This window comes from Streptomyces canus (assembly GCF_041435015.1).
Lineage (GTDB): Bacteria > Actinomycetota > Actinomycetes > Streptomycetales > Streptomycetaceae > Streptomyces > Streptomyces canus_G.
Genome location: NZ_CP107989.1, coordinates 1706990 through 1764660 on the forward strand (window position 1 = coordinate 1706990; position 57671 = coordinate 1764660).

Annotated in this window: 27 protein-coding genes and 2 pseudogenes (2 of these 29 running past the window's edge); 8 read left to right on the forward strand and 21 right to left on the reverse strand. The window is 70.3% G+C overall.

Annotation, left to right across the window (positions count from 1 at the left end):
- On the forward strand, positions 1 to 259 hold the 3' end of the coding sequence (locus OG841_RS07960) for a DUF2510 domain-containing protein (protein WP_328642087.1). Its footprint begins 752 nt before the window's first position; only the last 259 of its 1011 coding nucleotides appear in the window; its start codon lies off the left edge, out of view; it ends in the stop codon at positions 257 to 259.
- Positions 260 to 408: 149 nt separating this feature from the next.
- On the opposite strand, the gene OG841_RS07965 is transcribed toward OG841_RS07960, so the two are convergent.
- Positions 409 to 1023 carry a TetR/AcrR family transcriptional regulator gene (locus OG841_RS07965; protein WP_328642086.1) on the reverse strand — a complete coding sequence of 205 codons (615 nt, stop codon included), beginning with the start codon at positions 1021 to 1023 and terminating at the stop codon, positions 409 to 411.
- A gap of 231 nt (positions 1024 to 1254) precedes the next feature.
- On the opposite strand from OG841_RS07965, the gene OG841_RS07970 reads away from it, so the two are divergent.
- Together OG841_RS07970 and OG841_RS07975 are read left to right on the forward strand one after the other, a co-directional pair.
- Positions 1255 to 2097 carry a phosphatase PAP2 family protein gene (locus OG841_RS07970; protein ID WP_371564206.1) on the forward strand — a complete coding sequence of 281 codons (843 nt, stop codon included), beginning with the start codon at positions 1255 to 1257 and terminating at the stop codon, positions 2095 to 2097.
- A complete protein-coding gene (locus OG841_RS07975; protein ID WP_328642084.1) occupies positions 2094 to 3041 on the forward strand; it encodes a hypothetical protein in 948 nt (315 codons plus the stop codon). Before OG841_RS07970 ends, OG841_RS07975 begins: the two co-directional genes overlap by 4 nt.
- Before the next feature lie 6 nt (positions 3042 to 3047).
- On the opposite strand, the gene OG841_RS07980 is transcribed toward OG841_RS07975, so the two are convergent.
- Both OG841_RS07980 and OG841_RS07985 read right to left on the reverse strand, forming a co-directional pair.
- Entirely contained in the window at positions 3048 to 3911 is an 864-nt protein-coding gene (locus tag OG841_RS07980; RefSeq protein ID WP_326661910.1) for a phospholipid scramblase-related protein, read from the reverse strand.
- Positions 3912 to 3974: 63 nt separating this feature from the next.
- On the reverse strand, positions 3975 to 6029 hold the full coding sequence (locus tag OG841_RS07985) for a phosphocholine-specific phospholipase C (protein WP_371564210.1): 2055 nt from the start codon (positions 6027 to 6029) through the stop codon (positions 3975 to 3977).
- Between the two features lie 156 nt (positions 6030 to 6185).
- Between OG841_RS07985 and OG841_RS07990 the strand changes: the two genes are divergently transcribed.
- Positions 6186 to 7484 (forward strand): MFS transporter, encoded by a 1299-nt coding sequence (locus OG841_RS07990; RefSeq protein ID WP_371564212.1) that lies wholly within the window; start codon positions 6186 to 6188, stop codon positions 7482 to 7484.
- On the opposite strand, the gene OG841_RS07995 is transcribed toward OG841_RS07990, so the two are convergent.
- The 9 genes from OG841_RS07995 to OG841_RS08035 all read right to left on the reverse strand — a co-directional run bounded on the left by OG841_RS07995 (position 7431) and on the right by OG841_RS08035 (position 17304).
- Positions 7431 to 8402 (reverse strand): sugar phosphate isomerase/epimerase family protein, encoded by a 972-nt coding sequence (locus tag OG841_RS07995; RefSeq protein ID WP_371564214.1) that lies wholly within the window; start codon positions 8400 to 8402, stop codon positions 7431 to 7433. The two genes, OG841_RS07990 and OG841_RS07995, sit on opposite strands and share 54 nt — an antisense overlap.
- Positions 8399 to 9010 carry a nucleoside deaminase gene (locus OG841_RS08000; RefSeq protein ID WP_371564216.1) on the reverse strand — a complete coding sequence of 204 codons (612 nt, stop codon included), beginning with the start codon at positions 9008 to 9010 and terminating at the stop codon, positions 8399 to 8401. The genes OG841_RS07995 and OG841_RS08000 overlap by 4 nt, the downstream gene beginning before the upstream one ends.
- Positions 9011 to 9031: 21 nt before the next feature.
- On the reverse strand, positions 9032 to 10540 hold the full coding sequence (locus tag OG841_RS08005; RefSeq protein ID WP_371564218.1) for a GMC oxidoreductase: 1509 nt from the start codon (positions 10538 to 10540) through the stop codon (positions 9032 to 9034).
- 30 nt (positions 10541 to 10570) lie between these two features.
- Positions 10571 to 11716: an ROK family transcriptional regulator gene (locus OG841_RS08010; protein WP_328642078.1), complete on the reverse strand. Its 1146-nt coding sequence runs from the start codon at positions 11714 to 11716 to the stop codon at positions 10571 to 10573.
- Entirely contained in the window at positions 11710 to 13020 is a 1311-nt protein-coding gene (locus OG841_RS08015) for a carboxylesterase family protein (protein WP_328642077.1), read from the reverse strand. Before OG841_RS08015 ends, OG841_RS08010 begins: the two co-directional genes overlap by 7 nt.
- A complete protein-coding gene (locus tag OG841_RS08020; RefSeq protein ID WP_328642076.1) occupies positions 13017 to 13838 on the reverse strand; it encodes a carbohydrate ABC transporter permease in 822 nt (273 codons plus the stop codon). The genes OG841_RS08015 and OG841_RS08020 overlap by 4 nt, the downstream gene beginning before the upstream one ends.
- Positions 13835 to 14776, reverse strand: coding sequence for a carbohydrate ABC transporter permease (locus tag OG841_RS08025; protein WP_328642075.1), 942 nt, complete (start codon positions 14774 to 14776; stop codon positions 13835 to 13837). The genes OG841_RS08020 and OG841_RS08025 overlap by 4 nt, the downstream gene beginning before the upstream one ends.
- On the reverse strand, positions 14776 to 16074 hold the full coding sequence (locus OG841_RS08030; protein WP_328642074.1) for an extracellular solute-binding protein: 1299 nt from the start codon (positions 16072 to 16074) through the stop codon (positions 14776 to 14778). The genes OG841_RS08025 and OG841_RS08030 overlap by 1 nt, the downstream gene beginning before the upstream one ends.
- A 195-nt stretch (positions 16075 to 16269) precedes the next feature.
- Entirely contained in the window at positions 16270 to 17304 is a 1035-nt protein-coding gene (locus tag OG841_RS08035) for a chitinase (RefSeq protein ID WP_371564223.1), read from the reverse strand.
- A 514-nt stretch (positions 17305 to 17818) separates the two neighbouring features.
- On the opposite strand from OG841_RS08035, the pseudogene OG841_RS08040 reads away from it, so the two are divergent.
- Positions 17819 to 18430: pseudogene (locus OG841_RS08040) on the forward strand (transposase).
- Positions 18431 to 18746: 316 nt separating this feature from the next.
- Complete coding sequence (locus tag OG841_RS08045) at positions 18747 to 19994, forward strand: MFS transporter (protein ID WP_371564225.1); 1248 nt, start codon at positions 18747 to 18749, stop codon at positions 19992 to 19994.
- 1094 nt (positions 19995 to 21088) lie between these two features.
- Here OG841_RS08045 and OG841_RS08055 read toward each other — a convergent pair.
- A complete protein-coding gene (locus OG841_RS08055; protein WP_328642071.1) occupies positions 21089 to 22156 on the reverse strand; it encodes a polyprenyl synthetase family protein in 1068 nt (355 codons plus the stop codon).
- A gap of 251 nt (positions 22157 to 22407) precedes the next feature.
- Here OG841_RS08055 and OG841_RS08060 point away from each other — a divergent pair, with 251 nt between their 5' ends.
- Positions 22408 to 23910 carry a prenyltransferase/squalene oxidase repeat-containing protein gene (locus OG841_RS08060; RefSeq protein WP_328642070.1) on the forward strand — a complete coding sequence of 501 codons (1503 nt, stop codon included), beginning with the start codon at positions 22408 to 22410 and terminating at the stop codon, positions 23908 to 23910.
- A gap of 77 nt (positions 23911 to 23987) precedes the next feature.
- On the opposite strand, the gene OG841_RS08065 is transcribed toward OG841_RS08060, so the two are convergent.
- Complete coding sequence (locus OG841_RS08065) at positions 23988 to 24488, reverse strand: helix-turn-helix domain-containing protein (RefSeq protein ID WP_328642069.1); 501 nt, start codon at positions 24486 to 24488, stop codon at positions 23988 to 23990.
- Between the two features lie 60 nt (positions 24489 to 24548).
- Positions 24549 to 25520, reverse strand: a complete 972-nt coding sequence (locus tag OG841_RS08070; protein ID WP_328642068.1) for a terpene synthase family protein — start codon at positions 25518 to 25520, stop codon at positions 24549 to 24551.
- A 292-nt stretch (positions 25521 to 25812) separates the two neighbouring features.
- Between OG841_RS08070 and OG841_RS08075 the strand changes: the two genes are divergently transcribed.
- Positions 25813 to 27162, forward strand: coding sequence for a cytochrome P450 (locus OG841_RS08075; RefSeq protein ID WP_371564229.1), 1350 nt, complete (start codon positions 25813 to 25815; stop codon positions 27160 to 27162).
- A gap of 664 nt (positions 27163 to 27826) precedes the next feature.
- Here OG841_RS08075 and OG841_RS08080 read toward each other — a convergent pair.
- The 6 genes and pseudogenes from OG841_RS08080 to OG841_RS08105 form a co-directional block, all read right to left on the reverse strand.
- On the reverse strand, positions 27827 to 28189 hold the full coding sequence (locus OG841_RS08080) for a nuclear transport factor 2 family protein (protein WP_328642066.1): 363 nt from the start codon (positions 28187 to 28189) through the stop codon (positions 27827 to 27829).
- A 58-nt stretch (positions 28190 to 28247) separates the two neighbouring features.
- Positions 28248 to 29465: a cytochrome P450 family protein gene (locus OG841_RS08085; RefSeq protein ID WP_328642065.1), complete on the reverse strand. Its 1218-nt coding sequence runs from the start codon at positions 29463 to 29465 to the stop codon at positions 28248 to 28250.
- A complete protein-coding gene (locus OG841_RS08090) occupies positions 29462 to 33346 on the reverse strand; it encodes a type I polyketide synthase (protein WP_371564231.1) in 3885 nt (1294 codons plus the stop codon). Before OG841_RS08090 ends, OG841_RS08085 begins: the two co-directional genes overlap by 4 nt.
- Positions 33343 to 44436 (reverse strand): type I polyketide synthase, encoded by an 11094-nt coding sequence (locus OG841_RS08095; protein WP_442759697.1) that lies wholly within the window; start codon positions 44434 to 44436, stop codon positions 33343 to 33345. The genes OG841_RS08090 and OG841_RS08095 overlap by 4 nt, the downstream gene beginning before the upstream one ends.
- A 65-nt stretch (positions 44437 to 44501) precedes the next feature.
- A complete protein-coding gene (locus OG841_RS08100; RefSeq protein ID WP_371564233.1) occupies positions 44502 to 55511 on the reverse strand; it encodes a type I polyketide synthase in 11010 nt (3669 codons plus the stop codon).
- Between the two features lie 42 nt (positions 55512 to 55553).
- Positions 55554 to 57671, reverse strand: a pseudogene (locus OG841_RS08105) (SDR family NAD(P)-dependent oxidoreductase); its annotated part runs 7773 nt beyond the window's last position; the annotation flags it as partial.

Here is a 57671-nt window from a genome sequence, read left to right on the forward strand (position 1 = left end):
GATCACCTCGCACGACGTCCTCGCCTCCGAGGCGGTGACCGTGGCCGGGCAGAAGGGCTACAAGGTCCGCTGGAAGGCGGTCACCAGCAAGGGCTCCGACGGCTATGTCGAGTCCCTGGCCTTCCCGTCCCCGGCGAACCCGCAGCAGATCGTCGTGGTGCGGTTCGGTGTCGACGTCGAAGAGGGCCAGACCGTGATCGACGACATCACCAAGGGGATCAAGGTGTCGACGGGCGGCGGCAGCGGCCAGGACGTCTGACGGCCGGTCCCCGGACACCGGTCGGCCGGGTGGGGCGCCTCTCCGCTCGAGAGGAACCCCACCCGGCCGGGGGTGCGCGCCGCCCCCGTCCCCACGGTGCGGCGCGAGCAGGTCACCGTCCGGTCATCCCGTGGACGGCGGCCCGGGTCTCAGGTCAGGCCGAGTGCCGGCAGCAGGGCCGCCTCCACGAAGCGGACCAGGTAGTCCGGGTCGGCGTACTCCCCGTCGATGACGGGACGGGCCCGGATGACGCCGAACATCTGGGCCGGGATGTACTCCAGCGCCGGGTGTCCGGTGGCGACCTCACCCCGGTCGACCCCTCGCTGGAGGATGTGCCTCAGTGCGGCGATCTCCGGGTCGACCAGCGCCTCACGCAGGGCCTGCGCGAGCTCCGCGTCCTGCGTGACGGCGTGGCCGAGCGCCTGGAGGAGCTTGGTGTCGTGCATCGACCACCGGCCCGCGGACCGGGCGGCCTCGCGCAGATCGTCGGCGAGTGATCCGGTGTCGATCCCGTCGAACTTCGACCTGCGGCGGGAGCGCAGGGCGGCCACCACGAACTGGGGCTTGGTCTTCCACTGCCGGTAGAGGGTGGACTTGCTGCAGCGGGTGCTGCTGGCGACGCCCTCCATGGTCACGGCTTCATATCCGCATTCACGGATCTGTTCGAGCACAGCGTCGAAGAACTCCTGCTCACGCTCGGGCGTGATCTTGGAGCGGCGCGAGGCGGCGACCGTCTCCGGTCCGTCCGCGGCCTGCGACGTCATCAGCCCATCCCCTCATTCGCCTCGGCGGCCGGCCTGCTTCGAGGCCGTCGCGTTTCATTCCCGGATTCCAGTGTGTCGTATGTCTATCGATACGCCAGTGTACCGGTACCCGATCGTATCGGTACACTGGCGTATCGGTACGAGGTCGTATCGATGAGTTTCGGAATCAGGACGAGTCACCAACTTGTTCAGATTTCAGTTCCGCACCACCATCAGCGAAGGGGCCGGGGGATGAATGCCCTCACCGAGCCTGCAGGAGCGAAGCCGAGCGCCATGGCGCGGCCGCCGCTCGTCCGTGAGCTCCTGCTCGTCGTAGGACTCTTCCTTGTCTACAAGTTCGGCCGGCAACTGGTCACGGGCCACACCACCGAGGCCTATCGCAACGCCGGCCGCGTGTGGCACTGGGAACGCGTCCTGGACCTGCCCGGAGAGGGCTCGGTGCAGTCGCTGCTGCTGCACGGCGACACCCTCGCGCACGTCGCGAACACCTACTACGCGACCGTCCACTTCCCGGCCACGGTCGCCTTCCTGGTCTGGCTGTACCTCAAGCGCCCGGCCCACTACATCTGGGCCCGCCGCGTCCTCGCCCTGCTCACCGGCGCCGCCCTGGTGCTGCACCTCGTCTTCCCGCTGGCCCCGCCGCGGATGCTCGCGGCGGCCGGCCTGGTCGACACCGCGAAGGTCTACGGCCCCTCCGTGTACGGCCCGCCGCAGACCGACACCCTCTCCAACCAGTTCGCCGCGATGCCCTCGCTGCACTTCGGCTGGGCTCTGATGGTGGCGATCGGCCTGATCGTGGCCACCCGCTCGCGCCGGCGCTGGCTGTGGCTGCTGCATCCGCTGGTGACCCTGCTGGTGATCGTCGGGACGGCGAACCACTACTGGATGGACGCGATCGTGGCGACGGCCCTGCTCGGCATCGCCCTCGCGGTCATCCGCCCCCAGACTTCGTCCGGGGGGACCCCCATCTCGCTTCGCTCGCCGCACCGCACGGCCACCACGGCAGGACGGGCGCAGGAGAAGCTCACCCCGGCCGAACCCAAGGAGAACGTCCTGGTCGGAGCCGGCCGATGAACGCCACGCTGCTCGCCCTCGCCCTCTCCCTGCTCTCGTCCGTCGCCTACGCGGCCGCCGCCGTCGCCCAGGAGCGCCTCGCCTCCCGCAACCCGGGCTCGGGTGTGCTGCGGATGCTGAGCTCGGGCGCCTGGTGGGGGTCGGTCGCGCTCAACGCGGCGGCCGCGCTGCTGCACGTCGTCGCCCTCAAGTACGGCCCGCTGACCGTGGTCCAGCCGCTCGGCGCCCTCACCCTGGTCGCCGCGGTGCCGCTGGGCGCGCGGATCGCGGGGCGCCGGGTCAGCGCGACGGAGTGGCGCGGCACCGCGTACACGCTGGCCGGCCTCGCCGCGATCCTCGTGGTGGCGTCGGGGTCCGCGCCCGGGAAGGTGCTGAGCACGTCCGAGGCGGTGGCGGTGGCGGCGGTGACGGCGGCCCTGATCGGTCTGCTGGCCCGCCCCGGCGCCCGGCCCGGTATACGGCACGCGTCGGCGTCCGGGGTCGCCTCGGGGGTGGCCTCCGCGCTCACCCAGACCGTGACGGTGGCCGCGACGGACCGTTCCGCGTCACTTCTCAGCGTCCAGGTGATCGGCGTGGCCCTGCTCGTCGCGGCCTTCGCCGCCGGCGGACTCCTGCTCTCCCAGACGGCCTACCGTGACGGCCTGGGCGCCCCGCTGGCGGTGGTGACCCTGGCCAACCCGGTCGCCGCCGCGGTGATCGGTCTCTCCCTGCTGGGCGAGAGCCTGCGGGGCGGCGCGGCGGGTGTGCTGCTCGCACTGGCGGGAGCGGGCCTGGCGGCATGGGGTGTGGTGCTGCTGACCCGGATGTCCCCGGTGCCGGTGGACGACGACCACCCGGTGGCGGCGGTACTGGCACTGGAGCCGTCGACGGCGTCCGTGGAACCGGCGCTGCGGGAGCGGCGTGTGCCCCGGCAGTCGGAGCCGGGACACCTCACACCGCTGTAGGGACACTCAGCCGAACCCGCGGGCGTCCTGCTTCAGCGCCGTGTCGACCGTCAGCGCGGTGGCGACGACCAGGCTCAGCAGCGGCTCGGGCAGCTGGTAGTGGATCTGCAGCACGTAGTTGTCCGCGGTCGTGAACATCGTCTTGGCGAGCCCCTCCCACGTCTTCGTGATCCGGGCCACCTCGTTCTCGGTGTGGTCGACGATCGCGAAGTTCCAGGCCCGCCAGTTCTCCGCCTTGATCGCGCCGACCTTCTGCCCGTTCACCATCATCGCGAAGTTGATCTTCCCGATCATGTTCTGCTGGACGATCTCACCGACCGGCGAACCGTCCGGACGCTCCACGATCACCCGCGACTTGAAGATCTTCCCCGGCCGGGTCAGCAGCATGACCGGCTGCCCGTGGGCGTCGCGGATCTCCAGCCTGATCTTCATGAACTGGTCGATGCTCCAGAGGAACCGCACGATCTTCCGGAAGGCACTCTGCCCGACCTGGGTGACGGAGCCGACCTGGTTGCCGTTCTGGTCCATGACCTTGTACTCGTTGGTCAGCTCGATCAGCTTGGCCTTCTGGTTGACCACGAGCACCGGCTCGGAGAACAGCGTGCCGCCGCCCGCACCGCCCCCGGTGACCCCGGCCTGCTGCTGCACCTGACGCTGCACACGCGGGTCGGGACCGGCCGACTGCTGAGGCATCTGCGGTACCTGCTGGACCGGCGGGGCCTGCACGGCCTGAGCCTGGGCCTGCCCCGCCCCCTGCTGGTCCTGGTGGGTGTGCTGCGTCCACTGCGCCCCGTCCCAGTACCGGAGCGTCTGGGACGCTCCGTGCGGATCGGGGTACCAGCCTGCAGGTGTGTTCGAATGCGTGGTCACCGGGGCACACTACCCCGGGACCACTGCGATCCGGCCAGGTGAACGACCGCTCCCACGGCGGCTTTACCTGGTGATTACGGCCGGATCGCTCACTCCGGTACGCCCGTTCTCGACATGTCCGGCGAATCGCCTGAGGAACGCCGGTTCGGCGTCGGAGGTGACCGTGAGGTCGTACCAGCGACGGCTCTTGCCGAGGCGGAAGGTGTGCCGGGCGGTGGCGCCGGCCCGCACGGTGAAGGTCCTCGCGGGGTCGCCGTAGCCGCTCACGACCTTCAGACGGACCGTGCCGGAGCCCTTGTTGGTGAGCGTCAGCTCGATGTCGTCACCTTCATGGCGGGCGGTGGCCTCGGGACCGGCGGTCCCGTTCGACCCCTTGAAGACACGCAGGAAACCGGCCGGGCCGTGCACGGTCAGGTCGTACGACCCCTTCGAGTACACCGAGTTCCAGGTGTCCGAGACGGTCTTGCCGGCCTCGGTGGTGTAACTCCAGGGCCCGTCGGCGCGGTTGCCGGAGGTCACCAGGAACGCGCCGCCCGCCTTGGCACCGGAGGCGAAGGTCAGCGTGAATCTGCCGCTCGCCGCGTCCACCGAACCGTCCACGTGCGGGGCGTACTTCAGCGGGCGGGCGGGGCGCAGGCCGCGCTCCTGCTTCGGCAGGGCGCCGACGGCGGGCGGGACGGGCACGTAGTCGGGGTGGCGCTCGCGGTCCGGCGGCTCGTAGCCGTCGGTGCCCGGGAGGGCGACCGGCTTGGTGTCCCTGCGGGAGAAGTCGAAGGCGGAGGTGAGGTCGCCGCAGACCGCCCGCCGCCAGGGCGAGATGTTGGGCTCGTGGACGCCGAAGCGGGTCTCCAGGAAGCGGATGACCGAGGTGTGGTCGAGCGTCTCGGAGCAGACGTAACCGCCCTTGCTCCAGGGCGAGACGACGAGCATGGGCACGCGCTGGCCGAGGCCGTAGGGGCCGGCCGGGTGGTTGCCGTCGCCCTTGAACAGGTCGAGGGCGGGGTCGACCGTGGACTTGCCCTGGGCCGCGGAGCCGGGCGGGAAGGCGGGGACCACGTGGTCGAAGAACCCGTCGTTCTCGTCGTAGGTGATGAACAGGGCGGTCTTCGCCCACACCTTTGGGTCGGAGGTGAGCGCGTCCAGGACCTGGGCGATGTACCAGGCACCGTAGTTCGCGGGCCAGTTGGGGTGCTCGGTGAAGGCCTCGGGGGCCACGATCCAGGAGACCTGGGGCAGCTTTCCGGCCTTCACGTCGGCCTTCAGCTGGTCGAAGTAGCCCTCGCCCTTGGTGTGGTCCGTGCCGGTGCGGGCCTTGTCGTACAGCGGGTCGCCGGGCTCGGCGTTCCGGTACTGGTTGAAGTAGAGCAGCGAGTTGTCGCCGTAGTTGCCCCGGTAGGCGTCCGGGATCCATCCCCAGGAGCCGTTCGCGTCGAGGCCGTCGCCGACGTCCTGATAGATCTTCCAGGAGACGCCGGCCTTCTCCAGGCGCTCCGGGTACGTGGTCCAGCCGTAGCCGGCCTCGTCGTTGCCGAGGACCGGGCCGCCGCCCTGGCCGTCGTTGCCCGTGTAACCCGTCCACATGTAGTAGCGGTTCGGGTCGGTCGAGCCGATGAACGAGCAGTGGTAGGCGTCGCAGATGGTGAAGGAGTCGGCGAGGGCGTAGTGGAACGGGATGTCCTCGCGGGTCAGGTACGCCATGGTCGTGGAGCTCTTATTAGGGACCCATTTGTCGTACTTGCCCCCGTTGAAGGCGGCGTGTCCGTCGTTCCAGCCGTGCGGGAGGTCCTGGATGAACTGCAGGCCCAGGTCGTCGGCGTCGGGGCGGAACGGCAGGATCTCCTTGCCGTTCTTGTCCTTCTGGTGCCAGACGGACTTGCCGTTCTCCAGCGTCACGGGGCGCGGGTCGCCGAAGCCGCGAACGCCCCTGAGCGAGCCGAAGTAGTGGTCGAAGGACCGGTTCTCCTGCATCAGGACGACGACGTGCTCGACGTCCTCGATCGTCCCCGTGCGGTGGTGGGCCGGGAGCGCGGCGGCGCGCTGGATGCTGTTCGACAGGGCGGTGAAGGCGGTGGTGGCGCCCGCGAGCTGCAGGAATCTGCGCCGGTTGACGTCGGACATGAGTGAGGGACCTCTCAATCCTGCGCATCGATGGCCCGAATGTGACGGAAGGTGCGCGCAGCGAGTGTTCCAAGAGCAACAAACGTCAGGGAAGGGTGCGGTGGCGCTGATGTGAAAGTCGTGGGTACGGGGGGTGTGGCGGATCTCGATCGGGGGATGGTCGCGATCATGACAGAGACGCAACGTCCGGACGCGCCGCCCACAGAACGACCCGTACGGCAGCTCCTCGCCGCCTCCGTGGGCAATGCCGTGGAGTGGTACGACTGGTACGCCTACACGTTTCTGGCCACCTACATCGCCGGTGCGGTCTTCCCCAAGGGCGCGGACAACTCGCTGGTGCCGCTGCTGTCGACGTTCGCGGTGTTCGCGGTCGGCTTCTTCATGCGGCCGGTCGGCGGGCTGCTGATGGGGGCGATCGCGGACCGGCACGGGCGGCGCTCGGCGCTGACGGTCACCATTCTGCTGATGGGCGGCAGCAGTCTCCTGGTCGGACTGACACCGACGTACGCGGCGGTCGGCGTCCTGTCTCCGGTCGTGCTGGTGCTCGCGCGACTGCTCCAAGGGCTGTCCGTGGGCGGGGAGTTCGCGGCCTCGACGACTTTCCTGGTCGAGTCGGCGCGGCCCGGCCGACGCGGGCTGTTCTCCAGCTTCCAGTACGTGTCGACGACGGCCGGGCAGCTTCTCGCCTCCGGGATCGCCACCTTGCTGGTGGACACGCTGAACGAGGGGCGGATGGACAGCTGGGGGTGGCGCGTCCCGTTCGTCCTCGGGGCCGTGCTGTCCCTGGTCGGGTTCTGGATCCGGCAAGGCGCACAGGAGACGCGCAGCGAGGAGCAGCGGCGGGCGCCGCGTCCCGGGCTCCTTGAGGGGCTGCGGCGCCATCCGCGCGAGTCGCTGCTGATCTGCGGGATCACGATGGGCGGCACGATCGCGTACTACACGTGGACGTCGTATCTGCCGACGTACGCCGAGCTCAATGCCGGTGTCGCCAAGTCGGACGCGTTGCTCGCGGGGACGATCTCGCTCGCCTTCTTCGGGGTGCTTCAGCCGCTCGGCGGGTTGCTGTCGGACCGCTTCGGGCGCCGGCCGTTGCTGCTGTTCTTCGGGCTGGGCTTCGCGCTGTTGAGTGTGCCGCTGCTGCACGCGCTGCGGGACTCCTTCGCGGTGCTGCTGCTCGTGCAGTGCGCGGGGATGGTGTTGCTGACCGGGTTCACGTCGATCAGCGCGGCGGTGAACGCGGAGGTGTTCCCGGCGCGGGTGCGGGCGGCCGGGATCGGGTTCCCCTACTCGCTGACGGTCGCGGTGTTCGGGGGCACGGCACCCTATGTGGGCACGCTGTTCAAGGAGTTGGGCCACGCGGGAGTGTTTCCCTGGTACGTGGCCGCCCTCTGCCTCGGCTCGTCACTGGTCTATCTGCGGCTCCCGGAGACCGCCCACGGAGAACTGCGCCGCTAGCGCCCGCTTCGCGACCGCCGTGCCCGACCTCAGCGCGGCCACCGGATCGGCGGCCTCGTCCAGTTCGATCAGGACCGTGTCCGCGCCGGGCGTCCCGGACATCGCGTCCGCCCAGCCCTCCCAGTCGACGATCCCCGTGCCCAGCTCCGTCATGTACGGCTGCTGTTGGGAGTACACCGTCTCGTCGATCGTGAGGTGGACGTCGATCGGGGCGACCGCGTCCTTCCAGTGGGCCAGGGCGGTGCGCGGGGTGTGGCGCCGGGCCACCGCGACGGGGTCGCCGCCGCCCAGGGCGATGTGGCAGGAGTCGGGGCACAGCCAGACGTAGCGCGGATCGGTCAGGGCCATGAACAGGTCGATGTCCCGCTCGTACCAGAGGGTGCTGTGCGACTCGGTGTGGAAGGCCAGCCGCACCCCGTACCGGGACACCGCCTCGCCCATCGCGTGCGCGATGTCGGCCATGCGGGTCATGTAGGCGGCGTCGACGAAGAAGGGCGGGCGGGTGCCGTACGTCGCCCTCATCGGCAGTCCGGCGACGAGGACGTCGGCGCCCACCTCGGCGAGGAAGGCGGCGCGGCGCTCGGCGTCGGCGACGATCGCGGGAAGGTTGTCGCCATGCCGCCAGTCGGGGGCGTCGCTGTCGCCGACGAAGGCGCTGACGACGGCCAGGCCCCGGCCGGCCAGTTCCCGGCGGAACGCCTCCGCGCTGCCGTAGGCGCGCAGGGCCGAGTCGATGTCGCCGGGCGCGAACGTCAGCTCGATGCCGGTGACCTCGGTCTCGGCGAGCGTGTCCAGTACCCGCCGCCAGAAGCGGTCCGGATGATCCGCGGCCCAGTCGCGGACCGCGTCGGCGGAGTCGAGGTCCCAGAATCCGGGGTGGTAGAAGGTGACGACGTCCGTCGCGAAACGGGGGCTCATTCCGTTCCCCCGCGCGCGTTGTAGACGACGACCTCATCGGACTCGTCAATGGCCTTGCGGTAGTTGCGGAACACCGCGAGCGCCTCGTCCCTCAGGACGTCCCCCACGACCTCGATGCCACGTGTCTCGAACTGCTCGGCCCAGTCGGAGCCGAGCGGGCCCTCGTCGAAGGTGGTGATTTCCTCGAGTTCCGGGCCCTGACCCGCGACCACCAGGCCGCGTACCCCGGACCACATCGTGGCGCCGTAACACTGCACGCAGGGGCGCCAGTTGACGACGAGTTCGTGGGACGGCAGGCCGTCGCCGCCGAGGTCCCAGCTGCCGGTGGCGGTCTGGGCGAGGCCGAGCGCGACGACCTCCGCGTGCGCGCTGGAGACTCCGGTGGACAGGACGACGTTCACGCCGACGGAGACGATCCGGCCGGACTCGCGCTCGGCGACGAGCGCGGCGAACGGACCGCCGTTGCCCTCGCGCCAGTTGCGGTCGGCGAGGCGGTGCACGAGACGCATCCGGTCCTCGCGGGACGGGACGGCGGCGGGCGCGTCGGCGAGTTCGTCGTCGATCCAGGCGGGCAGGGCCACGTGGTATTCCCTGGCGATGTCGATCACGGTTCGGTTCCTCTCGGTGGTTCAGGTGCGTGCGGTGACGGCACGGGCGGCCCGTACCGCGGTGACGGCGCCGGTCAGGGTGACGTTGGCGGCCATGGCCGTGGGAACGACTCCGTTGCCCGCCAAGTACAGGTTGTCGAAGCCCCACACCCTGCCGTCCGGGTCGCACACGCTGCTGCCGTCGTCGGTGACGCCTGCCCGGACCGTGCCGGTGAGATGCAGCGAGGAACCGGGCGGAAGCACCGTGGACTCGGTCGCGGGATCGAAGGGGCCGAACTCCTCGGCGACGGACCGGACTTCGTCCAGCGCCCGCCGGATCAGCGCGCGGTCGGTCTCGGAGTGGCCGAACTCGACGCGGATGCGGGGCAGCCCGGCCAGGTCGGTCTCCTTCGCCGAGAACACCAGCCGGTTCTGCGGGCGCGACTCGACGGGGACGTACAGCGACAGACCGACGGAGTGCGCGAGGGGCCGGCCGGTCCCGTCGACGTAGGTGCGGTTCATGATCTGGCCGTGGAAGGGCTGGGCGGGTCCGTTGCACGGCAGCCACAGCGAGTCCGTGCTGAACTCGCCGGTGCGCGGCAGGGGCAGGGCGCCGGGGTCGAGGCCGAAGCGGTCGAGGTCGAGCAGGACGCGCGCGGTGACGAAGGCGTGCTCGTTGAGGTGGCGGCCCAGGGCCTCGGGGCGGATGCCGGAGGCGTACAGGAGTTGCGGGGTGCGCAGGGCGTCGGCGCACACCACCACGGCGTCGGCGCGGTGTGCGGACTCGGTGCCGTCGGCGACGCGGCGCAGGCGGGCCCCGGTGACCCGGCCGGCGTCCCGGTCGAGGGCGGTCACGAGGGTGCCGGTGAGCAGGGTGAAGGCGGGATCGCCGCCCGCTGCGAGGGCCGGGAAGATCGTCCCGGGTGCCGTGCGGGGCATGGGGCCCGACGGTGTGGGGGTGACGGCCATCGGCATGGGCTGCGGGGCCCGGTCGGCCGGGCCGATGCCGCCGTAGCGTCGGCGCAGGACGTCGAGGACGAGTTCGCCGACCTTGGTCGGGCCGATCGCCGCGGGGGTGACGGCGAGCAGTCGGCGTGCGGTGTCGAGGTCGGCCGCCCAGGCGTCGGGGTCGCCGAAGTCGAAGGCCTCGTCCCCGGCGGGCCAGGGTGTGGCGGCGGTCCAGTGGACGCCCATGCCGCCCGCGTTCCAGGCGAGCGCGGCCTGCGGCATGGCCTCGGCGTCCTCGCCGAAGGCGAGCGCGTGGAACATGCCCGGGGTGAGGTCGGGGAGGCTGCCCGCGACCTCACGGACCACCTCCGCTCCCGTGTACATGCCCTGGATGCCGGTGGCGACCTTTTCGTTGTAACGGGACCACAGGTCGGGGTCGTCGAGGTCGTGCAGATGCCGCCCCGGCGCACCGCCGATCGGGCTGCCGCCGTCGGCCATGGTGATGTGCAGCGCCGGATCGCTCTCGCGCAGGAGGCGGGCCACGAGGGATCCCATGATGCCGCTGCCCACGATGAGGACGTCGGTGCGGGGGATGTGGGTCAAGTGGAGCTCCGTGTACGTGTGGTGTGGGGGTCAGTCAACCGGGACGAGCGGTCCGAACAGCTCGGTGTCCATGCGGTCCAGGGCGAGCTTCACCGCACCGATGAGGGGGGCGTCGTGGCCGAGCGCGGTGGCACGCAGTTCGACCGCGGGGGTGCGGGCGTCCCGCAGCGCGGCCCGCACCCGGGGCAGCAGGACGTCGGCGGCGTCCTCCAGGCCGCCGCCGAGGACGATGAGCGAGGGGGCGACCGTCCAGGACAGGGTGGTGAGGATAGACGCGATGTTCTCCACGAACTCGTCGACCTCGGCGAGCGCGGCGGCGTCACCCTTGCGGGCCGCCTCGAACCGGGCCAGGGCCAGGGCGCGTTGGGCGGGCAGCGGTGAGGTCAGGGCGGCGACGGGCCAGTCCTCGACCGAGCCGGCCGGCATCGAGGGTGCCTCGACGATCTCGCCCGCGGCACCGTCGAGCCCGCGGTGCACGGCCCCTCGAATGAGGATGCCGAGGCCGGTTCGGTTCCCGAGCATCGCCCATACGACGTTGTCGTGATCGGCGGCCCCTCCCCGCCAACGCTCCGCCAGCGCACCGAGGTTGGTGTCGTTGTCGGCGAACCAGGGCACCGGGAGGCGACGGCCGAGTTCCTCGGGCAGGTGCACACCCTCCCAGCGCGTGGTGTGCACCAGGCGCCGTACGATGCCTTCGTCGTCGATGGCGCCGCCGCCGGCGATGGCCCCGGCCCGCAGCCGGTCCACCGAGCCGCCGGCATCGTCGAGGGCCTGAAGGACCAGTTCGGCGGCGTCGTCGAGGGTGGTGCGCGGGTCCTTGTAGTCGCGCAGCGGCCGGTGTGCCCGGCCGAGGATGTGGCCGCGGACGTCGGCGACGACGGCCCAGGCATCGACGGTCGTGGTGCGTACAGCCGCCAACAGGGCGTGTTCGGCCCGTAGTTCGTAGCGGCGGGCCGGGCGTCCGGCGCAGCCGCTGTTCGGCACCCGGTCGAGTTCGGCGACCCAGCCCGCCTCGACGAGCGAATCCAGGATCAGCTCGATCGTGCGACGGGACAGACCGGTCTGCCCGGCGAGTTCGGTGAGTTTCCTCGGTCCGGCCGACACCGCCAACGCCCGCAGGATCACGGAGGTGTTGACCCGTCGTACGGCGCTCTGGTTCATGCCGGCCGTCAGCACGGGTCCCCTCCCGTCACCGGGTCGTACAGGCCCCGGGTGTCGGCCACGAGGGGCCGGCCGTACTCACGGGCCGGGTCGCCGAGCCGCCCGGTCGCCCTCCCCCAGGCCGGGCTCTCGCCGCGGACGAAGGCGACGAGGTCGGTGTGCATGCGGGTGGCCAGCTCCGCGGGCGGGTTCGGGCCGAGCGCCTCGGGGACGCCGGGCGCGTCGAGCACGTCGAAGAAGAAGGGGAGGTCGACGCAGTGGACGGCGCCGCCGAGGGTCGGGGAGGGCCATTCGAAGGAGTACAGCCAGGTGCCGGCGGGGGCCGCGCGGCGGGCGGCCGCGATGCGGGGGCAGGCGGAGCGGAACAGGGTGTCCGTGATGCGGGTGCCCGCCGCGCGCGACCCGCGCTCGCTGTCGCCGTCGAACTCGTCGCCGGTGGCGCCCAGCAGCAGCGGGACCTCCTGTCCGTGCACGGCCAGACCCTCGGCGAGCGGCAGCGGCAGGATGTCGTCGCCGACGACCGGGCCGAGCACGAGCAGGTCGTCGTCCCCGCGCAGGTCGAGCACGCCCCGCTGGAGCAACTCCGGTGCGCACAGGGCGAATCCGGCCCGGGTGGGCGGCACGCCCAGGCGCTCGCCGAGCCGTGCGAGGACGTCGCGGGCCCGGGCCGCCTCGACCTCGAACAGGCCGCCGGACAGACTGACCGCTCGCTGGAACCGGCCGCGCCCGGCGGGCGACGACAGCAGGGCGAGCACCATCGCTCCCCCGGCCGACTGGCCCGCGACGGTGACCCGGTCCGGGTCGCCCCCGAACGCGGCGATGTTCTCCCGCACCCAGTCGAGCGCGAGGAGCACGTCCCGCAGCCCGAGGTTGGTGGGGACGTCGTCCAGTACGGCGAATCCGTCGACACCGAGCCGGTAGCCGACGGAGACGGTGATGACGCCGTCGCGGGCGAAGGCGCGGCCGTCGTACCAGGGGCTGGCCGGGCTGCCCGCGAGAAAGCCGCCGCCGTGGATCCACACGAGCACCGGGCAGCCGTCCGCGTCGGGGGCCGTGACGGAGACGTTCAGTATGTCGTCGCCCGGCACCGACGGTTCCGGGACGGTGGTCGTGGCGAACAGCGGCACGCGCTGCGCGGTGGCTCCGGGGCGGGAGGCGTCGTACGGCCGTGGGAAGCGCCCGCGTGGGAGTGGCGCGGCGAACCTCCGTGGGCCGGTGGGTGCTTCGCCATAGGGGATGCCCAGGAAGCGCCGCACGTCTTGGTGTCGACGGCCGACGACCGTGCCCGCCGGGGTCCGGAGGGTGACCGGCGTGCTCATCGCAGCCCCGTTCCCGCGATGCCCTGGACGAAGTACCGCTGCAGGAAGAGGAAGAGCACGAGTACCGGCAGCATCACGACGATCGCTCCGGCGAGCAGCAGGCCGTAGTCGGTGACGTGGGCCGCGGCCTGGCTGGTGGCGGCGAGGCCGACCGGGAGGGTGTAGGTGGACATGCTCTGGGCGACCACCAGCGGCCAGATGAAGTTGTTCCACGAGTTGAGGAACGACATGATCGTGATCGTGGCGACGGCGGGACCGGCCAGCGGCAGGAAGATCCTGAAGAAGATCCGGAACTCGCCCGCTCCGTCGATGCGGGCCGCTTCGAGGAGTTCGTCGGGGACCGACAGGGCGTACTGGCGCACGATGAAGACCGACAGGGGAAGCGCGGCGCCGGGCAGGGCGATTCCGGCGAGGGTGTCCGCGAGGCCCAGGTCCACGGTGATCACGAACTGGGTGACGAACACCGCGGTGAACGGCACCATCATCGCCGCCATGACCGCGCCGAACGCGAGCCGCCGGCCTGCGAAGTCGAGTTTGGCGAGGGCGTATCCGGCGGCCGACGCGGCCAGGATGTTCCCGGCCACCACGATCAGCGCGACGACGACGCTGTTGACCAGGAACCGGCCGAAGCCCTGCGTCTCGAACAGCCGGGTGAAGTTGCCGAAGGTGAGGTGGTGCGGGAACAGGGCCCCGGGGTCGGAGCGGATCTCGTCCAGGCTGCGCAGCGAGCCGCTCACCCCCCATGCGAAGGGCAGCATGGTGAGCAGGGCACACAGCACCAGGGCGGCGTACATCACGGGGCGGGCGGCACGGTTCATGTGCGGGACCTCAGCAGCCGGAACTGGACGACGCTCACCACGGTCACCAGCGCGAGCGTCACGAAGGACGCCGCCGAGGACATCCCGAACTCGCCCGCCCCGAACTGGCGGTAGGTGTACAGCGCGACCGACTCGGTGGAGCCGAGCGGGCCGCCGCCGGTGAGGAGGTAGGGCTCGTCGAAGACCTGGAGGTAGAAGACGGTCAGCAGGACGGAGACCATCAGCGTGGTGGGCAGCAGCAACGGGAGGGTGATGTGCCGGAGTTGGCGCCACCGGCCGGCCCCGTCCAGGGCGGCGGCCTCGTACACGTCCCGCGGGACGGCTTGGAGGCCGGCGAGGAACAGCACCATCGCGATGCCGAAGTTGCGCCAGACGCCGAGAAGGATGACCACCGGCATGGCCAGGTTCGGGTCGTCCAGCCAGTTGGGTCCGGCGAATCCGATCGCGCCGAGCAGCTTGTTGACAGTGCCGTCGAGGTGGAAGGCGTACTGCCAGATCAGCGCGACGGCGACGACGTTGGTGACGACGGGCGCGAAGAAGACGGTGCGCAGGACACCGCGCAGACGGCTGATGCCGGAGTTCAGCGCGAGGGCCAGGGTGAAGCCGATGCCCATCGTCAGCGGTACGCCCACGGCCACGAAGAGGGCGGTGTTGAGGATGTCCCGTACGAAGGTGTCGTCCTGGAACAGCCGGAGGTAGTTGTCGACGCCGGTGAAGTCGACGGCGAACGGGGTGCGCAGGTCGGCGCCGCGGATGTCGGTGAGGCTCAGGGCGAGCGCGGCGACGGTGGGGATCGCCGTGTAGACGAGGAAGACGAGGCCGAAGGGGGCGAGGAAGAGCCAGGCGACGGCGGTGCGGCGGGCGCGGGACGCCTTGTGCGCCGCCGTCTTCGGTACGGCCCGGGCCCTCTCGGCGGCCGGTGCGAGAGTCGTGGTCATCACTGCGTGCCCGTGCCGACGCTCTCGGCGTACGCCTGGATGTTCGCGGCCGCCCTCGCCGCGGTCTCCTTGCCCTTGGCGACGGCCTCCACCTCCTTGCCCAGCCGGGTCGCGACCTGCTGCCACGTGCTGACCTGGGGGAACGCCCGGGTGTTCTTGAGCTGCGTGAGAAAGGCGGCCATGAGCGGCTGCCCCTTGATGGCCGGGTCGTCCCAGGCGGAGATGACGGACGGCAGCGAGCCGTACCCCTTGTACTGTGCGACCTGCGTGCTGGGCTCGGCCAGATACCGGACGAGCTTCCAGGCGGCGTCCGTGTTGCCGCTGTCGGCGAGGACGCCCCAGGTGCCGCCCGCGGAGAAGGAGACGCTGCTCGACGCTCCGGCGGGCAGGGGGGCGGTGGCGACGTGGGAGGCCGTCCAACCGCTCTTCTTGGCAGCGGTGTCGAGCTGGCCGATGACCCAGGGCCCGGTGATCATGCTCGCCGTCTTGCCGGAGACGAAGTACGGCTGGGCGTCGAGGAAGGTCGGCCCGCCGGTGTCGGCGGTCCCGGCGGTGAAGAAGGACGCGTTGTAGTCGAGGGCGTCGACCATCTGGGGCGTGTTCAGGTTCCATTTGCCGCCGGAGGTGACGAGTGAGCCTCCGGCCTGCCAGGCGTACATGGCGACGTCCTGGCCGTTGAAGATGTCCCACCCGATGTCGGCCCCGAGCGCGTGAGCCGCGCCGGCGCCCTGAAGGGCCTTGAGGAAGGGCTCCATCCCGGCCCAGGTGGTCGGCGCCTGGACACCCGCCTTCTTGGCCAGATCCGATCGGTAGACGAGCGCGTACGTGTACGCGTACCAGGGCACCGTGTAGGCCACGTCGTCCACGACGCCGGCGTCCCAGAGGCTCTTGAAGAAGCTGCCCGGATCCACCAGGCCGTCCGGCACGGGCCGCAGGGTCGACGAGTCGAGGAACTGCGCCTGCGACTCGGGGAAGAACTGGGCGACGTCCGGTCCCTTGCCCGCCGCGATCGCCGCTTGGAGCTTGGTGTAGTACTCCGCGTTCGGGATCAGCGTGGTCTTCACGACCAGGTCGGGGTTGGCGGACTTGAACGGCTTGACGACCGTGCCGAGCACGTCGGCGTCGCCCTGGGCGGCCCAGACGTTCACGGTGCCGGTGGCCGGGGACGCGTCGACCTTCTTGGCGCCGGAAGCGGCGGCCGCGTCGTCTTGGCGCCCGCAGCCGGCCAGGGGAAGCGCGGCGCCGAGGGCTATTCCGGCGGTCAGCCGCAGGGCGGTGCGACGGGAGAGGTTGGGCACGGGGACTCCTGTGACACGAGATTCCTCACGAGTACTGAGGGCGGTGGCGTGATGTGTCCCGACGCTATGAACCGCGTGTTTCGGCCACGTGGCGGTCCTCGCCCCGAATAATTTCGGAACTTGTAGCGAAATCGGTGCGGCGAGGGCCCGGTGCGCGGAATGCGCACCGGGCCCTCGCCGCCCTGAGGTGTGCCGCTACTGGTGACCGCCGCTCGTGAACTGCTCGAAGGTGTGGCTGAAGGCCCAGGTGTCCTGGACGATGCCGGAGCAGGAGTTGGAGCCGCCGGTGCCCGGGCAGCCGCCGTTGTCGCGCTGGAGCGCCCAGAAGGAGAGGGTGTTGATCTTCTTGGCCTCGGCCCACTGCTCCACCGCGACCGCGTTCTCGACGGTGAAGGTCTCCTCGGGGCCGTAGTCGTCGATGCCGGGCATCTCGATGACCCCGATCATGCTCCACAGCTTCGCGGAGCTCTTGTGCGGGTAGAGCGCGGCGAGCTGGCCGTGCAGTCCCTCGGCGGCCGTCTTGGTGTCGGCCGCCATGTCGTGCGTGGCGCCGTCGTAGTAGTCGAACGTCATGAGGTTGACGACATCCACGCGTGCGCCGTTGTCGACGGCGTTCTGGAGCACGGCGAGGCCGTTGGCCGCGAGGCCGGTCGTGGAGGTCGGGAGGGTGTAGGAGAACTGCACGGTGCGGCCGGTGCGTTCGGCCCAGCGCTGGACCTTGGCGATCGCCTTGTTGCGGCGGTCGATCCCGGCGGCGTTGTTGATGGAGTCGCCCTCGACATCGAGGTCGATGCGGCTGATGCCGTACGTCGTGACGAGGCTCTTGAACACGTCGACGATGGCGTCGACGCTGGTGCAGCTGTCGGCCAGTTCGGTGCCGGTCGTGTCCGCGGACCAGCCGCCGAAGGACGGGATGACGTCACCGCCGCGCGCCTGGATGGCGGCGATGTCGCGCCCGAAAGCCGCCTTCGAGATCGGCTGACCGCTCTCGCCGTTCCAGTAGGCGGTGCAGGAACCCGCCGTGGCCGTCTGAAGGAAGGCCATGGTGAGGTACTTGTTGCCCGAGGCGGCGGCGAGTGCGGCCGGGCTCTCGCCCGTCCACGACTCGAAGTAGGGCGCCGCCACGTGGGCGGGCAGGGGCTTGCCGAAGGGCGGGAGCGAGGGCGAGGACGGCGCCGCGAGTGCGCCCCCTCCCCCGAGCCCGACGAGCCCGGCGGACAGAGCGCTCACGCTCAGACAGGACAGCAACGCACGAAGGTGACCAGGTCGTCTCACTGACGCTCCCAGGGGGAAAGGGCATGCGGGGACGCGGAAGGACAGAACCGCGGGGAAGAAGAACCGTGCCCATAATTGGACTAGACCATCTGACTGTCAAGGTTCTTTACAGTGAGATGGTCCAGTCCGCCCCAGCAGGTTGTCCGGCCTTCCTCTTCCGTGAGGCGGAAGCGGTGTTGCGAACCAGTGGTACAGCGAGCGCATCTTTCCGACCTGCGCTTGTGTGGCGGCGATGAGGCTGTGACCTGCTAGGACGGGTTGCAGAGGCGAGCGGAGGCAGTCAGAGGAAACACACTGATTCGCCCCCGGTTCGACCCGGGTCACTCAGAGGTGATCTCCAGGCGGGACACGGCGGCTTCCTGCTCGGCCGGCCTCGCCGTCAACTCCTCGATCTGCCCGCGCGGTTCCGAGATTCCGTCCCTCGCGCTCCAACTCCTCCGGCCAGGAAGCAATCGCCGCCCCCGAGAACCTGAACCCTGGACACGACGATCCGGCAAACCGAAGCGATCAGCAACGCCCCAGCTCAGAAAGGCTCACTGGAGCAGAGCCGCACCCTCCCGGCTTCGACAAGCAGGACTTCCGCGTCGGCTGGGAGCACCACACCGCCACCTGCCCACGCGGCGTGACCAGCCCGCCCTGGAAGGAGACCCGGCTGGACGGCCGCCCGGGCCACTTTGTGCTCTTTCCCCGCGCCGCCTGCCGGGCCTGCACCGACCGGCTCTCCTGCGCAGGCAACGTCGACGGCAAGGGGCGCCACCTCATCTTGATGCCCCGCCCACTACAAGAGGTCCAAAACCGGGCCCGCGCAGAACAGGAAACACCCTCCTGGCAGGCCCGTTAGGCGATGCGCGCGGGCTGCGAGGCCACCGCCTCCGAGACCGTCCACGCCCATGGCCTGCGCCACTGCCGCTGTCGCGGGCCGGCGAAGGTGCACGTCCCACACGTCCTCACCGCCGCCGGCACCAACATCGTCCGTCTCAGCGAGTGCTTCCCTCCCGGCACCGCGCCCCGAGCCCCTCGCCGACCTGTCATCTCGTTCCAACGTTCCTGCCAGAACACCGCACCCCCGCCCAGCAGTTGATGAAGTGAAGATCGCCAACAGCATCAACGGGCCTCCGGGGGCGTTCCTGTCGCGGACCCTTCCAGGGCAAACCGGCAACCTGTTGCGATCCGGAGAGTCGCCCCCGTATCGTGGGCCCGAGCAAGGACCGGGAGCAATCTCCGATTGTCCGCGCGGTGTTCGCGCCGACGTCACCGTCGCACCCACGAACGAACTCGACTCACCGAAGGGGGCCAGGCGTCATGCCTGACAGCCCGGGAGCCACGGGTCCGGCCACGAACCCGGTCTCCACCACGCCGCACCGCACGGCCATTCTCACTGTCATCCTCGCGTCCGGTTGCTGGACGCGATCGACATCACGGTCATGAACATGGCCCTGCCGCCCATCCAGCAGGACGTCGGCATGTCCGTGACCACCCTGTCCTGGGTGCTCAACGGCTACACGGTGGCCTACGGCGGGCTGCTGCTCCTCGGCGGCCGCATGGGCGACATCATCGGCCACCGCGAGGGCCTGATGACCGGCATCACGATCTTTACCGTGGCCTCCCTGACGGGCGCGCTCGCCCAGGACGCGTGGCTGTTGCTCATCTCCCGGTTCGCGCAGGGCGCCGGGGCCGCGATGACCGCACCGTGCGCGCTCGCCCTGATCGTCACCTCCTTCCACACCGAGGTGGAGCGCACGAAGGCGTTCGGCATCTCCGTGATGACGCAGGGGCTCGGCTTCGCGGGCGGCCTGATCATCGGCGGTCTGCTCACCGACCTGATCTCGTGGCGTCCGGTGCTGTTGATCAACGTCCCGATCGGCATCGTCGTGCTCCTCGCCACCCCGCGGTTCATCCCCCAGCCCCCTGGCAGGCCCGGGAAGTTCGACCTCGGCGGCGCGCTCAGCGCGACGATCGGTGCCGGCGCGATCGTCTACGGGTTCATCCACGCCTCGGAACAGGGTTGGAGTGAACCGGAAACCCTCGTCGCGTTCATTCTCCGCGTGGTCCTGCTCGGCATTCTCGTGATGATGATCGAGCGCTCCGACGCCAAGACCGCGATGGTCAGTGGCCTCGTCCTGGCCGTCCTCAGCATGCTGTGGCTGACCCAGCTCTCGGCGTCCACTGAGTGGTCGGGCATCTTCGGCCCGATGGCACTGGCCGGCGTCGGCGTCGGCGTCGGCGTCGGCGTCGGCATGCTCAACCCGCCGCCCATCGGGACGACCCTGTCAAGTGTCGCGCCGGAGGAGTCGGGCGCCGCCTCCGGTGTCCTGCAGACCAAGGGCGTGGTCGGCGGTTCCATCGGCACCGCCGTGCTCGTGAAGGTTTTCAGCAGCGCCACGAACGACCCTAGTCCCGGTCAGGGGCCGAAGAGATCCTCGCGGACGGCACCGCCGCGGCCTGTGTCGGCGGCGCCGTCTTCGCCCTGGTCGGCCTCCTGCTCGTCACCGGTGTCATCCGCACGCCGAAACAGCGAACTGGCAACGTTCATTGAGTCTGCTTGCCGTAGTTTCAGCCACTCGTTCGAGGGGAATGAAATTGCAGGATTTCGGGGAACCAAGCTTCTCGTCGGGCACGGGACCGTCAACGAAATATCATCGTGAGACTTGCACCTCGACCTCGGCCGGTGGCCCGGGTTCGGAATCGTCGGCTACCGCGCTTCCGGTCACTTACGTGCGGATCGACATGCTGATACCGGCGGACTCGCCTCGACTGGCGGGGCAGGACGCCGCACATGCACAGATGCTCGCAGACTCGCAAACGCGCTTACCGCCGATCGTGGTGCACCGGTCGACCATGCGGGTTATCGATGGCATGCATCGGATTCGAGCAGCCACTATACGGGGCGAACAAGAGATCGCAGCCGAGTTCTTCGAGGGAACTGAAGAGGAAGCGTTCCTCATTTCGATCAAGCTGAACGTCATGCACGGCTTGCCGCTGTCCCTGGCGGATCGCAAGGCCGCAGCGGCCCGGATACTCAGGAGCTATCCGAGATGGTCCAACCGGGGAATTGCGGCGACTTGTGGGCTATCGCACAAGACTGTCGGTGTGATTCGTGACCGTCTAACTGGTGAGATTACCCAGCCAGACAGCAGAATCGGCCGCGACGGCCACGCTCGTCCCACTGATGTCGGGGAACGGCGCCGCCGAGCCGCCGAGCTAATATCGCGTAATCCGAGTGCAAGCCTACGAGACGTGGCCAAAGTCGCCGGAATATCCCCGGAAACCGTCCGAGATGTGCGCGCCAGAATGGCCAAGGACAGTGGCCCTCTCCTGAGTACTCAGCCATGTAGTGGTGGCGCCATTGGGTTGACGGCCGGCGTCAATCCGGCGCGCCCGACAGAGTCAAGGATGACCTGGCGGCCCACTGCGCAACGGCCGGTGACTATGGACAGCTTGCGTGTCGATCCCGCCCTCCGGTTCAGCGAGTCGGGTCGGAGCCTGCTACGGCTGCTCGCGGTGCTGACACTCTCGAGTGATGAGTGGGACTCCCTGATCGACAGCGTGCCAGCACACTGCAAGGCGACTGTGCTGGAAGCGGCGAACGAGTGCGCACGGGCGTGGCAGCGGTTCTCCGACAGGCTCAGGTAACACGCATTGCTGCTGCAATGTCGTCGACGTGGTCACCGAACCGATCCGTCCGGTATCCGTCCACCAGGGGTAATTTGACTACCGGGCGGGTCGGCACTGGGTGTGGTCATCGAGTACTGAAGGCGAAGAATTCAGCTAAAAAGCGGAGATCGGCACGAGTTTCATGGTCAGGCACGACCTCCTCCAGGGTTGCGAGGGCGATGTCGAGCCGGCGGCGGAGTTCTTGTTCGGTGCGCTCGCGGCCACCGCAGCGTTCGATGAGCTTCGCGGCCTGGAAAGCGTCTTCCGGGGACAGATCGGTGTCGCGATACCGCAGCAGCTCGGCGAGCTCGTCGCGATCGCTGCGGTTGGATTCAAGGGCGGCGATCACAGGGAAGGTCTTCTTGCGCGTTCGCAGGTCCGACAATGCGGGTTTGCCGGTCTGATCCGAGTCGCCCCAGATGCCGAGCAGGTCGTTGCGCAGCTGCCAGACCAGGCCCAGGCGGCTGCCGAGGGTTGCCAGGCCTTCGGTGTCGGGCACGCCGGTGAACATCGCGCCCAGCATGCACGCGCAGCTGCCGAACGCGCCGGCCTTGCCTTCGACCATCTGGAGGTAGTCGGCCAGGCTCACCTGCTGCGTCCGCTCGAATTCGATGTCATAGAGCTGGCCAAGGTTGAGCCCGATGATGGCTCTGGACAGCCGGTGTGTCGCCGCGCTGACCCGCTCCGGGTCGATGTCGGAGCGTTCAGTCAACACCTCGGTGGCCAAGCCCGTCATCGCCATGCACGCGAGCAAGGTCCGTGAGGTGCCGAACACGGCCCAAGCCGATTTACGTCCGCGCCGGGCGTCGTCATCGTCGATGATGTCGTCCTGGATCGTGGCTGCGTTGGACGCCAGTTCGCAGGCCACCGCCGCGGGTATCGCCCGATCCCACTTGGCACCGCCGACAGTGGCACACAGCAAGGTCAGGACCCCGACCCGGCGGCGCCCATTTCCTGCGTCGGTCAGCGTGCCACTCTCATCGGCCCAGCCGAAATGATAGGCAACCATATTGGCCACGATCGGATCGAGTCGTGCTACCGAGTTGCGCAGCGCAGCCTCGATGTCGGCCTGAGCCTGGTTGATTCTCGGGTGACTAATCACGTGATTCGCAACCGCCACAGCACAGCCTCCCTGAATGATGAACAGCGGCAAGGATGAAGAGATTAGGGGGATGGCAATGTTTCGTGAATGTGCGAGCTTTGACGAGAATATACCAGGCGATCGATCTGGATCAATACTGGCCGGGTTGGTGAACTGACCGGCCGGCGGATTGCCTCAGTCAGGTGACCTGTGGCAGATTTGCAAGAGCGCGACGGAGAAGGGTCTCGCGTTGGACTGAATTCCTAATTCCGTTTGGTCGAGGCAGCAACCTGCCGCAACCACGAGCTCAGGAGGGAAGTCGCATGCGTGATGTGGTCACACGTGCCGAAGAAATAGTCAGCGGCTTGGGATCGGGCGCGATCACGTCGACAACCTATCCGACCGCGTGCGCGGCTCGACTGCGCGACGAACACGGCCAGCCGGTGTTTCCCGGCGCGCTGGAGTGGTTGCGGACGAACCAGCACGAGGACGGTTCGTGGGGGAGCGTGATCAGCTCTTCGCAGGATCGACTCATTTCCACCTGTGCCGCCATTGACGTGCTGGCCGAGGAGACGCCCACCTGGGCGCGCACCGCGATGGCCGCCGGGGTTTCGTACCTGAACAACCTCGCCGACTGGCGGTACGAGTCCCATGACGAGCTCATGGCGTTCGAATTGACGGCGGCTCCGCTGGTCGACCGCGCCCGCCAGCTCGGTGTCGCGGTCCCCGACGAGGTCCGGTCCGGCCTGATGCGGTTGCGCGCCGAGAAGCTGGCCAAGGTGCCGCCCGGCGTGCTGGCCGCCTACTCAACACCCCTGTTGCACGCTTTCGACGTGCTCACAGAGCTCATACCAGTCAGCACCGCGGCGCGTTTCGCCTTGTCCGACGGTTCGATCGCGGCCAGTCCCGCGGCAACCGCCAAGTACTGGGACATCACCAGGGATCCCGCCGCCTTGGCCTACCTCAGGCAGGCGGCGAACTCGACCACGGACGGCGGCCTGCCCGAGTGCCACGCCTATGAAGTCTTCGAGTCGGCCTGGGTGCTCTACATTCTCACGCGCGCCGGCATCTCCTCCCCGGCAATGCGGGCCCGGCTCGACTGGCTCGCCCGGCTGGCCGCAAAGGCTCCCCATGGTCTGGGCGCCACGGAGGCATTCGACCATCCCGATGGCGACGACACCGCGGTCACCGCGCACGTTCTGCTGGCCTCAGGCCGTCATGACCACATCCTGTGTAACGCATTGATGGAATTCGAGAAAGAAGATCACTTCTGTACTTACGTTTATGAACGTCGCCCATCGGTGAGTGTAACCGCGCACGCCATCCAAGCTCTGTCCCAGCATGACACCAGATTTTCCAGGCAGGTGGAAAATTGCACCAAATTCCTCGTCGACGCCCGCCACGAGGGAGGCTGGTGGACCGACAAATGGCACCTTTCCCGTTATTATCCCACAGCTCAGGCGGTATTCGCCCTCGCCGGCACGGCTCCCCATGCGCTCGCTGGCACCTGGAAATGGCTGCTGGAGACACAGAACACCGACGGCTCATGGGGTGACCAGGCTGGTAAACCGGAGGAAACGGCACACGCGACGCTGGCCGTGGACGCCTTGGCGGACCATTTCGGATCGCCTCCGAACGACGCACTACGCCGCGCGCACCAGTTCCTGGGTTCGGTTCTTGACGATAACGATTTTGCTCAAATGTGGCTGGGCAGGTGCCTATACCTACCGAAATCATGCGTCCAGGCGACTCTTCTCGCCGCTTATACGGTGGCGTCGCGTCGGCTGGACCGACCGATCTGCTCGAACGTAAGGGCTGCCCCGTAATGGCTGTTCACGGGTGAGATGATCTTGGTGTGGCTGGTGTGATCACGGCGTCGGAGCCGTCCTGGATAGGCCCCGGTTCACGTCTGCCGTGTCGGCTTCAGGTCCACGGTCTGCTGGTGGGACGGCAAGCCGGCGATTGCTTGGATGGTGTCGCTCATATGCTCGCGGCGGCCGAGGTGGCGGGCCAGGGCCCACCAGTTCTTCAAATGCGCGAGGACGACCTCGGCCAGAGACCGCAACCGCACGTCGAGGCTGACGGTGCACCCTCGCTCGGCGAGCAGGGGGCGCACTTCACCGATGGCCCGGGTAATGGTGGAGCGGTCCACGCCGAACCAGCAGGCCAGCATGTCATGGGTGGCACCGTGGCGAAGATGGACGAGGGTGGCCAGAAGCCGGTCGACGAACACCAGTCGGTGCTTCGCGCCCACGGCCCGCTTACGCGGGCGAGCGGCAAGACTCGCTTGGTGACGCTCCTGCCACAACGGGCCGATCTCCTCGACGAGTTCAGCAATCACTCCGGCAGTCAGACCCGTGATCCACTGATTGCTGATGATCACCGCACGCGTCGAGTTCCCCACCACCCGACCATGATCAACCATCCAGACTCGATGTCTCACCGCCTACCGTGCACGAACTCGTTAGCTGTACCGGGCCTTCGCCAAACTCGCATACCAGCAGGTGGTCGCCCGGAAAGTGCGCTCCGCACATGCCGCATAAGAGCGCAGGGAGTCGACAGGAGATTGAGTCAGCTCGGCGATAGCGGCGACCGCGTTCTCCGCTTCGTCGTGGATCATCTGTTTCGCAAGAGTTAAGGATTCGTCCAGGCTGCAGCCGCGCTCCCGCATGAGCACGCCGGGTAAACTAATTGGAATACCTCCCTGCTCCCTTTGTTCTTTGCGAAACGACATGACATCGTTGAACCACGAGTTCAGATTGATCATTGCTTCTTTGAGTTGACTGAGATTGGCATCCTGGCGCGCGGGGCCGGATATGGCGATGTCACCAAGCGGCTCGATCAAGGCAGGATAGATAGCGGCGAAGGCTGTGTGCCTGCGCACGGTGGCGTAGGTCTGAAGCGAGGGCCAAGTCCGGCGGGTATCGAGTTGCGACTCCCAGAGCCATGCCATCAGGATTCCATAGAGCGCCGCGCGGATGGCCGTTTGTTGTTGCACGGTGAACCGAGTGCAGCGCTCCAGGAGGTCGTACAAGGCAGCCTCGAAACCGGGGCCTGGCTCGACGGCCTGTTCATCGAGTACGCCAAGTAGCCCGAAGATGCGGAGCACCACATCCGTGCCAGGATTGCCCATGGCCGCTTCGACATGAAGGTCGTCAAACACCATGAACCAGCCAATCAGGTCGACCGCCAGTTGTGCGGCATCCTGATCGACATCGGGATACACGTATGACAGAAATCCGCCGTGCGGCAGGGCGCTGACTATCTTCGCCCGATACGTGGAGTTGGGTGCCAGCTGGTGCCGGTCCATAAACGGCTCCGCAGTCACCGATATGGCAGCGGAGCTTCGCAGCCAGGTCAGGTCGTCCGGCGGAGGGAAGAATTCACTCAGGTCTGGCACGTGACGACTGAGCGGAAGTGTGGTGTCGACATCCATCTCATCCCCGATCTCGGATTTTCTCCATCGCCGCCCAGCGTAGAGGCGGCCGGACGCAACGGGAAGAGGTCGACCGCCACCACGAAGCTGGAACTCGTTGCCGGCGGTTGACAGTTGGGCCTATCTCCACAAAAGTTGACTACGGCACTCCGCAATCGGGATGTTCCGTCCTCACTACGACGGGTCCCTGTCCCCCGTTTTTTGGGGTGACCGCACATCACATTCACAGAGCCATGACACCGGCGTCGACCGCTGAGATACCGCTCGCGGATTGGGTGGGGATAGGCCAGCCATGGATGTAGACCAGCAGACGTTTCGCTTCGGTACCGCGCCCGGCGGGCTGCCGGTGCTTGGGCACATTGGCCAACTACTTGTCCGGCCACTGAAATTCCTTACCGAGCTGCCCGCCCATGGCGACCTGGTTGAGATCAAACTCGGGACCAGGCCGGCTCTGGTGCTCTGCCACCCGGAACTGACTCGTGAGGCACTGCGCCGGGCAGATGTGTTCGACAAGGGCGGCCCGTTCTATGAGCGTGGGCGGGAGGTGATAGCCGACGGCCTTGGCACCTGTCCTTATCACGCCCACGGCAGACAGCGGCGGATGACCCAACCTGCCTTCCACCGCCAGCGCATGGCGGGCTACGCCGCCGTCATGGTCGACCAAACCTCTGCCGCGATCGATGAGTGGTACGACGGCGCCGTCATCGACACACGCGCGGCGATGTTGGACATCACGTGCAGGACCGTTGCCGCGACCTTGTTCACCTCAGCGGTGGTCACCGATCCCGCCGAGGTCATCCGCGACGAAATGGAACCGCTGTTGCGGGGCCTTCTGCTGGAGATGCTCCTGCCTGCGGCGCTACGCAAGTTGCCCCTGTTCAACCGCCGCTTCCATCGGGCACACCAACGCATCGACCAGGCCGTGCAAGACGTCGTCGCCAGTTACCAGCGCGCGGGGATCGACCACGGAGACCTGCTCTCGACGCTGATCGCGGCACGCGACACCGACGGCAGCGGGCTCGACGAATCCGAACTGTGCGATCAGATCAGCACCTTCCTCATGGGCGGAATCGAAACCACCGCGGCCACCTTGACGTGGGCGCTCTATCTGCTCGGCACATATCCGGAAGTCCAGCGGCGAGTCGCTGCCGAGGTCGACACCGTCCTGGACGGTCGGCCTCCGAGCTATGACGACCTGCCCGCGCTTGGTTTCACCGGACGGGTCCTCACCGAAACCCTGCGGCTGCACCCTCCAGGCTGGTTCACCACCCGGGAGGTCACCACCGCGACCACGCTGGCCGGCCACGACCTCCGTCCTGGTGACACGGTTCTTTTCAGCCCTTACCTGCACCACCACCAAGCCAGCTACTATCCCGATCCCGAACGCTTCGACCCGGACCGCTGGCTCCCTGAGCGGTCCGACAGCTCCCGCTCTGCCTACGTTCCATTCGGTGGCGGGCCCCGCAAATGCATCGGGGATGTCTTTGCGATGACCGAGGCAACCATCGCGCTGGCCTCCATAGCCCAGCGCTGGCAACTCGAGTCGCTCAGCCAAGCCCGCCCCCAACGCGGCGTCGTCCAGTGGCCGCACCGCACGACCATGCGCCTGCACCGACGACGTGTCGTCCCCGGACTGACGTAGACCGGGTAGGGGTAGGGGCCACTCGCGGGCCGATCAGCCGTACTCCATGTGGTCGTGATCGACCCCTGGTCTGTCTGTCGCACGCAGGCGGCTCTGCCAGCTTCTTCCTCCCGGTCTCGACCGCGCTGCACACCACCTGCGACGTGCTTAATACTCCAGCGACCCTTTGACATTGCTGGAGCAATAAGGCCCTCTGTGGCGGCGGTTCATCCCCGCCGACATGGGGGAGGTGCTCCGGTTGAGCCTGCCGGGTGGTGGCTCAACCGGCTGTGGTCCCCGCGGACGCCGAGGGGACTTTGCAGACGAAGTAGGCGGTCCGTCTGGGGCCTGAACGTCTCCGCTCCCTCCACCCCGCTCGGGACAGTCCAGGGACTCCACGAAACGGAGTGCAGCTCACTCCGGCCTGTCCGTCGACGACAGGAGAGAGGCCGGCGCGTCCAGGCATTCCCCGGCGACGGGGACGGCCTTGTGGGCGTCCGGTTGCGGTGCGAGACCCCTTTCTATACCAGCCGCGAGGCGCGGGTGTGACGCATTGAGTGCGGTGGACGGGACGCCGCTCGCCATCGCTGCTGTCGGCGAGGCGGCGTCCGGCCCAGCCTTACTGAAAGGCCATTTCCGGGTTGTCGAGTACGACAGTCATCACAGGGATGCACTCATCGATGGCCTACGCCTTCCTGAATACATCCTTGATCAGGATCTTTCCATCACGCAGGGTGAAAAGGTCTATCCCCCGCTCCATGACCTCGCCGCCGATCTTGCGCAGCGACCATTCGACGACGGCCTGCTCGCCGTTCACCAGGAAGACGGGCTCCTCGAAGACGCCCTCCAGACCCTGGGCGGTGATCTGCTTGGACAACTCGTTCATCTTCTCGATGTGGGCACGGATCTCCTGCTTGTGGAGGGTGGTGCCGGGGCCGTCACCCTCCGAGAGGATCCATGTGCCGTCGTCGGCGAAGCACTCCCACGCTCCGTCGAGGTCTTCCTTCGCGCCGAGCTCGAAGAAGCGGCTCACCACGTTGTCGGCCATCTACCTTCACTCCCTTGTCGAATAGGTGTCGTGCTCTCGGTCTGCGGTGGTACGGGGATCAGCTCAGCCGGACCGGAAGGCGCTCCAACGTGCGGAACTGGAGGCTGTCGCGCCAGCGCAGGGACTCCTCGTCCACCGCGAGCCGCCAGGTCGGGAACCGTGCGAGCAGCCGGCCCAGCGCGATCTCGCCCTCCATACGAGCCAGGGGCGCCCCCAGGCAGTGATGTATGCCGTGGCCGAAGGCGAGGTGGCCGTTGGCGGAGCGGGAGGTGTCGAGCGCGTCGGGTTCGCTGAAGCGGGCGGCGTCGCGGTTCGCCGCCGCGAGGGAGATAAAGACGAGGTCGTCCCTGGGGATGGTCAGCCCGTCGATCTCGACTGCTTCCAGGGCGTAGCGGACCGTGGCGAGGTTGAGCGGACTCTCGTAGCGCAAGAACTCCTCCACCGCGGCCGGGAGGGCACGGGGCTGCGACCGCAGCCGCTCCTGCTGCTCGGGGTCCTGAAGGAGGGCGTACGCCGAGTTGCTGATCATGCTCGCGGTAGTCTCGTAGCCCGCGCTCATCACCAGGAAGATGGTGGACAGCAACTCGCCCTCGTCCAGCTGCTGTTCGTCCTCCCCGGCCTGAAGCAGCGCGCTGACCAGGTCGTCGCCCGGCCTCTCGCGCTTGTACGCGATGAAGTCCCGCAGGTAGGCGCTGACTGCCACATGGGCCTGCGACTTCTCCTGCATGGTCGCGGTGACGCTGGTCAGCGTGGCGTTCCAGGCACGGAAGTCGTCGCGCTGGTCGCCGGGTATGCCCAGCAGTTCTCCGATGACGGTGATCGGCAGGGGCAGTGACAGCGCCGCCACGAGGTCGACCTCCTCGCCCGGGGGGATCCGGTCGAGCAGCTGGTCGGTGGCCCGCTCGATACGGGGCCTCAGCGTCTGCACGCGCCGCATCGTGAACGCCTTGCCCATGATGCGGCGCAGCCTGGTGTGGTCCGGCGGGTCGCTGAAGAGCATGCTCTTGAAGTTCGCGAGCTGCACCGGGTCGGCGCTGACCTTGTTGCGCTCCACGATGCGCGGCAGCTCCGCGGCGTCCTTGGACAACCGGGGATCGGCCAGCAGCGAGCGCGCCGCCTCGTAGCGGGTCACCACCCAGGCGTGCAGCTCGGTGGTCAGGGTCTTCACCACGACCCGGTGAGCCGGCGCCTTGGTCCGCATGTCCTGGTAGATCACGTATGGGTCCTGGGCGAACTCCGGGCTCAGCAGATCCGCCACACTCGATATTCCGCTCACGCGCGTCCCTCCTGCTTCATCCTGTGGGCTCCTTGGTCGGCCAGCCAGCGCAGGACCGACCGGGCGGTCGACGCGGCGGACTCCTGGATCATGGACAGATGGTCGGCGGCCGCTACCTCGGCGCAGGTGTGCGGGACAGGCCAGGCCGGCTTCAGGTATGCGGCCATGGGCTCGCCCGCCCGGGGACCGGCGGCCACATGGCGTTCCGCGGTGAGCTGAAGCGTCGGCGCCTGCGCCGCGGCTGGACGCCAGCCCGCGAAGAGCCTCAAGTAACGGGCCATCGCCGTGAGTTGGTCGTCGGTGATCCGTCCGAAGCGCTCCGGGTCGATCGCGTGGTCACCGCCCAGCAGGGTCTGCTGGATGTCGGCGAGCCCCTGACTGCCCGGCAGATGGGAGTCCAGGAGCACCACCGCGCGGGCGGGCTCCCCGATCTCTGCCAGGTGCTCGGCGACGGCGTGGGCGACCCAGCCGCCGGAGGAGTAGCCAACGAGGACCGTGTCCCGGTCGTCCGCACACCGCCTTACCGCCTCGGCCCGGTCGGTGACCAGCTCGCCCAGGGACGCGGGCAGCGGTTCCCCCTCCTCGAAGCCGGGATGCGGCAGCACGCTGAGCGGGTAGGCATCGCGGAAGGCGGAGGCGAAGCGGGCGAACTGGAAGGCGTTCGACGGGGCCACCACGGAAGGGAAGCAGATCAGTGCCGGGACGACCGGGTCGTCGGTGCGGCTGAAGACCATCGGGGCGGGGAGGGCGAGGGCGCGGTCCGGAGGCTGCTGCGCGTCCCTGAGCCTGGCCGCCGACGCCAGGAGATCGAGGCCGGCCTCCATCCGCCTTTCGGCACAGGCGGCGCGGAAGAGGTCGCGCAGACCGCGGTCCGTGTCGCCGCTGACGCTGTACGACTTCAACGCCCCCGGCTCGTCGAGCAGTTGGAGGAGGTACTTGGCGAGGAGCCTCGGTGCCGGATGGCTGAAGGGGAGATCCGCGGTCAGGGGCAGACCGGTGGCCGCCTTGAGGCGCTCGCACAGCTCCACCACGGTCAGGGAGTCGAATCCCAGCTCGGCGAAGAGAGTGTCGGGGTGAACCTCGTCCCACGGCGTGTAGTCGAGGATGGCCGCGACCTCGGCGCACACCCCCCGCAGCAACACGTCCTCCCGCTCTTCGCGCGGGATACCCAGGAGGCTCTGACGCAGAGGGAAGGAGGCTTTCGACGGCGGTTCGTCGGCGGTGGGTGCGGAGGCCGTGCCGACCGCGAGGGAGGGTTGGACTCCGTCGATCCAGTAACGCCTGCGTTGGAAGGCGTAGGTGGGCAGGTCGACCGTGCGGGCGCCTGAATTCTCGAACAGCGCCTGCCAGTCGACGGAGGCCCCGGTGGTCCACAGGGCGGCGAGGGCCTTGACGGCGGTCTGGGGTTCGTCGCGGTTGCGGCGCAGCATCGGCGTGCAGCCCAGGACCAAGGGGGAGAGCGCCGCGTCCGGGCCCACCTCCACGAAACGGACGGCGCCTGCCCCACGGGCGGCTTCGACGTCGTCGTGGAAGCGAACAGTGTCGCGCACATGCCGTACCCAGTACTCCGGATCGGTCACCTCCTTGACAAGCGTGAGCTGCGGCTCGTGGAAGGTGACCTGGGCCAGGACCTGACGGAAGTCCTCCAGCATCGGCTCCATCAACGGCGAGTGAAAGGCATGGCTGACCGACAGCCGCTTCACCTTCCGGCCCTCGGCCTCGAAACGAGCGGCGATCGCCAGTACGGCCGACTCCTCGCCCGAGATCACCACCGCCTCGGGACCGTTCACCGCAGCGATGGATACGTCGTCCGTCAGCAGCTCGGCCACCTCGGCCTCAGTCGCTTGGAGGGCCACCATCGCGCCGCCCAAGGGCAGTCGGCTCATCAGCCGACCGCGCGCGGTGACCACTCGTACCGCATCCTCGAGCGACCAGACCCCCGCCACATGGGCGGCCGCCAGCTCACCGATCGAGTGCCCCACCAGCACCTCAGGGGTCACACCCCACGACTCCAACAGCCGGAACAGCGCCACCTCACACGCGAAAATCGCCGGCTGCGCCCACGCCGTGTCCCCCAGCACCTCCACCGGACCGTCGAACATCACCTCCCGCAACGACCCGCCAAAAGCCCCGCACACCTCATCCAGAGCCCTCGCGAACACCGGATACGCCGCATACAACTCCCGGCCCATCCCCACCCGCTGAGAACCCTGACCGGAGAACACAAACCCGGTCCCACCAGTACCCGCGAATCCGCGAGCCAGTTGACGGCCGTCGTCCATCACCACGGCCCGGTGCTCGAACACGGACCGAGTCGAGACCAGCGACCATCCGACATCCACGGGATCCAGCCCCGGAGTCCAGTCCCCCAGCCGGCTCAACTGCCCCCGTAGCGCCTCGGAGGACCGCCCCGACACCACCCACGGCACCACAGGCACCGAAACACGTGCAGGAGTCTCCCCCGTCTCCTGAGCCGGCGCCTCCTCCACAATCACATGCGCGTTCGTCCCACTCGCCCCGAAGGCGGACACCCCGGCCCGGCGAAGCCGCCCCTCCTCAGACGCCCACTCCCGCGCCTCCCGCAACAACTCCACCGCACCCGACGCCCAGTCCACCTGCGCCGTCGGCTCATCCACATGCAGCGTGCGCGGCAGCACCCCCTCACGCAGCGCCATCACCATCTTGATCACACCGGCCACACCCGCAGCCGCCTGCGCATGCCCGATGTTCGACTTCAACGAACCCAGCCACAGGGGGCGTTCGGCGTCCCGCCCCTGCCCGTACGTCGCCAACAGCGCCTGCGCCTCGATCGGATCCCCCAGCCTGGTCCCCGTACCGTGAGCCTCCACCACATCCACATCCGCCGCCGACAACCCGGCACTCTCCAAAGCCGCCCGGATCACCCGCTGCTGCGACGGACCGTTCGGCGCCGTCAACCCGTTGCTCGCCCCGTCCTGGTTGACCGCACTCCCCCGCACCACCGCCAACACCCGATGCCCCAACCGCCGGGCATCCGACAACCGCTCCACAACCAGCACACCCACACCGTCGGAGAAGCCGGTTCCGTCCGCGTCGGCCGAGAAGGCTCGGCACCGGCCGTCCGGCGACAGCCCTCGCTGCCTGCTGAAGACCTGCAGCATGCCCGGGGTGGCCATCACCGTGGCACCACCCGCGAGAGCGAGGGAGCACTCTCCCGCCCGCAGCGCCTGCACCGCCAGATGCAGCGCGACCAGCGACGACGAGCACGCCGTGTCGACCGTGACCGCCGGTCCCTCCAGGCCGAAGGTGTAGGCGATCCGGCCGGAGACCACGCTGCCGACGTTGGCGGTGAGGAAGTAGCCCTCCATGCCCCCGGGGCTGCTCTTCAGCAGTTCGCCGTAGTCCTGCATGCTGTTGCCGAGGAAGACACCGGTGCGGCTGCCGCGCAGCTGCTGCGGGTCGAGGCCGACGCGCTCCACCGCTTCCCAGGAGGTCTCCAGGAGGAGCCGCTGCTGGGGGTCCATGGCCTGGGCCTCGCGCGGGGAGATCCCGAAGAAGCGGGGGTCGAAGTCGGCGGCGTCGGTGAGGAAGCCGCCTGCCCGGGCGTAGACGGTGCCCCACCGGTCGGGGTCGGGGTCGTAGAGGTTCTCCAGGTCCCAGCCCCGGTTCTCCGGGAACGCGGTGATGGCGTCCGTACCGTCGGCCAGCACGCGCCACAGCGCTTCCGGGCTGTCGGCGGCGCCGGGGTAGCGGCAGGCCATGCCGACGATCGCGATGGGCTCGGCGGTGCGGGACTCCAGTTCACGGATGCGCTTGCGCGCCTGGACCAGGTCGGCGGTCACCCATTTCAGGTAGTCCCGGAGCTTGGTCTCGGTGTCCATGGACTCGCGCTCGGCCGTCACTGGTCCCTCCCGAGTTCCTGGTTGATGAAGTCGAAGATCTCGTCGTCGGTCGCCGCCTCGATGCGCTCGGCCGCGTCGTCGTCCTCGTCCGGGCCGACCGGCGACGCATCGTGGGAGTCGGCCAGGACCGCGATCCGGTCGAGGAAGTCACGCAGCCGCTCGGTGGCCTGCTGCCGGTCCCAGTAGTCGGATGGAGCGGTGAGAAGGACGTTCTCGAGCCGGTCCAGGCCGGCCAGCGGGTCGTCCGAGGCCGGATCGGCCGCGCCACCCAGTGCGCCGTGCAGGTGTTGGGTGAGGGTTGTGGTCGTGGGGTGGTCGAAGATGACGGTGGGGGGGAGGTTGAGTCCGGTGGCGGTCTTGAGGCGGTTGCGTAGTTCTATGGCGGTGAGTGAGTCGAAGCCGAGGTCGTGGAAGGCGCGGTCGGGGTCGATGGCGGTGTGGGAGGTGTGGCCCAGGACGGTGGCGGCCTCGGCGCGTACCAGATCCAGCAGCACGGTGCGCTGCTCGGTGGGCTGGAGTCCTGCGAGGCGGGCGGTGATGGTGGCGGTGTCGGTTGCTGGAGGGTTTGCCGCCTCGCGGGCGGTGAGTGCGGCGGTCTCGGGCAGGTCGGCCAGGAGGGGGCTGGGGCGGTGGAGGGTGAAGGCGGGCAGGAAACGGTCCCATGCCATGTCGGCGACGACGAGGGTCGTCTCGTCGTCGCCGACGGCCGTTTCAAGCGCGGTGATCGCCGGCTGGGGCGCCATCACGACGACCCCGCCGCGCGCGAGCTGCTCGGCGCGCTCCTCGTCCAGCATGCCGCCCTGTGCGTCCCAGGCACCCCAGGCCACGGCGGTGGCCCTGCCTCCCGCCGCGCGGCGGGCCTGGGCCAGGGCGTCGAGGTAGGCGTTGCCGGCCGCGTAGGCGGCCTGCCCGCCGCTGCCCCATACCCCGGCGATGGAGGAGAACAGCACGAACGCGTCCAACGCGTCGGGCTTGAGGAGTTCGTCGAGGTGGCGGGCGCCCGCCACCTTCGCGGCCAGTGCCGCGGCGATCTGCTCGGCGGTGAGGTCGGCAAAGGGCACGTTCTCCGCGGTGCCCGCGGCGTGGAACACCGCTCGCACCCCATCACCCGACGCGGCCAGGCCCTTGAGGAGGTCCTCCAGCGCCGAGCGGTCGGTCACATCGCAGGCAACCAGAGTGACCCGCGCCCCCAGCGCCTTCACTTCCGCGGCCAGCGCGCTCGCACCGGGCGCGTTCGCACCGCTGCGCCCGGCCAGCACGACATGCTCTGCCCCGCCACGCGCCGCCCACCGGGCGACGTGCCCGCCGATCGCACCCGTGCCACCGGTGATCAGGACCGTCCCCTTCGGCGTCCAGGGCGTACGGGCCCGTTGCGGGCGCGGGCTGCGGCACAGCCGTCGTACCAGGACACCACCCTCACGGATCGCGAGTTGGTCCTCACCGTGCGCGTGGGCCTCGCCGAGCACACCCAGCAGACGGCCAACGGCCCGCGGCGACGGCACGGCCGGCACATCCACCAAACCACCCCACCGCTCCGGCGCTTCCAAAACCGCCGTCCGGCCCAGACCCCACACCAGGGACTGCGCGGGACTGGTGAGCACATCGCCGGCATCGACGGAAACGGCACCAGACGTCACACACCACAACCGCGCACCCTGACCCACATCGCCCAGGGCCTGAGCCAGCAGCACCGTGTCCACCGCCCCCGACGTGAGCACCGGATACTCGGGATGCTCCCGCTCGTCCAGCGCGGTCAGCGCCAGGACACCCTGGATCTCCTCTCCGCCCACAGCCTCACCGATCAGCCGACCCAGCACCGCGCGGTCACCGTCGGCGCGGTGCGAGTCCACCACCCGCACATCCGCCCCACCGGCAGTCAGCTCTTCAACAACCGCATCCGCCCACACATCCGCCACCGCATGCCCCGGCACCACGACAAGCCAGCGCCCCGCCGGCCTGGACGCCGCACGATCCCGCATCGCACGCCACGTCACCCGGTAACGACGGCTGTCCAGCTCCACCTGCTGCCGACGCTGCCTGCGCCAGGCCGCAAGCGCGGCAACAACCGCGTCCAGGCGGTCCGAACCACCCACACCCAAAACACCCGACACTGCCCCCAGATCACCAGCATCCACCGCCCCCCAGAAGTCGGCCGTATCCTCAAAAACCGCGGTACCGCTCGGTGCGGACGCGGCCAGGGCGGGCCAGTAGCGCTCGTGCTGGAAGGCGTATGTCGGCAGATCGACCCGGCTCGCGTCCGCCCCGTCGAAGAGGGTGTGCCACCGCACCGGTGCGCCGTGCGCGTACGCCTCGGCGGCGGAGAGCAGGAACCGGCGCAGCCCGCCCTCGTCGCGCCGCAGCGAACCCACGGTGACGGCTTCGGTCTCCGTCGCCTGGAAGGTCTCGGCGAGGGCGACCGCCAGAACGGGGTGCGGGCTCGCCTCCACGAACAGCCGGAAGCCGTCGGCGAGGAGGGCACGGACGGTGTCCTCGAAGCGGACGGTCTGGCGGAGGTTGGTGTACCAGTAGCCCGCGTCCATCGTCGTCGTGTCGATCAGGCCACCGGTCACGGTCGAGTAGAAGGGGACGGCGGATGCCTGCGGCTCGATGGGGGCGAGCAGGTCGGCCAGCTGCACCTCGATCGCCTCCACATGGGCGGAGTGCGAGGCGTAGTCCACCGGGATGCGACGGACCCGTACGCCTTCGTCTTCCAGCACACCGAAGAGCTCGTCCAGCGCCGCCGTGTCACCGCAGACCACCGTCGACGAAGGGCCGTTGACCGCAGCCACCGAGATCGCACCCTCCCGGGCTGCGACCCGCTTCCGCACCTCGGCCACCGGCAGCGGCACCGACAGCATCCCGCCCCGGCCCGTCAGGGCCAGGATCGCCTGACTGCGCAACGCCACCACCCGCGCCGCATCCTGCAGGGACAGAGCGCCCGCAACGCAGGCGGCCGCGATCTCCCCCTGCGAATGCCCGATCACCGCAGCCGGCGTCACACCGAGCGACTCCCACAGCGCCGCCAACGACACCATCACCGCGAACAGCACCGGCTGCACCACATCCACCCGGTCGAGACCAGGCGCGCTCTCCGCCCCCCGCACCACGTCGAACAACGACCAGTCGGTGAACGGGTCCAGCGCCTCCGCACACTCCGCAAAGCGAGCGGCGAACACCGGCGAGGAGTCGAGGAGCTCCACCGCCATCCCCACCCACTGGCCCCCCTGACCAGGGAAGACGAACACCGGCCGGTCGTCGGTGCCGGTCGCTCCGGTGACGGTGTGGGCGGTGGTGCCGCCCTGGGCGACGGCCAGCAGTCCGGAGAGTAGTTCGTCTCGGTCGGTGCCGACCACCACGGCCCGGTGCTCGTGGGCCGAGCGGGTGGTGGCGAGCGCCAGACCGGTGTCCTGGTGGGGCAGTTCACGGGCGGCGGGCGAGGAGAGCAGGAGCTGGGCCTGGCCGCGCAGGGCGGTCGCCGAGCGGGCGGTCAGCGCCCACGGGACCACCGGGGCAGCCTGCGTGTCGCCGGAGGCACTGTCGGCTTCTGGGAACTGCTCGACGACGACATGCGCGTTGGTGCCGCTCACCCCGAACGCGGAGACCGCGGCCCGCCGGAGCCGCCCCAGTTCCGGCCAGGGCCGGGCCTCGGTGAGGACGTGCACGTTTCCGCTGTCCCAGTCGACCTCCTGGGTCAGCCGGTCGACGTGGAGGGTCCTGGGCAGGACACCGTGCCGGAGCGCCATCACGGTCTTGATGAGTCCCGCGACGCCCGCGGCCGCCTGCGTGTGGCCGATGTTGGACTTCAACGAACCTATCCACAGCGGCTGTTGATCGTCGCGCTCCTGGCCGTAGGTGGCGAGCAGCGCCTGGGCCTCGATGGGGTCGCCGAGCCTGGTCCCGGTGCCGTGCGCCTCGACGAGGTCGACGTCGGCGGCGCGGACGCCCGCATTGGCGAGAGCCTGTCGGATGACGCGCTGCTGGGAGGGGCCGTTGGGCGCGGACAGGCCGTTGGAGGCGCCGTCCTGGTTCACCGCGCTGCCACGCACCACCGCCAGCACGCGGTGCCCGTTGCGCCGGGCGTCGGAGAGCCGTTCCACGACGACCATGCCGACGCCCTCGGCCCACGCTGTTCCGTCGGCGGTGTCGGCGAACGCCTTGCAGCGGCCGTCGGGCGACAGTCCGCGCTGCCGGCTGAACTCCACGAACAGGTCGGGCGTGGACAGCACGGCGACGCCGCCCACCAGGGCGAGTTCGCACTCGCCGGTGCGCAGCGCCTGCCCGGCGAGGTGCAGGGCGACCAGTGACGAGGAGCAGGCGGTGTCGACGGTCACCGCCGGCCCCTCCAGGCCGAAGGTGTAGGCGAGGCGGCCGGACAGGACGCTGCCCGTGCTGCCAGTGAGGAGATAGCCCTCGTAGTTGTCGGCGGCCCGGGCGAGGAGCGAGGAGTAGGTCTGACCGCTGGCACCGACGAAGACGCCGGTGCGCGAGCCGCGCAGGGTGGCGGGGTCGAGTCCGGCGCGTTCCAGGGCCTCCCAGGAGGTCTCCAGAAGGAGTCGCTGCTGGGGGTCCATGGCGACGGCCTCGCGCGGGGAGATCCCGAAGAAAGCCGCGTCGAACCCGGCTGCGTCGTGCAGGAAGCCGCCGTGGCGTGCGTAGGTGGTGCCCTGCCTGTCCGGGTCGGGGTCGTAGAGGCCGATGGGGTCCCAGCCGCGGTCGGCGGGGAAGCCGGACATGCCGTCGCCGCCGGAGAGGACCAGTTCCCACAGGTCCTCGGGCGAGTCGACCCCGCCGGGGAAGCGGCAGGCGATGCCAACGACGGCGAGGGGCTCCTGGCTGTCGGCCGTGACGGCGGGGGCCGGGGCGGTCGTGCCGGGGAGTTCGCCGCTGACGTCGGCGACGATGCGCGCCGCGAGGGCTCGGGGTGTCGGGTGGTCGAAGACGAGGGTGGCGGGAAGCCGGACACCGATCTCGGTGTTCAGGCGGTTGCGCAGTTCGACGGCGGTCAGCGAGTCGAAGCCCATCTCCTGGAAGGCGCGGCCCGCCTCGACCGCGTCCGGGGAGCCGTGTCCGAGGACGGCGGACGCCTGGGCCCGCACCAGGTCGAGGACGATCCGCAGCTGCTCGTCCTCGCTACGGCCGTGCAGGCGCCGCCGCAGTCCGGTGGCCGGGGTGTCGGCGCCGTCCTGTGCGCGCGGAGCCGTCGCACGGACCAGGCCGCGCAGGAGCGGTGGCACGGCGCCGCCGCGCCGGCGCAGTCCGGCCAGGTCGAGGCGGGCCGGCACGAGGGTCGGGGCGCCGTGCTCCAGCGCCGCGTCGAACAGGGCGAGACCGTCGGCCTCGGTCAGCGGCACCAGGCCGCCGCCCGCCATGCGCCGCCGGTCGACGTCGCCGAGGGACGCCGCCATGCCGCCGGGCTGCCCCCACAGTCCCCACGCCATCGACACAGCGGGCAGGCCGAGCGCCCTGCGGTGTTCGGCGAGGGCGTCGAGGAAGGTGTTGGCCGCGCAGTACCCGGCCTGGCCGGCCGCGCCGAAGGTGGCGGCGGCGGACGCGAAGACCACGAAGTGGGCGAGGTCGAGTCCACGGGTCAGGTCGTGCAGATGCCAGGCGGCGTCGGCCTTGGGCCGCAGCACGGTGTCCACCCGCTCGGGGGTGAGGGAGGCGATGATCCCGTCGTCGAGCACGCCGGCCGCGTGGATCACGCCGTGCAGGGTGGAGTTCTCGGTGATGGTGTCGAGCAGTCGGGCCAGGGCGTCGCGGTCCGACACGTCGCAGGCGACCACGTCCGCATGGGCACCCAACTCGGACAGTTCGGCGAGGAGTCGGTCGACTCCCGGGGTACGGCTTCCTCGGCGTCCGGCGAGCACCAGGCGGCGTACACCGTGCCGCGTGACGAGGTGCCGGGCGATCAGGCCGCCCAGGGCGCCGCCCGCGCCGGTGACGAGGACCGTCCCGTCGGCGGCCGCGTCCTGGGGCTCTGTCTGCGGGACAGTGAGGACGACCTTGCCGATGTGCCGGGCCTGACCGATGAAGCGGAACGCCTCGTCGGCCGCACGGGCGTCCCAGGTGGTCACCGGGAGCGGTCGCAGGGCCCCGCTCTCGAAGAGGTCCACGAGCGCGGTCAGCATCTCACCGATGCGGTCGGGGCCCGCTTCGAGCATGTCGAACGCCTGGTAGCGCACGCCCGGGTGGGCCGCCGTCACCTCCTCGGGGCGCCGGATGTCGGTCTTGCCCATCTCCAGGAAGCGTCCGCCCCGCGGCAGCAGCGCGGCCGAGGTGTCGACGTACTCCTTCGCGAGGGAGTTCAGGACGACGTCCATGCCGCGACCGGCGGTGACCTCGGCGAATCGCCTGCCGAAGTCGAGGGTGCGGGAGGATGCGAGGTGGTCGTCGGGGATGCCCAGGGACCGGACGGTGTCCCACTTGCCGGGGCTCGCCGTGGCGAAGACCTCCGCGCCGAGATGCCGGGCGAGCTGCACGGCGGCCATGCCGACGCCGCCGGCTGCCGCATGGACCAGGACCGACTCGCCCGCCTTCAGGTCCACCAGGTCCACGAGGCCGTAGTACGCCGTGAGGAAGACGACGGGCACGGCGGCCGCGTCGGTGAACGACCAGCCGTCGGGGATCCGGACGAGCAGCCTGCGGTCCGTGACGGCCACGGGGCCGAGGACGCCGTAAAAGAGACCCATCACCCGGTCGCCGGGAGCGATTCCGGACACTCCCGGTCCGACCTCCAGGACGACTCCGGCACCCTCTGCGCCCACGCGCGCTTCGCCCGGATACATGCCGAGGGCGATGAGGACGTCCCGGAAGTTCAGGCCCCCCGCCCGCATGCCGACCCTGACCTCGCCCTCCGCGAGCGACCGGCCAGCCTCCGGGTACGGCGCCAGGGCCAGGTTCCCGTCGAGGGTGCCCCGGCCGAGGGTCTCCAGGCGCCACGGCTGTCCGTCCGGCACCTCGAGTCCCGCCGACGTCCGGGCGAGCCTGGGGACGAGGACGTCCGCGCCGCGCACCGCCCACTCGGTCTCGTCGCCGTCCGCGAGGGCGGCCAACCGGGGCCAGGCGTCGGCGGGTTCGTCGACGTCGACCAGGAGGAAACGGCCGGGGTTTTCCACGCCCGCCGACCGCACGAGCCCGCGCGCGGCCGCGTGCACCTGTCCGGTGACCTGCTCGCCCGGACGTGCGGCGACCGCGCGGCGGCTCAGCAGCAGCAGACGCGCGCCGGCGAAGCGCTCGTCCGTGATCCAGGTCTGGGCGAGGTGCAGGGCACGATGGGTGATGGCGTGGGCCAGGTCGGGGAGGCGGTCGTCCGCGGCGGTGGCCGTATCGAAGCCGGGCTGATCGTCTGCGCCGGTGGGGGCGCCGATGCTGGGCACGACCACCAGGTCGGGCAGCGGCGTGCCGGCGCCGACGGCGGCGGCGAGTTCGTCGAGGCCGGTGTAGGTGGCGGCGGCACCGGCCGCCAGGGCCTGTTCGGCGTACGGGGTGCCATCCGCCGCCACCAGGGCCCAGGTCAGCGTGCCGGCCGGAGCCGGCAGCGGCTGCTCGACCCACTCGACACGGAACAATGCGTCAAGGTTGCGTCGGCCGTCCGCGCGCAGTCGCTCGGCAGTCATGGGCCGGAGCACGAGCGCGTCGGCGGTGGCGACGAGTTGCCCGGAGGTGTCGGCGACGGCGAGCGCGAGGCTGTCGTCACCGGTGCGCATGAGGTGGACGCGCAGCGACGACGCGCCCCAGGCCCGCATCTCGACCCCGCTCCACGAGAAGGGCAGCCGCCCCGAGGTGTTCTCCGCACCGAGCAGCCCGCCCGCTCCCACGGCGTGCAGTGCGGCGTCCAGCAGGGCGGGGTGCAGCGCGAACGCCACCGCGTCGCCGCTCGCCTCGGTGGGCAGGGCGACCTCGGCGAAGAGCTCCTCACCGCGCCGCCATACGCCGCGCAGGCCTTGGAAGGCCGGGCCATAGGCGAAGCCCACGTTTGCGAAACGGTCGTAGAGATCGGCCACGTCGACAGGGGTGGCGTCCGCCGGTGGCCACGTTCTGGTGACAGCAAGGGAGCTGGGGGAGGTTCGTTCGGTGGTGAGGACGCCTGTCGCGTGTTCCTGCCAGGGCTTCTCGCCCCCTGCCTCCGACGGTTCCGGGCGCGCGTGGATCGACAGAGCACGCCGGCCGAAGTCGTCCTGGTGTCCTACGACCACCTGGAGCTGGACGGCGTCCCGCTCGGGGAGGACGAGGGGGTGGTGCAGGGTGAGTTCCTCGACGGTGGGGGCGCCGACCTGGTCCCCCGCCCACACGGCCAGCTCCAGGAAGGCGGTGCCGGGGAGCAGGACCGTGTCCAGGACGGTGTGATCGGTCAGCCAGGGATGCGAGCGGCGGGAAAGACGGCCGGTGAGGATCAGGCCGTCGCCTTCGGCGAGGTGGATGGCGGCACCGAGGAGGGGGTGCGCGGCGATGCCCAGGCCGGCGGAGGATACGTCGCCTGCGGTGGGGGTGGCGGGTTCCAGCCAGTAGCGGTCGCGTTGGAAGGCGTAGGTGGGCAGGTCGACGGTTCGGGCGCCTGAATTCTCGAACAGCACCTCCCAGTCGACGGAAGCCCCGGTGGTCCACAGCGCGGCGAGGGCCTTGACGGCGGTCTGGGGTTCGTCGCGGTTGCGGCGCAGCATCGGCGTGCAGCCCAGGACCAAGGGGGAGAGCGCCGCGTCCGGGCCCACCTCGACGAAACGCACCACACCTGCCTCGCGGGCGGCTTCGACGTCGTCGTGGAAGCGAACAGTGTCGCGCACATGCCGTACCCAGTACTCCGGATCGGTCACCGGCGAGGTCAGGGTGAGCTGCGGCTCGTGGAAGGCCACCTGGGCCAGGACCTGACGGAAATCCTCCAGCATCGGCTCCATCAACGGCGAGTGAAAAGCGTGACTGACCGACAGCCGCTTCACCTTCCGGCCCTCGGCCTCGAAACGAGCGGCGATCGCCAGTACGGCCGACTCCTCGCCCGAGATCACCACCGCCTCGGGACCGTTCACCGCAGCGATGGATACGTCGTCCGTCAGCAGCTCGGCCACCTCGGCCTCAGTCGCTTGGAGGGCCACCATCGCCCCACCCGACGGCAGCCCACTCATCAGCCGACCCCGGGCAGCCACCACCTTCACGGCATCCTCGAGAGACCAGACCCCCGCCACATGGGCGGCCGCCAGCTCACCGATCGAGTGCCCCACCAGCACCTCAGGGGTCACACCCCACGACTCCAACAGCCGGAACAGCGCCACCTCACACGCGAAAATCGCCGGCTGCGCCCACGCCGTGTCCCCCAGCACCTCCACCGGACCGTCGAACATCACCTCCCGCAACGACCCGCCAAAAGCCCCGCACACCTCATCCAGAGCCCTCGCGAACACCGGATACGCCGCATACAACTCCCGGCCCATCCCCACCCGCTGAGAACCCTGACCGGAGAACACAAACCCGGTCCCACCGACGGCGGCCGCACCGGTCACGGGCTCATTTCCGCCATCGATCACCACGGCCCGATGCTCGAACACGGACCGAGTCGAGACCAGCGACCATCCGACATCCACGGGATCCAGGTCGGCAGCCCACTCCGACAGCCGACCCAGCTGCCCCCGCAACGCCTCGGCCGTCCGCCCCGACACCACCCATGGAACGACCGGGACGGAAACAGCAGACTGCGGCTCAGCCGCCTGCTCCTCGGGCGCCTCCTCCACAATCACATGCGCGTTCGTCCCACTGATCCCGAACGACGAGACCCCGGCCCGCCGCAGCCGCCCCTCCTCAGACGCCCACTCCCGCGCCTCCCGCAACAACTCCACCGCACCCGACGCCCAGTCCACCTGCGCCGTCGGCTCATCCACATGCAGCGTCTTCGGCAACAGCCCCCGCTGCAGCGCCATCACCATCTTGATCACACCGGCCACACCCGCAGCCGCCTGTGTGTGACCGATGTTCGACTTCAACGAACCCAGCCACAGGGGGCGTTCGGTATCCCGGCCCTGCCCGTACGTCGCCAGCAGCGCCTGCGCCTCGATCGGATCCCCGAGTCGCGTCCCCGTGCCGTGAGCCTCCACCGCGTCCACATCCGCCGTCGACAACCCGGCACTCTCCAGAGCCGCACGGATCACCCGCTGCTGCGACGGACCGTTCGGCGCCGTCAGCCCGTTGCTCGCCCCGTCCTGGTTGACCGCACTCCCCCGCACCACCGCCAACACCTGGCGCCCGTTTTCCCGGGCTTCGGAGAGCCGCTCCACCACCAGGACGCCCACGCCTTCGCCCCATCCGACCCCGTCGGCCGCCGAGGCGAAGGACTTCGAGCGTCCGTCGGGTGCCAGGCCGCGCTGTCTGCTGAACTCCATCAGGACGCCGGGCGCGGCCATCACCGCCACACCGCCCACCAGCGCGCGGTCGCAGTCGCCGGCGCGCAGGGCCTGAGCGGCCAGGTGCAGGGCGACCAGGGACGACGAGCACGCCGTGTCCAACGTCACCGCCGGGCCCTCCAGGCCGAGGATGTAGGCGATCCGGCCCGACATCACACTGGGGGTGTTACCGGTCATGAGGTAGCCGGCCACCTCGTCGGGCGCCTGGGTCAGGGGTGGGGCGTAGTCCCAGGTGTTGGAGCCGACGAAGACGCCGGTGCGGCTGCCCCGCAGTTTCTGCGGGTCGAGGCCCGCGCGTTCCAGCGCCTCCCACGAGGTTTCGAGGAGGAGCCGCTGCTGGGGGTCCATGGCCTGGGCCTCGCGCGGGGAGATACCGAAGAACGCGGCGTCGAACGCGCCGAGGTCGTCCAGGAAGGCTGCCTCGCGGGTGCCGATGGAGCCGGGCCGGGTGAGCTCGGGGTCGTAGAGGTCGTCGATGTTCCAGCCGCGGTCGGCGGGGATCGGGGCGACCGCGTCCGTGCCGGTGGAGACGAGCTCCCAGAGCGCCTCGGGGGTGCGGACGCCGTGCGGGAACCGGCAGGCCATCGCGGTGATGGCGAGGGGTTCGCCGGCGCGCTCCTCCAGTTCCCGCACGCGTTCCCTCGACTGCACCAGGTCAGCCGTGACCCACTTGAGGTATTCGCGGAGCTTCTCTTCGTTGTCCATCTGCGTTGCCGCTCCATCCAGCAGTGTGCGTGCTCTGCCTGCTCTGCCTGCTCTGTGGCGCCTTACTAGGACTTGCCGAGCTCCTTGTTGATGAAGTCGAAGATCTCGTCGTCCGAGGCGGACTCGATCTTCTGTGCGGAGGCCGCGCCTGGGCCGGTGGCGGCCGGGGCGCCGCCGACCGCGGCGAGGACCTCGCGGGCCCGCGCGGCCACCCGGGCCGTTTCGCCGTCCGTCGGTGCCAGGGCCGCGAGGGCAGCTTCGAGGGCGTCGAGTCCCGCGAGGACGGAGTCGACGGTCGTCTCCTGCGCCGGGGCCAGCTGTTCCCCCAAGTAGGCGGCCAGGGTCGCGGGTGTCGGATAATCGAAGACCAGAGTGGCGGGCAGCCTGAGGCCCGTCGCCGCGTTGAGCCGATTCCGAAGCTCGACAGCGATCAAGGAGTCGAAGCCCAGTTCCTTGAAGGCACGTTCCGGGGCGATCTCGGCGGCCGACGCGTGGCCGAGGGCGGTGGCCACATGGGTGCGGACCAGGGTGGTCAGGAGCTGGTTCTGCTCGGCGGGGGCGAGGCCGGCGAGCCGGGCGCCGAGCCCGTCGGGGCCGTCCCCGGGCGCCGTCTGTGCCGTCGTTCCGGCGGGTGTCCTGGCCGCGGCCGTCCGCAGGGCCCGTACGTCGGGCAGGTCACGGATGATCGGGCGGGCCCGGCCGCCGTGCACCTCGGCGACGAAGCGGCGCCAGTCGACGTCGATGACGGTGAGGAACGGCTCGTCCGCGAGCAGGGAGCGAGCCATGACGTCGACGGCGGTGCCGGGGTCCATCGGTCGGATGCCGCGTCGTTTGATGCGGGCCTCGTTGGATCCGAGGGTGGCCATGCCGTCGCCGCCCCACATGCCCCAGCCGAAGGAGGCGCCGACGCGTCCTTCGGCGCGCCGCTGCTGGACGAGGGTGTCGAGGAAGGTGTTCCCGGCGGCGTAGGCGGCCTGGCCCGCGGAGCCGAGGACGCCGGACACGGAGGAGAACAGGACGAACGCCGACAGATCGAGATGGGCGGTGAGTTCGTGCAGGTTGAGCGCCGCGTCGATCTTCGGCCGGAGGACGGCGTCCATGTTCTCAACGGTGAGGCCGTCGACGATGCCGTCGCGGGAGACGCCGGCGGTGTGGATGACGGCGTCGAGCGGGCTGTCGCCGGGCAAGGAGTCGAGCAGCTCGGCGAGTTGGGCGCGGTCGGCGACGTCACACTTGGCGATGGTGACCTGCGCGCCGAGCGCGGTCAGCTCGGCCTCCAGCTCGTCCGCGCCGGCCGCGTCGCGTCCGCTGCGGCTGGTCAGGATCAGGTGGTCGGCTCCTTCCTCGGCGAGCCAGCGGGCCACGTGTCCGCCGAGGGCGCCGGTGCCGCCGGTGACGAGCACGGTGCCGGCCGGCTTCCACGGCCGTTTTGATGACGGCTCGGGGCGCGGAGCACGCTGGAGGCGTCGTACGAGGACGCCCGTGTCGCGCACGGCCAGTTGGTCTTCGTCGCGGTCGGCCGCCAGCACGTCGGCGAGACGGCCGACCGCGCGTTCGCCGGTCGTGGCGGGGACGTCGACGAGGCCGCCCCACTGCTTGGGCTGTTCAAGGGCGATGACCCGGCCCAGGCCCCAGACGGCGGACTGCAGGACGTGGTCGACGGGGTCGGTGTCGGTGGCCTGCACCGCGTCCTGGGTGGCGATCCACAAGGGTGCCTCGATGCCCGCGGTGTCCATGGCCTGGACGGTGGTGACGGTGTGTGCGAGGCCCAGCGGGACCGACGGGTGGTCGGGGTGCATGCGTTCGTCCAGGGCGAGCCAGGACAGCACCCCGGCGACGGGTCCGCCGATTCCGTCGTCCCCGGCGGCCCCGGTGAGGCGGTCGGCAAGGGCGGCTCGGTCGGCGGCCAGGGCGTCGTCGACGAGGACGGTGGTCACCCGGGCGCCGCGCGTCCGGAGGGCCTGGGCGCTCGCGGTGATCCACGAATCGTCGGCCTGCCCGGCCGGCACGACGAGCAGCCAGCTGCCGCTGAGGGCCGCGTCGGGGGTGTCGGTGATCCGGGTCCAGTCGATGCGGTAGCGCCAGGAGTCCTCGGCGGCGGCGCTCTCACCGAGGGCCTTCTTGACCTCTTCGAGCTGGTCGGTGGAGAGCGGTCGCGCGGCCAGCGAGTCGACGGTGGCGACGGGCGCCCCGGTGGCGTCGGCGACGGTCACGGTGACGATGTCCTCGCCGCTGCGCCGGAACCGAACGCGCAGGGCGTCGGCTCCGGTGGCGTGCGTCCGTACACCGTTCCAGGAGAACGGCAGGACAGCGGTCTCTGTGTCGCCGTGGTAGCCGAGGACGGTGGCGTGCAGCGCTGCGTCCAGGAGGGCGGGGTGCAGTTCGAAGGCGTCGGCCTGGGAGGCGTACTCCTCGGGCAGGGCGACCTCGGTGAACACTTCCTCGCCCCGGCGCCAGGCGCGCCGTAGCCCCTGGAAGGCGGGGCCGTAGCCGTAGCCGAGGTCCGCGAACCAGTCGTAGACGCCCTGGACGTCGAGTTCCTCGGCGTCGGCGGGCGGCCAGGCGGTGAGGTGCTGGTCGGCGGTGATCGGCGGCGCGGCGCCCGCTGCGGTGAGGAAGCCCATGGCGTGCCGGGTCCAGGGCCGGTCCGGCGGCTCTTCGGCCGCCGTGCCGGACTCCGGGCCGACGGCGGGTTCGGTGCGTGAGTAGACGCCGATCTCGCACCGGCCGGTGTCGTCGCGTCCGCCGACCACGACCTGCACCTGTACGGCGCCGTCCGCCGGCAGGACCAGCGGGGCGTGCAGCGTGAGTTCGTCGATGCCGTCGGCTCCGACGCGCCTGGCCGCGTACTGGGCGAGTTCCACGAATCCGGTGCCGGGCAGCAGGACGGTGTCGAGGACCGCGTGGTCCGCGAGCCAGGGCTGCGTCGCTGTGGACAGCCGCCCGGTGAACACCGCGCCTGCGCCGTCGGCGAGTTCGACCACCGCGCCGAGCAGCGGATGGTCCGCCCCACCGATGCCCACCTCGGCGACCTGACCGCTGTGCCGCCGGGCCGGCGGACGCAGCCAGTAGCTGCGGCGCTGGAACGGGTAGGTGGGCAGATCCACCGTGTGCGCGGACGTCCCGGCGAAGACCGCCTCCCAGTCCACCGGTACGCCGCTGACGTGCAGTTCGGCCAGGGACAACAGCACGCGGTCGAGGCCGCCTTCGTCGCGCCGCAGCGAACCGGTCACCACCAGGTCGTGGCCCACGGTGTCCGCGGTCTCCAGGAGCCCCATGGCGAGGACGGGGTGGGGGCTGGATTCGACGAAGGCCCGGTAGCCGTCGGTGAGGAGGGCGCGGACGGTGTCTTCGAAGAGGACCGTCCGGCGGAGGTTGGTGTACCAGTAGCCCGCGTCCATCGTCGCCGTGTCGATCAGGCCGCCGGTCACCGTCGAGTAGAAGGGAACCCGCGACGTACGCGCCTCGATGGGAGCCAGCAGACCAGCCACCTCACCCTCGATCGCCTCCACATGAACGGAATGCGAGGCGTAGTCCACCGGAACACGACGGACCCGCACACCCTCGCCCTCCAGCACGGCGAAAAGCTCGTCCAGCGCCCAGGCGTCTCCCGAGACCACCGTCGAGGACGGACCGTTGACCGCAGCCACCGAGATCGCACCCTCCCAGGCCGCGACCCGCTCCCGCACCACAGCCACCGGCAGCGGCACCGACAACATCCCGCCCCGACCCGACAAAGCCAGGATCGCCTGACTGCGCAACGCCACCACCCGCGCCGCATCCCCCAGCGACAACGCCCCCGCCACACACGCAGCCGCGATCTCCCCCTGCGAATGCCCCACCACCGCAGCCGGCGTCACACCGAGCGACTCCCACAACGCCGCCAACGACACCATCACCGCGAACAACACCGGCTGCACCACATCCACCCGGTCAAAACCAGGCGCACCCTCCACCCCCCGCACCACATCCAACAACGACCAGTCGGTGAACGGGTCCAGCGCCTCCGCACACTCCGCAAAGCGAGCGGCGAACACCGGCGAGGAGTCGAGGAGCTCCACCGCCATCCCCACCCACTGACCCCCCTGACCAGGGAAGACGAAGACAGGTCGGGTGGCGCGCCCCTGGACTGTCGCGGTTCCCGTCACCACGTTCGGTGTGGGTTCGCCGGTGGCGAGTGCGGTGAGTGCGGTGAGGAGGTCGTCGTGGTCGCGGCCCACGACGACGGCGCGCTCCTCGAAGAGGGAGCGGTGGCGTACGAGGGTGAGGCCGACGTCGGCCGCGGGGGTGCCCGTGGCCAGCAGAGTGCGCAGGCGCTGGGCCTGAGTGCGCAGGGCGGCCTCGGATCGGGCGGACACGACGAGCGGGATTGCCGGAGGTGCGGCGGAAGCCTCGGCCGACTCAAGCGCATCGGCGGACTCAAGCGCATCCGCGGACTCAGGCGCATCGGCCGGCTCCGGCGCCTGTCCGATGACGACGTGGGCGTTGGTCCCGCTCACGCCGAAGGACGAGATTCCCGCGCGGCGCGGGCGGTCCGGGCCGGACTCGGGCCAGGGACGGTTCTCGGAGAGCAGTTCCACCGCGCCGGCCGTCCAGTCGACCTGTGGCGTGGGCTCGCTCACGTGCAGGGTCTGTGGCAGCACTCCGTGGCGCAGGGCCATGACCATCTTGATGACGCCGGCGACTCCGGCGGCGGCCTGGGTGTGCCCGATGTTGGACTTCAACGAGCCAAGCCACATCGGCCGTTCGGCATCCCGGCCCTGTCCGTAGGTGGCGAGGAGTGCCTGGGCCTCGATCGGGTCGCCCAGTCTCGTCCCCGTGCCGTGCGCCTCGACGGCGTCCACGTCGGCGGGTGACAGGCCCGCGCTCGCCAAGGCCTCCCGGATGACGCGCTGTTGGGACGGTCCATTGGGTGCGGTCAGGCCGTTGCTCGCGCCGTCCTGATTCACCGCGCTGCCCTCGACGACGGCCAGGACATGGTGTCCCTTGCGCCGGGCGGCGGAGAGCCGTTCGACGACGAGGACGCCCACACCCTCCGCCCAGCCGGTGCCGTCCGCGCCGGCGGAGAACGCCTTGCAGCGGCCGTCGGGCGACAGACCGCGCTGCCGGCTGAACTCGACGAACAGGGTGGGGGTCGCCATGAGGGCGGCGCCGCCGACGAGCGCGAGGTCGCATTCGCCGTCGCGCACGGAGCGGGCGGCCAGGTGCAGGGCGACCAGGGAGGAGGAGCAGGCCGTGTCCACGGTGACCGCCGAGCCCTCCAGGCCGAACGCGTAGGCGAGGCGGCCGGAGATGACGCTGGCCGAGCCGCCGGTCAGCAGATAGCCCTCGTAGTCCTGCGGGACCTCGGCGAGGAGGGCCGCGTAGTCCTGGCCGTTGGCGCCGATGAACACGCCGGTGCGGGAGCCGTGCAGCGCGGCCGGGTCGATGCCGGCCCGCTCGAACGCCTCCCAGGACGTCTCCAACAGCAGCCGCTGCTGCGGGTCCATGCCGAGGGCTTCACGCGGCGAGATTCCGAAGAACCCGGCGTCGAACTGGTCGAGGTCGTGCAGGAAGCCGCCGTAGCGGGTGTAGGTCTTGCCCGTGCGCTCGGGGTCGGGGTCGTAGAGGCCGTCCACGTCCCAGCCGCGGTTTCCGGGGAACTCCGTGATGCCGTCGGAACCATCGGCGACCAGCCGCCACAGGTCTTCGGGGCTGGTCACCCCGCCGGGGAAGCGGCAGGCCATGCCGACGATCACAACGGGGTCGTCGGCGGTGCCGGCGACCGGGACCGGTGCCGCGGTGGTCGTCCCGCCCTGCTCCCCGAGGAGTTCGGCGGTGATCCGGGCGGCCATCACCTGCGGGGTCGGGTAGTCGAAGACGAGGGTGGCGGGCAGGCGCAGACCGGTCTCGGCGTTGAGCCGGTTGCGCAGTTCGACGGCCATGAGGGAGTCGAAGCCCATCTCCTGGAAAGCGCGGCCCGCCTCGACCGCGTCCACGGAGCCGTGGCCCAGCACGTCGGCGACATGCCGGCCGACCAGGGTGAGGGCGGCGGCCTCGCGGTCGTCGGCGGGCAGGGCGGCCAGCCGGTCGCGCAGGGTGCGGGCCGCGTCGGCGCCCGCGGCGAGCACGGCACGCCGAGCGGGCCGTACGAGGGACCGCAGCAGGGCGGGCACCTCGCCGGAGCGCCGGAGCGCGGCCAGGTCGAGCCGGGTCGGCACGACCACCGGGCGCTCCTGCCCGAGCGCGGCGTCGAAGAGGGCGAGCGCCTCCTCGGTGGGCAGTGCGGTCATGCCACCGCGCGCGGCGCGCCGCAGATCGGCGTCGCCGAGGTGTCCGGTGATGGCGCTGGCCTGCTGCCACAGACCCCAGGCGAGCGAGACGGCCGGGAGCCCCTGGGCGGCGCGCTGCTGGGCGAGGGCGTCCAGGCAGGCGTTGGCCGCCGCGTAGCCGGCCTGACCGGCTCCGCCGAAGGCCGCGGCCGCCGACGAGAACAGCACGAACGCCGCCAGGTCGGCCTCCCGCGTCAGCTCGTGCAGGATGCGGGCGGCGTCAGCCTTGGGCCGCAGGACGGCGTCGACGCGCTCGGGGCTCTGCGCGGCGAACACACCGTCGTCCACGACGCCTGCGGTGTGTACGACGGCTGTGAGTGGCGCCGAGTCGGGGATCGCGGCCAGCACGGCGGCGAGCGCGTCCCGGTCCGCGGCGTCGCAGGCGACGACCTCGGCCCGCGCACCCAGCTCCCGTAGTGCCTCCACGAGTTCGGCGGCGCCGTCGGCCGCGGGACCACGTCGGCTGGTGAGCACGAGCCTGCGGACGCCGTGCCGGGCTGCGAGGTGGCGGGCGAGCAGTCCGCCGAGCATGCCGGTGCCGCCGGTGACGAGGACGGTGCCCTGCGGGTCGAGGACCGGGGCTTGGTCGCTGTGCGCGCCCGCGCGTGTCAGCCGGGGCACGAGGGTTTGACCGGAGCGGATGGCGGCCTGGGGTTCGTCAATGGCGATCAGGGCCGCGAGCGCGCGGGCCACGCCCGGGTTGGCGTCGCCGTCCGGTGCTCCGCTCTCGCTGTCGACGAGCACGATCCGGCCGGGGTGCTCCGTCTGTGCCGTCCGCAGCAGACCGTGGACGGCCGCGCCCGGCAGGTCGGTGACGTTCTCGCCCGGTCGGGCGCACAGGGCACCCCGGGTGAGCACCACCAGCGTGGTCGTGGCGAACCGCTCGTCGGCGAGCCAGTCCTGGACGAACTCCAGCGTCCGGTGCAGGGCCGCGCGCACCGCGTCCCGTTCCGCGGCGCCGGCCTCCGTACGGCAGGTGAACACCACCGCTCCGGGAACGGTCTCACCGCGGTCCAGGTCGGCGCGCAGGGCATCAAGACCGTCGTACGTCGCCGTCGTGGCGCCCTGCTCGGCCAGCGCGGCCGCGAGGAGGTGCCCGCCCCGGTGGGACTGATCGTCGGCGAGGACCGCCCACGTGGCCGCGGGGACCTCGGGCTCGCGGGAGGTAAGGGGTGACCAGTCGACGTGGAACAGGGCCTCGTCGCCGCGCGGGCGGGCCGTAGCGAGCTGCTCGCCGGTGACCGCCCGCAGCAGCAGCGACCCCACGGTCGCGACGGGCTGTCCGGAGGGTGCGGACGCGGTGAGCCGCAGGGTGTCGGCTCCGGTGCGGGTCAGCCGCACCCGCAGCGCGGAGGCGCCGGACGCGTGGAGCGTCACCTGTCCCCAGGCAAACGGCAGCCGCGCCCGGGCCTCGCTGTCGCCGAGCAGCCCGCTCAGCCCGACGGCGTGCAGGGCCGCGTCGAGGAGGGCCGGGTGGACGGCGAACTCGCCGGTTTTCCGGGCGGCTTCGGCGGGCAGCTCGACGTCGGCGAAGACCTCGTCGTCGCTTCGCCAGACGGCTCGCAGCCCCTGGAAGGCAGGGCCGTAGTCGTGGCCCTCCCCGGCGAGACGCTCGTAGTAACCCTGGGTGGAGACGGCCGTCGCTCCGGTCGGCGGCCAGGACGTGGCGACGTCATGGTCGCCCGACTCGGTGGACCGGCCTCGGTGGCGGGGTCCCGCCTCTGCGTCGTCTGCGCCCTCGTCCTGAGGGACGAGCGCGCCGGAGGCGTGCCGGGTCCAGGGCTCCTCCGTGCCGTCGACCGGGTCGAGGCGCGAGTGGATCCCTATCTCACGTCGCCCGGTCTCATCGGGGGCGCCGACGGTCACCTGGAGCTGGAGGGCGCCCTGGTCGGGGAGGATCAACGGGGCCTGGAGGGTGAGTTCCTCGACGGTGGGGGCGCCGACCTGGTCCCCCGCCCACACGGCCAGCTCCAGGAAGGCGGTGCCGGGGAGCAGGACCGTGTCCAGGATCGCGTGATCGGTCAGCCAGGGATGCGAGCGGCGGGAAAGACGGCCGGTGAGGATCAGGCCGTCGCCTTCGGCGAGGTGGATGGCGGCACCGAGGAGGGGGTGCGCGGCGATGCCCAGGCCGGCGGAGGATACGTCGCCTGCGGTGGGGGTGGCGGGTTCCAGCCAGTAGCGGTCGCGTTGGAAGGCGTAGGTGGGCAGGTCGACGGTTCGGGCGCCTGAATTCTCGAACAGCACCTCCCAGTCGACGGAAGCCCCGGTGGTCCACAGCGCGGCGAGAGCCTTGACGGCGGTCTGGGGTTCGTCGCGGTTGCGGCGCAGCATCGGCGTGCAGCCCAGGACCAAGGGGGAGAGCGCCGCGTCCGGGCCCACCTCGACGAAACGCACCACACCTGCCTCGCGGGCGGCTTCGACGTCGTCGTGGAAGCGAACAGTGTCGCGCACATGCCGTACCCAGTACTCCGGATCGGTCACCTCCTTGACAAGCGTGAGCTGCGGCTCGTGGAAGGTGACCTGGGCCAGGACCTGACGGAAATCCTCCAGCATCGGCTCCATCAACGGCGAGTGAAAAGCGTGACTGACCGACAGCCGCTTCACCTTCCGGCCCTCAGCCTCGAAACGAGCGGCGATCGCCACAACGGCCGACTCCTCGCCCGAGACCACCACCGCCTCGGGACCGTTCACCGCAGCGATGGATACGTCGTCCGTCAGCAGCTCGGCCACCTCCGCCTCGGCCGCCTGAAGCGCCACCATCGCCCCACCCGACGGCAGCCCACTCATCAGCCGACCGCGGGCAGCCACCACCTTCACCGCATCCTCGAGAGACCACACCCCCGCCACATGGGCGGCCGCCAGCTCACCGATCGAGTGCCCCACCAGCACCTCAGGGGTCACACCCCACGACTCCAACAGCCGGAACAGCGCCACCTCACACGCGAAAATCGCCGGCTGCGCCCACGCCGTGTCCCCCAGCACCTCCACCGGACCGTCGAACATCACCTCCCGCAACGACCCGCCAAAAGCCCCGCACACCTCATCCAGAGCCCTCGCGAACACCGGATACGCCGCATACAACTCCCGGCCCATCCCCACCCGCTGAGAACCCTGACCGGAGAACACAAACCCGGTCCCACCGGCAGCCGCGACCCCCGTCACCGGCTCACCAACCCCGTCGACCACCACGGCCCGATGCTCGAAAACAGACCGCGAAGTGATCAGCGACCACCCCACATCGACGGGATCCAGACCACCCACCCACTCCGACAGCCGACCCAACTGCCCCCGCAACGCCCCAGCCGACCGCCCCGACACCACCCACGGGACGACCGGGACGGAAACACCGGCTCGCGTCTGCTCACCCTCTTCCTGAGCCGGCGCCTCCTCCACAATCACATGCGCGTTCGTCCCACTGATCCCGAACGACGAGACCCCGGCCCGCCGCAGCCGCCCCTCCTCAGGCGCCCACTCCCGCGCCCCCCGCAACAACTCCACCGCACCCGACGCCCAGTCCACCTGCGCCGTCGGCTCATCCACATGCAGCGTGCGCGGCAGCACCCCCTCACGCAGCGCCATCACCATCTTGATCACACCACCGACACCCGCAGCCGCCTGCGCATGCCCGACATTCGACTTCAACGAACCCAGCCACAGGGGGCGTCCAACCTCCCGCCCCTGCCCATACGTCGCCAACAGCGCCTCGGCCTCGATCGGATCCCCGAGTGGGGTGCCCGTGCCGTGCGCCTCCACCGCGTCCACGTCCGCAGGTGTGAGCCCGGCGCTCGCCAACGCGTCCCGGATGACGCGCTGTTGGGACGGGCCGTTCGGTGCGGTGAAGCCATTGGAGGCACCGTCCTGGTTGACGGCCGAGCCGTTGACGACGGCGAGGACGCGGTGGCCGTTGCGGCGGGCCTCGGAGAGGCGCTCGAGGAGCAGGAGCCCGGCTCCCTCGCCCCAGCCGGCGCCGTCGGCGGTGGCCGAGAAGGACTTGCAGCGGCCGTCCGGGGAAAGACCGCGCTGTCGGCTGAACTCGATGAAGGGCCCGGGGGTCGCCATGACGGTCACCCCGCCGGCCAGGGCCAGGGAGCACTCCCCCGCCCGCAGCGCCTGCACCGCCAGATGCAGCGCGACCAGCGACGACGAGCACGCCGTGTCGACCGTGACCGCCGGGCCGACGAGGCCGAGGTTGTAGGCGATACGGCCGGAGGCGACGCTGCCCGCGCTGCCGTGCAGGAGGTAGCCCTCGAAGCCGTCGGGGATGTCACGGATACGCGAGCCGTAGTCGCCGTACATGAGGCCCGTGTACACGCCCACCGGCGTGTCCTTCACGGACTGGGGGACGAGTCCCGCGCGTTCGAAGGCCTCCCAGGCGATCTGCAGGAGCAGTCGCTGCTGGACGTCGACGGCGAGTGCCTCGCGGGGGCTCATGCCGAAGAAGGCGGGGTCGAACTCGTCGGCGTCGTGGAGGAAGCCGCCCTCGCGGACGTAGCTCCTGCCCTGCCGGTCGGGGTCCGGGTCGAAGAGGGTGTCGAGGTCCCAGCCGCGCCCTGTGGGGAAGTCGCCGACGGCGTCGGTGCCGTCGGCGACCAACTGCCACAGGTCCTCCGGCGAGCGGACGCCGCCGGGGTAGCGGCAGGCCATGCCGATGATCGCGACGGGTTCGCGGTTCTTGTTCTCGAGCTCTTCGAGACGGTGGCGCGTCTGGTAGAGATCGGCCGTGACCTTCTTGAAGTACGAGAGAAGCTTCTCGTCGTTCTCCATGGCTGAATACCTCAATCAATCAGTCGGTCGGGTGACGGCGGATCACTTGGCGTTGGTGCCGAATTCCTTGTCGACGAAGGCGAACATCTCCTCCATGGAGGAGGCGCCGATCCCCTCGACCACGTCGGTGACACCGGTGGCCGATGTCGCGTCGGCCGGTTCCTCGTCCCAGACCGTGAGGAGTTGGTGCAGTCGGGTCCGGGTCATCTCGCGGGCGAGTTTGTCGAGGGAGACAGCGGTGAGGACGTCGCCAAGCCGGTCGATCTCCTTCAGGACGCGTTCCTCGGCGGAGAGTCCGTCGTCGACGATCTCCCGATGCAGGTAGTCGGCGAGGGCCCGTGGCGTCGGGTAGTCGAAGACGAGGGTGGCCGGCAGGCGGCGTCCGACCTCGGCGTTGAGGCGGTTACGCAGGTCCACGGCGGTCAGTGAGTCGAAGCCGAGTTCCTTGAAGGCGGTCTCGCCGTCGACGGTGTCCGGGTCACCGTGGCCGAGGACGGTGGCGACGTGCGTGAGGACGAGGCGGAGCAGCTCGGCTTCCTGCTCCGCGCGGCTCAGGGTGGTCAGCCGCTCAGTGAGTCCGCCGGGGGCCGCGGCGGCCGTGCCCCCGGTGGCGGCGGCGCCCCGGCGCGGGGCGAGTCGTACGAGGCCGCGGAAGAGGTGGGCGAGGCCGTCCCCCTGGGCGCGCAGGGCCTTGGTGTCGAGCCGCATGGGCAGCAGCCAGGGTTCGGGCACGGTGAGGGCGGTGTCCAGCAGGCCGAGGGCCTCGTCGGCGTCGAGTGCGGCCATGCCGGCCCGGGCCATGCGCTGGTGGTCGGCCTCGGTGAGGTGCCCGGTGATGCCGCTGGCCTGCGCCCACAGTCCCCACGACAGGGTGAGTGCGGGCAGTCCGCGGGCGTGGCGGTGGCGGGCGAGGGCGTCCAGGAAGGCGTTGGCCGCCGCGTAGTTGCCCTGGCCGGCACCGCCCAGGGTGGCGGCGGCGGACGAGAACAGCACGAACGCCGAGAGCTCCTGGTCGCGGGTGAGGTCGTGCAGATGCCAGGCGGCGTCCACCTTGGGGCGCAGGACCGCGGCGGTGCGTTCCGGGGTGAGCGAGCCGATGACTCCGTCGTCGGCGAGGCCCGCGGCGTGGACGACGGCGGTGAGCGGGTGCGTGTCCGGTACGGCGGCCAGCAGCCGTGCGGTGGCCTCACGGTCGGCGAAGTCGCAGGCGGCGACGGTGACGTGGGCGCCCTGTTCGGCGAGTTCCGCGGTGAGTTGCCGGACGCCCGGGGCGTCGGCGCCCCGGCGTCCGGCGAGCAGCAGGTGCCGTACGCCGTGCGCCCGGACGAGGTGCCGGGCGAGCAGCCCGCCGAGCACGCCCGTGCCGCCGGTGATCAGGACGGTCCCTTCAGGGGCGAACGGTACGGATTCCAGGGGCGTTTGGACGGGGACGCGGGCGATCCGCGGGACGAGCACGGTGCCGTCGCCGGTGAGCGCGGCCAGCGGCTCACCCGAGGCGACCACGCCGGGCAGTGCGCTCCAGGCGTCCGGGGCGATGTCGACCAGGACGATCCGCCCCGGGTTCTCGGTCTGGGCGGACTTCAGCAGACCCCAGGCGGCGGCGCCGGCGAGGCCAACGGCGCTGTCCGTGCCGTGGTCCGGTCCCCCGCCGGGGCAGGCGAGAACGAGCCGGGACACCTCGAACCGGTCGTCGGACAGCCAGTCCTGGACGACGCCCAGGGCCCGCACGACCGCGGCGTGGGTCTCCGCCACCACATCGCCCCCGCCATGGCCCTTGAGCGGGAGGACGACGACGTCGGGAACGGCCGTGCCCGCGTCGACGGCGGCCCGCAGACCAGCCAGGTCCGGGTGGTGTCCGGACACGGGCCGGGCCAGGGCCGCTTCGAGCCGGTCCCGCGCGGCCGGGTCGTCGCCCGTGACGACGGCCCAGGTCAGGGCAGAGTCGGCGGCGGGCACGGGGCTGGTCAGGGGCACCCAGTCGGCCCGGAAGAGGGACTCGTGGTGGGTGACGCGCCGGGCACCGCCCAGCCCGTCCGGGGACAGCGTCCGCCACATCATCTGGGCGGCGGTGGCCACGGGCGCCCCGCTCGCGTCGGCGACATGTACGGCCACGGTGTCCGTGCCGGTCCTGGTCAGCCGCACGCGCAAGCCGTCCGCGCC

Bases quoted from the DNA above. Each gene is read 5' to 3' on its own strand.
- OG841_RS08095 (WP_442759697.1), bottom strand. From the start codon at position 44,436: ATGGACAACGAAGAGAAGCTCCGCGAATACCTCAAGTGGGTCACGGCT.
- OG841_RS07985 (WP_371564210.1), bottom strand. From the start codon at position 6,029: ATGTCCGACGTCAACCGGCGCAGATTCCTGCAGCTCGCGGGCGCCACC.
- OG841_RS07975 (WP_328642084.1), top strand. From the start codon at position 2,094: ATGAACGCCACGCTGCTCGCCCTCGCCCTCTCCCTGCTCTCGTCCGTC.
- OG841_RS08100 (WP_371564233.1), bottom strand. From the start codon at position 55,511: ATGGAGAACGACGAGAAGCTTCTCTCGTACTTCAAGAAGGTCACGGCC.
- OG841_RS07965 (WP_328642086.1), bottom strand. From the start codon at position 1,023: ATGACGTCGCAGGCCGCGGACGGACCGGAGACGGTCGCCGCCTCGCGC.
- OG841_RS08060 (WP_328642070.1), top strand. From the start codon at position 22,408: ATGCGTGATGTGGTCACACGTGCCGAAGAAATAGTCAGCGGCTTGGGA.
- OG841_RS08080 (WP_328642066.1), bottom strand. From the start codon at position 28,189: ATGGCCGACAACGTGGTGAGCCGCTTCTTCGAGCTCGGCGCGAAGGAA.
- OG841_RS08025 (WP_328642075.1), bottom strand. From the start codon at position 14,776: ATGACCACGACTCTCGCACCGGCCGCCGAGAGGGCCCGGGCCGTACCG.
- OG841_RS07995 (WP_371564214.1), bottom strand. From the start codon at position 8,402: ATGAGCCCCCGTTTCGCGACGGACGTCGTCACCTTCTACCACCCCGGA.
- OG841_RS08070 (WP_328642068.1), bottom strand. From the start codon at position 25,520: ATGGATGTCGACACCACACTTCCGCTCAGTCGTCACGTGCCAGACCTG.
- OG841_RS08015 (WP_328642077.1), bottom strand. From the start codon at position 13,020: ATGAGCACGCCGGTCACCCTCCGGACCCCGGCGGGCACGGTCGTCGGC.
- OG841_RS07990 (WP_371564212.1), top strand. From the start codon at position 6,186: ATGGTCGCGATCATGACAGAGACGCAACGTCCGGACGCGCCGCCCACA.
- OG841_RS07970 (WP_371564206.1), top strand. From the start codon at position 1,255: ATGAATGCCCTCACCGAGCCTGCAGGAGCGAAGCCGAGCGCCATGGCG.
- OG841_RS08020 (WP_328642076.1), bottom strand. From the start codon at position 13,838: ATGAACCGTGCCGCCCGCCCCGTGATGTACGCCGCCCTGGTGCTGTGT.
- OG841_RS08075 (WP_371564229.1), top strand. From the start codon at position 25,813: ATGGATGTAGACCAGCAGACGTTTCGCTTCGGTACCGCGCCCGGCGGG.